Origin of the sequence: Flavisphingomonas formosensis, assembly GCF_009755815.1 — a bacterium.
Classification (GTDB): domain Bacteria; phylum Pseudomonadota; class Alphaproteobacteria; order Sphingomonadales; family Sphingomonadaceae; genus Flavisphingomonas; species Flavisphingomonas formosensis.
The window spans coordinates 165,639-221,424 of sequence record NZ_WRPK01000007.1 but is presented as its reverse complement, the minus strand read 5'-3'; the positions used below and the strand labels follow the sequence as shown (position 1 = coordinate 221,424).

Sequence of the window (55,786 nt, the reverse complement as noted above, 5' to 3'; positions counted from 1 at the left end):
ACACGTCTGACGTGAGCCGAACCCCTCCACCGCCTTCGGCGGTCCCCCTCCCCGTTCCGGGGAGGATGAAAAAGGCGAATCGCCAACGTACGAACACCGGAGCACCGGCGGAGGGAGGCTCAATCCCTCAGCTATGCTCCAACCCGTCCTCGCCGCCGAGCAGCCGCCGGATGCGCCCGCGCGCGGCGAGCAGCAGCGCGCCGTCGAGCAACAGCATCAGTGTCGCGACGCCGCAGGCTCCGAACGGGTGAAGCAGCGCAATGGCGAGCAGCAGCACCGCGGCAATATCCTCGGCCAGCGACAGCAGCACCGTGTTCAGCGGCCGTGCCGCCGCATTGGCAAGGGCACGCATCGTCGCCTTGGCCGCATGACTGTAGAGCCCGGCCGCGCCGCCGAGCAGGAAGATGCCTACCTGCCACAGCGGCGCGGGCGGATCGCCGATCGCCAGCGCCAGCAAGGCTGCGCCCAGCGGCCGGATCACGGTGTGGACCGCGTCCCAGAGCGAATCGAGCCAGCGGATCTTGTCGGCGACCGTCTCGACGATCAGCAGCGCCGCCGCGGATCCGAGCACCCAGGGATCGGCGACGATCCCCATGCGGTAGAGATAGGCGGGAAAATCCAGCCATCCCGCATGCATCGTGAGGCCCACCACCACGATACATAGATAGAGCCGCCACCCGGCGATCAGCGCGACGCCGATCGCCAGGGCCAGCATCGTCATTCCGATCATTCGCTGCGCACCCTCATTCGAAGGCCGCTCTGCCACGCCGCCGCCGCCGGGGCAATTGGAGGGACGATGGATGACATTCGATCCATCAGGCCTTCAATGTGGCGAAAATGTTTCCGTCCAGCGTCGAACCCATCTACCCGCTTGGTCATGAGTGATGGACCGATTCCCGCCGCGACGCTGATCCTGATGCGTCCGCGCCACGGCCTGCCGCCCGAGCTGCTCATGGTGGAGCGCAGCAGCGCAATGGTTTTCGCGGCCGGCGCGATGGTGTTTCCGGGCGGACGCATCGATCCCGGCGATCACGCCCTTGCCGCGGCCGAGGCGAAGCGGACCGGAATCGATCGCGATGACGCCGCCGCCCGCATCGCCGCGATCCGGGAGACGGTGGAGGAAACCGGCGTCGCCATCGCGATCGAACCGCAGCCGGATGCGGCGCTCGTCGGCCATCTGCGCGCAGCGCTGCGCGATGGCTCCGATTTCGGCGCGCTGCTCGCCGCACACGGCCTCAGCCTCGAAATTGGGCGGCTTGCGCCTTTCGCACGCTGGTGTCCGCCGCCCCGGCTGGAAAAGCGCACCTTCGATACCCGCTTCTATCTCGCCGAGGCGATGCACATGACCGAGGCCATGCCCGATGGCGGCGAAAGCATAAGGGCGATCTGGATGTCGGCGGCGGACGCCATCGCGGATTCGGATGCGGGCCATCACCGCGTCATCTTCCCGACCCGCCGCAACCTGGAACGGCTGGCCCAGTTCTCCACCCTCGCGGAGGCGGCCGCCCAGGCCGAGGCGATCGGCATCACCACGATCACCCCCTTCGTCGAACAGCGCAATGGCGAGCAGTGGCTCTGCATCAGCGACGGCCTCGGCTACCCGATCACGGGCGAACCGCTCGCGACGGCGACCCGGGGATAGAGCGAGCGCTCCCCTTCAGGGGGCCCTCCCATATTGTCGGTTCCTCCCTTCTCATCCTCCCCACAGGGGGAAGATGAACGGCGGCAAGGACAGCCATACAGGAAAGGCTTGAGTCAGCCGCTCCACAGCCCCTGGATCACGCCCGCATCGGGATAGGCGACGATCACGTCCACCGCGCCGCTCAGCGTCAGTTCGGCGTCGCCCTCGATCAGCCATACGCCATCCGTCTCGATCGGATCGCCATCGACGGAGCCGCTCCCGGTCAGCGGGATGAGCCAGACCGGCCGATCGCCGCCGGATATGGTGCCGCTTCCTTCACGGGACCAGCGCTCCATCACGAAGGCCGGACCATCGGCCAGAATCTCCCGGCCCGGCGCGATTTCCTTCGGAAGGAACGGCGCAACATAGGGAACGGGGTGGCTCACCGCGATGCCATCCGTCAGATGCAGTTCGCGCGGCCGGCCGTAATCGTAGAGTCGATAGGTCAGGTCCACATTCTGCTGCACTTCGACCAGGGTCAGCCCCGGCCCGATTGCATGCACCGTGCCGGCCGGAGAATAATAGCTGTCGCCGGTCTTCACCGCTTTCCAGTCGAGCTTGGCCTCGATGGATCCGTCGAGCGCGGAAGCCTTGAGCTCCTCGCGGCTCATCACCTGCAAGGTGCCGATCGCGATGGTGGCATGCGGCTCCGCCGACAGCACCACCCAGGCTTCGTCCTTGCCGCGCGGATAGCCCCGTGCGCGTGCCTCCGCATCGTCGGGATGCACCTGCACCGACAGCTTCTCGCTGGTGAACAGATATTTGATCAGCAGAACCGGATCGCCGCCGCGCGGATCCTCGAACCAGATCTCGCCGACCGGGTCGCCGCCTGCGGGAACGTCGCCGAAGCCGGGCCACAGATCGCGCCGGCCCCAGGGCTTCTCCACGCGCTTGGTGGTCAGGCGGGTGGCGGGCATCGGGAAATCCCCCTCATGGAATGTCTAACGGTCATGCACCGGAACGCGGGGAATGCGATCCGTTTCCACGGCGCCGCGCTGCTTGATGCGATTCAAGGCGGAAGGCCTATCTGCCGCCCTGCAAATCACGCCGGCATAGATGGATGGCACGGCCGATCGGCCGCAATCGGATCCTGAACGCTCCAGGCTGGAAAACTCAGCTGGCCAGCCGCGGCTCCACCTTGTCCACCCACTCGGGATAGAAGCAAGGCTCGCGGTTCGACCAGCCCGGCGCCGTCGCGGCCGCCTCGCTGATCGACTGGAGAAGGATGCGCCGCTTTTCCGGATGGAGGTGCGGCAGGGCCGCCGCGGCGCAGAAGGCTCCCGGCAGCCAGGGGCGCACATTCGCTCCGATCAGCCGCTCGTAAAGGAAGCGATAGGCACCGAAGCCGTTCAGCCGGTCCTGCCCCAGATCGAAGGCAGAGATGGTCACCAGCGGGGCGAAGAAAGGCTCCACCGCATCCAGGCCGCTATCGTCGGGAACGAGATTGCGGATCCGGTCGAGGCGCCCGTATATGCGCGTCTGCGCCTTGATGCTGGCCGCTTCGACTACATCGCGGGACCAGCGCACCAGCGCATCCTCCCGATCAAGACCGACATCGAGCGAGCGGCGGATATACCGCTGCACCGATGCCGGGAAACTCGCGAATTCCTTCATCTCCGCCAGCGTCATCGCGCCATCCGCTGGTCTCATCTGGGTGCCCATAAAACTACCCCCAAACCATTAGGCCAGCATGATGCGCCTTGGCTGGTTAGCGGCTGCTTAACCCGCTGGTATGCTGGCATTCAGGAACGGAGCATGTTTTGTGTTGCAATGCAACATTGCTTTTACGACGGCGCAGCATGCAGCGATTGAAAACGTGGATAACTCTCTTGGCCGCCGCTGTCGCTCGCGCATGCAAACGGATGGGGCCTCACCGAAACCAGGTCTCGCTCCGCTCGCAGGCCGACGCCAGGCGAGATCTCGCCTGGCAAATCTCCGCTGCCATCATTCCTTCGCGTCCATGCGCGCCTTTTCTGCCTCTTCGTCATAGCCGGAAGAGGGCGCCGGATCCTTGCCCTTGCCAGGCTGCGTGTTGGAAGGCGCGTCGGAAGTGGGAAAACTCTCGTCCAGCGCTACGTCGAGCTTGGCATCCTCATGCGACGGATCGCGCTGCAGCCGCACGTCGTCGCTCGCATCGTGCGCGGTACGGATCTTCGGTGTAGCCGGCGGGTCCTTCGGATCGCGGTCTTTCGTATCGCTGATCATCTCTGGTCTCCTGTCCATGGCTGTCAACGAACCGCGCGGCGGCCCGTTCCGGTCGCGGCCCCCTCCTTCCCCACCCTTCTCTTTCGATGAACGCGCTGCCGCTTTCGATGGAGGTCGGTTTTGCCTAAACTACCGGCGCGGCTTTGGGGTTAGGATGTCCCATGAACGAATATGCGCCCCGCATGGCATCTCATGGGCTCGAACGTGCCGCACCTGAACGCACCGGCGATGCAGCTGGCTCGCCGGATGCGCGGGTAACCTTGCTGTCGATCCTCGGCTTCTGGATCTTCTATCTCGTCATCGTCACCATTCGCTCGCTGTTCATGCAGTTCGACGATCAGCTGGACATGTTCACGCGGCGCGTCTGCGTCGGCATCGTCGGCATCGGGCTCACCTGGCTCATGTATCTCGGCCTGCGCCGCTGGATGCCGGCCACGCTGGGCCGCAAGCTGTTGCTGATCCTGGCGCTGGCCGTGCCGGCCTCGACCGCCTTCGCCTTCGTCAACTATTCGGCCTTCTACCTCTACAAGCCGGTTCACGCTGCGCAAAAGCACCATACCCAGCACCAGAAGACCACCACGATCGTCAACGGCGACAAGAGCGTGACCGTCAGCGTCGGCGTCGACGATGACGAGATGTCGAAGGATACGCCGCTGATGATGATCGCGGATACGGCGATCAACGATATCTTCTTCTTCGGCGGCTGGGGCGCCCTCTATCTCGCGCTCGGCTATGCCGGCGCCAGCGCGCTCGCCGAGCGCCGCGCCGCGGCCTTTCGCGAACAGGCCCAGGCGGCGGAGCTGCGCGCGCTGCGCTATCAGGTCAATCCGCATTTCCTGTTCAACACGCTGAATTCGCTCTCCAGCCTCGTGCTCGCCCAGCGCACGCAGGAGGCGGAGAAGATGATCATGAACCTCGCCACCTTCTTCCGCACCAGCCTCACCGGCGATCCGAGCGAGGATGTCATGCTGGCCGAAGAGCTGCGACTGCAGCGCCTCTATCTCGATATCGAAGGGGTTCGCTTCCCGGATCGGCTGGAAGTCGCCATCGACGTCCCCGCCTCGCTGCGCACCGCCTGCGTGCCCGGCCTGATCCTCCAGCCACTGGTCGAGAATGCGATCAAATATGGCGTGTCGCGCGCGCGCCGGCCGGTGCTGGTCTCGATCACCGCCACCGAACGGGATCGCAATCTGCATGTCGTGGTCGAGGATGACGGCGATCCGATCGACGACGACCGGGCGGAAGGCACCGGTGTCGGGCTGGCCAATGTCCGGGACCGGCTCGCCGCCCGCTTCGGCGATGCGGCGTCCTGCACATGGGGGCCGCTGCCGGCCGGCGGCTTCCGGGTCGCGCTTCGCATGCCGCTGATCCGCCATGGCTGCTGACCAGCCTCCTCCCGCTCCCCCGCTCCGCTCGCTGATCGTCGACGACGAGCCGCTGGCGATCGAGCGCCTGCAGATATTGTGCGCCCAGACGCCGGGAATCGATCTGGTCGGCACCGCGTCGGATGGCGAGGCGGCGTTGCGGCTGGTCGATGCGCTCACGCCCGAGCTGCTGCTGCTCGACATCGCCATGCCTGGCCTGGACGGCCTTGCCGTCGCCAGGGCGCTGGAGGATCGCCAGGCGCGCCCGGCGATCATCTTCTGCACCGCCTTCGATCAGTTTGCGGTGGCGGCGTTCGATGTCGCGGCGGTGGACTATCTGCTGAAGCCGGTCTCGCCCGAGCGGCTGGCGCGGGCGATCGGCCGCGTCGGTGCGGCGTTACGCTCGGGCACCGGCACTCCGGCGGAGAAAACGGCCTATACGGAGGAATTCTGGGTGCCCTGGCGATCGGAGATGATCCGCATCGCCGCGCGGGACATCGATCGCATCGATGCCGAGCGGGATTATATGCGGCTGCACGCCAATGGGCGCTCCCTGCTGCTGCACGAGACGATCAGCGAGCTTGAGCGGCGGCTGGATCCCGATCTCTTCATCCGCCTGCACCGTTCGACCATGGTGCGCCGCGATCGCATCGCGCGGCTCAGCCATGATGGCATGGGCGTGTGGCACGCACATCTCGTGGATGGTGCGCAAATCCGGATCGGCCGCACCTATCTCGCCGCTGCCCGCGCCCTCGCGGGTCGCTGAGAGTCGGTTTGAAAATGCGCCTTCGGCGCATGCTCGGCACCGGCCCTCTCCCCCGCCCGGCCTCCCATAGAATACTGCCGTTGGGAGGCCGGGCGGGGGAGAGGGCCGGTGCCGCCTCGAAATGCGCGCTTCCGCGCATTTCGAAACAGACTCTGACGCCCCCGCTGCAATCCCGCAGACAGGGGCGTGCGCGCAGCGGGGATCAGCGCGAAACGGCGATGCTGCTGTTGGCCTGCGCATAAGCCTGTCCGCGCTGCGCGGCGGAAACAGCCTCGGCGACCTGCGTCTGCGTACTCGCTATCGCAGCCGTGCGGCACTGGTTCACCGCGTTGCGCATGGCGAGATCGCGCACGTCGGCGGTGCCGCAGATTTCGGTTGCGGCATTGCTGATTCGCCGGCCAAGCGTGCTCGTGCCCTCGGCAGTCGCGAGGTTCAGATCGTGGTAACGGACCTCGACGCGCTCCGTCGAGCCATGGCTGTCGGCGGCGAAAGCAGGGACGGCCAGGGCAGAGCCAAGGGTCGCAACCAGCATGAGAGTGGTCTTCATCATCGGTCTCCTCCCGGAAATGGGGCGTCGCGGCGGCCGACAGGGGACATGTCGCCGGCCGCCGCTGCATCGTGCTACGCCGAGACGCCGCCGCGCTCACTGTGGGTTCGACCGACGCCAACCTCGAGTCTGCCAACCGCCTCGCGCGCCGACGAACGGTACAGACGCTTCGACGAAACGCAGCTGTTGACGTTACGGAAAGGCGGCCTCTTCGACGGCGGTCGCGGTGACTCGCGCGGCGAAGCCGGCGATCGCGGCCAATACCGGCGCCCGCCAGCGCAACGGCTGCGCCAGTGTCGCGATCAGCTCGACATGACCGATGCCGGGAAGAACGCGGAGATCGGCGGCATTGCCCGTCGCGTGCAGCCGTGCGGCGAGGCTGAGGCTGTTCTGCGGAGACACCACATCGTCGCGGTCGCCGCTGATCAGCAGCGCGGGCGGCGCGCCAGGCGCAGCGAAGTGGGCCGGCTGGGTTTCCTCCGGCACCGGCCAGCGGCCGAGCGCCTCGGTAGCGAAGCCGGGCGCGAGCGGCAGGAAATCATAGGGGCCGGCCAGGCCGACGAACCCGCGCACCGCGCCGCGATCACCCGCCAGCCATTGTGGGTCCAGCGCCAGCATCGCGGCATTATAGGCTCCGGCCGAATGGCCGGCGAGCAGCAGCCGGTCCGGGTCGCCGCCATGCGCTCCGCCCTCCGCCCGCGCCCAGCGCACCGCTTCGGCGCAATCCTCGAGGAAGGCGGGGAAGCGCACCTGCGGCACCAGCCGGTAATCGGGAATGACGGTGATGAAGCCGCGCGCGGCCAGGGCTCGCCCGACGAAGCCGTAATAGTCCCGCTCGCCCGAGGACCAGCCGCCGCCGTAGAAGAAAAGGAGTATCGGCAGCGGGCCGGCGGCGGGGCGGCGGGGCGCATAGACGTCCAGCCTATGGCAGGGCAGCGGGCCGTAGCGCACGCCCGCGGCGATGCGCCGCGCCGTCCGGTCCTTGGGCGTCCAGCGCGCGACCTGATGCAGGCGCAGATGGCGCCGGGCGAGAGTCAGCGCGGCGCCGGCCGCCACCGTCGCGGAGAGCGCGGCTCCGGCTCCGGCCAGCAGGCGCGCGCGCCGGCGATCGTCAGAATTCGACGTCGAGTTCCTCCACCTCTTCGGGTTCGGCCTTCGCCGCCGCGATCCACTCGATCATCGGCTCCCACGCCATGATCGCGTCGCAATAAGCCTGCGAGGCCGGCTGCAGCGAGACGTTGTAGGTGAGGAAACGCGTCGCGACCGGCGCGAACATCGCATCGGCCACGGTCGGCTCGCCGAACAGGAAAGGCCCGCCATAGCGCGTCAGGCACTCGCCCCAGATCGTCTCGATCCGCTCGATGTCGGGCTTGGCGCCGGCGAACACCTTGAAGTTGCGATGCCGCGCCTTGAGGTTCATCGGCAGTGCCGAGCGCAGATTGTGGAAGCCCGAATGGATCTCGCCGGAGATCGAACGGCAATGCGCCCTGGCGATCCTGTCCGCCGGCAGCATGGCGACGTCGGGGAACACCTCGTGGAGATATTCCGCGATCGCCAGCGTGTCCCAAACGCTCGCATCCTCATGTGTCAGCCGCGGAACCAGCACCGAGGGCGAAAGCAGCAGCAGCTCCGCACGGTTGTCCGGATCGTCGATCGACACCCGCTGCTCCTCGACGTCGAGACCGGCGAGCTTGCACAGCAGCCAGCCGCGCAGCGACCAGGAGGAATAATTCTTGCTCGAAATCGTCAGCACCGCGCGCGCCACCGGAGTCCTCCCCGAATCCCTTCGACACCCCTGGAATAATCATGTCGCAGTGCAGCAACAAATGGATTAATCAGGTCCGGTAGAGAAGAATCGGGGCTGCCCCGGTTTTTGGGGGATCGCGCCGAAGAATGCTGTACGCCGCCTTCCAGGCCCTGACAGATGCAGGCAAACCCATCCGCGCCTTTGCCGAGGCTGCGCGCGGACTGCAGCCATCGCTGGGCGGCTTCGGCCAATGGCCGGTCTCGAAGAGCGTATTCGCCGCCCTGTCGATGGTCGCCGACACCAAGCTGACCCATCATCGCCCTTCCTTCGGGATCGACGCCGTCCCGGTCGGCAACCGGCTCGTGCCGGTCGGCGAGGAAACCGTGCTCGCCCTTCCCTTCGGGGACCTGCTGCATTTCACCAAGGAGGTGGAAACGCCGCAGCCGAAGATCCTGCTGGTCACGCCGCTGTCCGGCCATTTCTCGACCCTGCTGCGCGATACCGTTGCGACCTTGCTGCGCGATCATGACGTCTATGTGGCGGACTGGCGCAACGCGCGGGACATCCCCCTGTCGGAAGGCCGCTTCGGCTTCGACGATTATGTCGATTACGTCATCCGCTTCCTCGAGGAGATCGGCCCGGGCGCGCATGTCATGGCGGTCTGCCAGCCCTGCGTGCAGACGCTCGCCGCCGTCTCGATCATGGCGGAGGACAAGAATCCGGCCACGCCGCGCAGCATGACGCTGATGGGCGGCCCGGTGGATACCCGCGTCAACCCGACCACGGTGAACGAGCTTGCGGTGTCCCACTCGCTCGACTGGTTCAAGAAGAACATGATCCAGACCGTGCCGATCCAGCATGCCGGCTGGCGGCGCAAAGTCTATCCCGGTTTTCTCCAGCTCACCGCCTTCATGTCGATGAATCTCGGCCGGCACATGGAAAAGCATCGCGAGCTCTATCAGGATCTCGCCGACGGCCGCGACGTCGAGGCCGCGAACACCCGCGCCTTCTACGACGAATATTTCGCGGTTCTCGATCTCACCGCCGAATTCTATATCGAGACGGTGGACATCGTCTTCCAGCGCGCGCTGCTCGCCAAGGGCGAGCTCGAATGGCGGGGCCGCCGGGTGAACCCCGGCGCGATCCGGCGAACCGCGCTGCTCACCGTCGAGGGCGAGCGCGACGATATCTGCGCCGTCGGCCAGACCTCGGCCGCGCACGATCTCTGTTCGCATCTGCGTCCGCATCTGAAGCGGCACCATCTGCAGCCCGGCGTCGGCCATTATGGCGTCTTTTCGGGCCGCAAATGGGAAAACCAGATCTATCCGGTGGTCCGCAATCTGGTGCTATCGGTCAACTGAGCCGCCCGCCGCGCGGCATCCCGGCTGCCGCCTCGGGCGGCCCGGCGAACGACTGCGTTCCGGACTGGCGCCCCGCCGATGATCGTCCCGGCCGCCCCGCAACATGCGCCGGACGTGGCCGATCATTATGACGAACTCGATCCCGTCTACCGCCAGCTCTGGGGCGAGCATGTCCACCACGGCTACTGGGCATCCGGCCGCGAGACGCCGCAGCAGGCGGTCGAGGCGCTGTCCGATCTGGTCGGCGAGCGGCTGGGCATCGCCTCCCGCGCGGCGCTGGTCGACATCGGCTGCGGCTATGGCGCCACCGCCCGCCGCTTCGCCGCGCTGCGCGGCGCGGAGGTCACCGGCCTCACCCTGTCGGCCGCGCAGGCCGCCGCTGCCCCGCCGTGCCCCGGCGTCACCCTGCTGGTGCGGGACTGGCTGGCGAGCGGCCTGCCCGCGGACAGCTTCGACGGCGCCTATGCGATCGAATCCTCCGAACATATGGTCGACAAGCCGGCCTTCTTCCATGAGGCCGCGCGCGTGCTGAAGCCCGGTGGCCGGCTGGTCGTCTGCGCCTGGTTGGCCGCGCCCGATCCGCAGCCCTGGGAGGTCCGCCACCTCCTGGAGCCGATCTGCCGCGAAGGCCGCCTGCCCTCGATGGGCACCGCCGCGGACTATGAAGGCTGGGCGGCGCAAGCCGGGCTGCTCTCGCTCTCCGCCACCGATATCAGCCATCGCGTGCGCAGGACCTGGACGATCTGCGCCCTGCGCTTTCTCGGCGCGATGATCGTCGATCGGCGGATCCGGCGGCTGTCGCTGGCCGCGCGCAACCGCCTGTTCGCACTCAGCGTGCCGCGCCTGATCCTCGCCTACCGCACCGGCGCGATGCGCTACGGCGTCTTCACCTGGGAGAAGCCGGCAGGCGCTTCCGGCGCACCGAACCCGCCGGTTAACCGGTTAACTTCATCATAATCTCCTGTGCCGGGGCGGGACACGGCCAATTTAAGGGAAGCCTTGGCGGCCGGAGTGTCTTAATGGCCTGTTCGGCATGATTCCCGCTTCGCATCTGGACACGCACAGCGCGCTGCGCCGCATGGCGGCGCGCCGGCGGCTGCGGCAACGCAGGCATCGTGCCGCCGCGTCCCTTGCGCTGCTCGGTCTCGTCGGATCCTGCACCATGACGGCCGCGCCGCCGCTGGCCGGGCTCGCACCGCCGCCGCACCGCGCGCAGGCCGCATCCGGCACCGACTCCCGGCCGCGCCTGCCCGAAACGGCGGGCAATGCGATGCCGACCGATGACGAGATCGCCGCCGTCACCCGTGATTTCGGCGATATGGCCGCGAACGCGGCGCCGGACGGCACGCTGCCGCCAACGGGCAAGCCGTTCGATCCCCGCAATCCCGGCGTCACCATGTCGAGCGGCCCGGCCGCCGCCCCCTTCCGCTTCACCGGCGGCCCGCTCGCCGCGCTGCGCGCCGAAGACTGCCTGGCTACCGCCATCTATTATGAGGCCGCGTCGGAGAGCGAGGCCGGCCAGCGCGCTGTCGCCCAGGTGATCCTCAACCGGGTGCGCCATCCCGCCTATCCCAGCAGCGTGTGCGGCGTCGTCTATCAGGGATCGGAACAGCAGGCCCGCTGCCAGTTCACCTTCTCCTGCGACGGGGCGCTCGCCCGCTACAGCCCGACGCGCAAGGGCTGGGCGATCGCCAGCCGCATCGCGCGCGAGGCGCTGAACGGCGCCGTCTATGCACCGGTCGGGCTCGCCACCCATTATCACACGCTCGCCGTCGCGCCGAACTGGTCGCGCTCACTGGCCGTGACGACGATCGTCGGCGCGCACATCTTCTTCCGCTGGACGGGCGCCGCCGGCCTGCCCTCGGCCTTTCGCCAGGCCTATGCCGCAGTCGAACCGATGCCAGGCCCGCACGCGCCGGCCGCGACCCAGTTCGCTGCGCTCACCCGTCCGGCCGCGCAGCCGGCGCTGCCTTATGCACTGACGACCGTCTCGGCTCCGCCCGCCGCTCCTGCCCCGGCCACGATGCAAGCCGCACCGGCCGGCCTCACCCCGGACGACCAGATCCGCCCCGAATATCGCGACAGCGGCAAGTGGATCGGCCCCCAGAGCGGCCGCGCGCTGCGTTAGCCTTCTTCATCCTTCCCCAAAGGGCAGGGGAAAAACCCCTACCGCTCGCGGAAGGCGCGCTCCTCCAGCCGGGTGATCGGCGTCAGCAGATAGGACATCACCGTCCGCTTGTCGCCGAGCAGGTCCACCTCGGCCACCATGCCGGGGCCGACCGGCAACCGCTCGCCCGCCTTGTTGACGATCGCGTCGCGATCGATCGCCACCTGGATCAGATAGTGGCTGCGCTCTTCCTTGGGATCGAGCACCGCATCGGGCGAGATGCGCGTCACCCGGCCCGGAATGCCGCCATAGAGGCTGTAGTCATAGGCGGTGATCTTCACCGTGGCGCGCTGGCCGATCGCGACGAAGCCGATATCCTCCGGCTTCACCGCGGCCTCCACCACCAGCGTATCGCGCAACGGCACGATCTCGATGATCGGCTGGCCCGGCGGCACCGATCCCCCCACGGTGGAGATCATCACGCGATTGACCGTGCCGGTGACGGGCGCGGTGAGCGTCGTGCGCCGCATCTTGTCCGCCGAGGCCGGCAGGAACTTGCGCTGCGCCTCGAGCTCGGCGCGCACCATCACATAATCCTCGCCCGCCTTGGCGCGCCAGTCGGCCTGCACCTGGGCGAGCTGGGCACGCGCTTCGGCCACCGAGGCGGCGGCGCGCCCGGCAGTCTGGTGCGCGACGGCGGCATCGCCTGCCGCATTGGCCGCCGTGTTGTCGGCCTGCATCAGGCTGAGCCGCGGCTCGATGCCTTTGTCCACCAGCGGCCGGATGAGATCCGCCTGCTGCCGGGCGGAAAGGCTTGCCTTGTCACGGGTCTCCGCTGCCAGCTGGGTTTCGGAAAGCGACCGCTGCGCCGCCGCCAGCCGCGCCTGGGCAGCCTGGGTGGCGGTATAGAGATCGGTCATGCGCTCGGCATGAACACGCCTCTCGGCCGCGATCAGCTCGGGTGAGGACGCCATCAGGTCGGCCGGCCACACCGGATCCCTGCCCTGCATCTCGCCTTCCAGCCGCGCGGCCTTGGATTGCAGGGCGGCGACGGTTGCTGCGCCACGCCCATAATCCGCCCCCGCCATCGTCGGATCGAGGCGCAGCAGGGGCTGGCCGGCCTTCACCTTCTGGCCCGGCTTGATCAGGATTTCGGAAACCACGCCCCCTTCGAGATTGGAGACGATCTGAAGCTGGCTGGAAGGGATCACGCGGCCCTGCGCATGCGTGACCCGGTCGATATGGGTGAAGGACGCCCATAGGATCAGCAAAACGAACGTGCCGATGATAGCCCAGAGCAGCATTCGTGCCGCCGTGCGCGGCTTCACCGCGGCGGCGACGTCCTCCAGATGCATGTGGTGGACATGATGCTCGTCCGCCTGGTGGGCGTGTCGCTCGCTCATGCCGCCGCTCCTTTCGGCTCGGGCCTGACCTCGGCGGGGCGCAGCAGGCCCATGCGCTTCAATATCTCGTCGCGCGGCCCGTCGGCCACGATCTTGCCGGCATCCATCAGGATGATACGCTTCACCAGCCGCAACAGCGGCGGGCGGTGCGTGACGATCAGCACCGTGCGCCCTTCCACCTCCGCCGAGAGACGGTCGATCATCCCCGATTCGGTGGTGGGGTCCATCGCGCTCGACGGCTCGTCGAGCAGCAGCACGGGCGGCCTGCCTGCCACCGCGCGTGCGAGTGAGATGGACTGCCGCTGCCCGCCCGACAGACCCTCGCCGCGATCGGCGAGCTTCAGGTCATAGCCATTAGGCAGGTTGGACATGAAGCTGTGCGTGCCCGAAACGGTCGCGGCGCGAACCAGCTCCTCATGGTCGATCTCCGGCCGGCCGAGCGCGATATTGTCGCGCACCGAGCCGGACAACAGCCCCGCCTCCTGCAGGGTGATGCCTACATTGCGACGGATATCGTCGGGATGGAATTGCCGGATATCGACGCCGTCGATCAGCACGCCGCCGCTTTCCGGCGGATGCAGGCCGACGATAAGGCGGAACAGCGTCGACTTGCCCGACCCGATCCGCCCGAGCAGCGCGACGCGCTCGCCCGGCTCGATCTTGAAGCTGACGCCGTTGAGCGCCGGCGGCGAGTCCGGCGCATAGCGGAAGCGCACGTCGCGAAACTCGATGCCGCCCGAAATGCCGTTACGGCGCGTCACGCCCTCGTCGGCCTCGTTCGGCGTCTTCATCAGCGAGTCGAGATGGCGATAGGCCATGCGGGTGGAGGACACGCGGGTGAGCAGCTGCGCGATCTGGCCGAGCGGCGCGACGCAGCGGCTGGAGAGGATCGAGCAGGCGACCAGCCCGCCGGTGGTGAGGTCGCCCGCGCCGATCAGATGCACGCCGAACACGATCGTGCCGATATAGGACAGATTCTGCGCCGTCGTCGCGGTCGTCATCGCGATCGTACCGACGAGGCGCTGCTTGAGGCCGCTGTCGGCCTGCATCATCAGCGCCTTCTTCCAGCGCTGGGCCAGCATCGGCCCGGCCATCGACGCCTTCACCGAATCCAGCGATCCCACCGTCTCGACGAGCACGCCCTGCTTGGAGAGCCCCTCGGTGATCATCTTGGCGGACATGCGATCCAGCGCAGGCCGGGTCAGCGCGCCGACCAGGATGACGAGCGGCACCACCGCCATCGGCACGATCACGATCCAGCCGCCGATCAGGGCGATCACGAACAGGAACAGCGCGATGAACGGCACGTCGACGAAGGCGGTCATCGTCGCGGAGGTGAAGAATTCGCGCAGTGTCTCGAATTCGCGCAGCATGCCGGCGAAGGCGCCCGTCGAGCGGCGCTTGGGATCCAGCCGCATCGCCAGCAGCTTCTGGAACAGCGCGGTGCCGATCCGCCGATCGACCTCCGCGCCCGCGATGTCGGTGAAATAGGCGCGCAGCGTGCGCAGCATGAAATCGCAGGCGAGCACGATCGCCACGCCGATGGTCAGCGCGGTGAGCGATTCCACCGCATTGTTCGGCACCACCCGATCATAGACCGTCATCGAGAAGAGCGACGTGGCGAGCGAGAAGAGGTTGGTGACGATCGCCGCCAGGATCACCTGGATATAGAGGCTGCGATTGGCGAGCAGCGGCTTCAGCAGCCAATCCGCCATGCGCGGCTCGGCCGGCGGCTTCACAGTGTCGCTCATCGTCCCGGTCCCACCATGGTAATGTTCAACCCCTCGAGCAGCGTGCCGCACTTGCGCAGCAACGCCAGCCGCTGCGCGTCGCGCTGCGCGACCGCGGTCAAATAGGTCGTGGCCGTGTCGAAATAGTCGTCGTCCGCGACCAATATGTCGAACAGCGTGCCATTCAGGTTCTTGAAGCGCGTATAGAGCACGTCGCGATTGCGGCGGTTGGCGATATAGGACTGCTCCAGAGTCTTCACCTGCTCGTCATAGGCGACGAGCGTATAGAAGGCGGTCTCCGCATCGCGCTCCGCTTCGCCGATCACCTGGTCGCTGGCGGCCTGCGCGCCGCGATATTGCTCATGCGCCTGCTCCTGGCGCGCGCCGCCGCCGCCGCCGAAGAGGCGATGGCTGAGCGTCACTTGCCCACGCACGTCATAGTCGCGGCGATTCTCCAATATGCCGTAGCGCGCGGCATTCACCTGCGCGCCGACCTGCGGCAGGTTTTCGGCCTGCACCGCCCTCCAGTCCGCCCGCGCGGCGCGTTCCTGCGCCTTGGCCGAGCGCACCTCCGGGGCATTGCCGCTCGCCAGCCGCGCTTCCTCCACCGTCTCCGGCAGGCGCAGGGTGAGCGTCGGCCGGCCGAGCTGCATCGGCGCAGGCATGCCGGTCGACTCCCGGTAACGCGCCTCGGCGGAGGCGAGCTGCCCGTGCAGTTGCGTCAGCCGCAGCGCCACCCGGCCGAGATAGACGTCGACGCGCGACAGATCGCCCGCGGAGGACGCGCCCTGTTTGATACGTTCCGCCACCGAGCCACGGATCTCCTTCTCGGACTGCTGCATGCTCTCGGCAAGCGCGACCAGCGCGCGATAGGCCGCGACGTCGTACCAGGCGGCGATCGCGTCGAGCGCGAGATCGTCCTGCGCGATCTCGAGATTGGCGCCGGCCTGGTCGCGCCGTGCCTTCGCCCCCTTCACGCGCTGGGCGGTGGCGCCGAAATCGAAGATCTTCTGGCTCACCGACACCGACGCGTCGGTACGGGAGACGGGTTGCGTCTGCTCGACCAGCGTATCGGTGAATCTGTTGGAGAAGCCCGCCGCGAGCCGACGATTATAGGTCATCTGCAGATCGACTTCGGGTAGCCAGCCGGAATGGGCTTCCTTGACCGCCGCATTCGCCTGTCGCTGTGCCGCCGAAGCGCGGCGAACCGAGGGATGCGTTCCGATCGCACGCGCGATCGTCGCGCGGAACAGATCGGGCGACGCTTCGCGATGGCCGAAACCCAGGATCGGATCCGTCGCGAAATCGATCGCCATCGGATCGTCGCCGGGCGGCGGCACGGACGGTGCCGGGGCGGACGGCCCGGAGGCGGGGGCGGCAGGCCCCATCAGCGCAGCCGGCGCCATCGGGACCGGGGCCGGCATCTGTCCATCCGCCGCAACCGGCAACCACGCGGCGACGAGCCCGGCAAGGAGGATCGCCCGGCGGCTGGAGCTATGCGATCGCCGTCCCCGCAGGCCGCGCCTGAGGTGAACCGTGAGGCTCATGCTGGGAGCGATCAAGGTGTCAGATAAGACAGACACACGTCACGCAACCGACAGCGTAACAGCACAGGACCAGCGACCGGCCGATTTCACGCACACATCCCCCCTCAGACCTTCCCCGTATAGTGAACGGCTCGCAAGCCTATCAAGTCCCCGGCAATGACAAGCAGTTCACGATACGGCTTTTACTTCCGATCTGGATATAACGCCACCTTGGCGGGCCGGGCGGTTCGCGGACGGAGATCGACCGAAAGCGTGCGCCCTTGCTCGTTACGGACTCATTTCGTTTCAGCGACTTTACCCCACGTCGCACATATCGGGACGGCTTCTTGAGTCTTTTCGGCCGACATCGGCGTTCCGAGAAAAGGATGCTTGCGCAACGGCTTGCCCGAAACGGCGCGCGCTCCGGATCGCAGCGTACCTCCCTCCCCGGTCAACGATGGCGCCCGGCACAGGCCGGATCGCGAAGCATCCATAACCGGATGCGGCCCGCGACCGGCGCGCTATTCCGGATACTCCGAAAGGCGTAGCGCCTCGATCACCATCGAACCGGCACGGCTACTCGGGATGAGCGCGCCCCGCGCCCATATTCGATCAGGACCCTATCAGCCGGCGTCGCCTGCGCCGCGATATCATTCCGTTCTTTTGGTACGATACTGCTCGGCGGCGGCGACCTGTGCCTCGCTCGCGCGCGTCCATATGCCGTCGACGGCGCGCTGGATGGCGACGCCGCAATGTGCGCATTTTCCGATCCAGCCGTCCTGCATCCGCCTGACGCTGCGCCCCGCACGCTGATGCTTGCCGATCAGACACAGCAATTTCATTCTCGTCCCCCGACGTCCCGAAACTGCATACTCTCGAGAGGCCGTCCGGTTCCACGGGATTCGGAATTTTTTCCCCAGCCCGCTTTCCGCCTGTTTTTCCGGCCGAGCCGCACGCTCGACGCCGTGCTCGCGGATCGGAAGACCCGGAAGAAGGCAAGGCGCGATGATGTCGATATTGCTCACCGGATCCGGCGCGGCATCGAACCAGAATGTGTCGGCACCGCCGTAGGCGGCATGGCCGGTCAGGGTCAGGTCCTCGACATACTGGCCGGCGAGCGAGAAGCTGACCGGGCGATCGCGACAGGCGCTCAGACGATCACGAAATCCGCCTTGCTGAGGTCTGTATGCGGATCGACATGCGCGAACAGCAGGGCCGCCTTCGCGCCGGTGCCGTCCGCATCGTAGAAGATGTCGCCGGTCGCCTCGTTGTAGATGATGCGGTCATCGGCATCGTGCGCCGCGCTGCCCTGGTAGAAGGCGGTAGCGGCAAGGTTGCCGACCGGGATCGCGCTGAACGCGCCGTGAGCGAGCCGGATCGTGTCATCCGCCGCGGTGAAGTCGGTGATGGTGTCGAACGAGACGCCGTCCGGCCGCGTGTCGAACCAGAAACTGTCCTTGCCCGCGCCGCCGGTCAGCGTGTCGTTGCCGGCCCCGCCATGCAGGGCGTCCGTCCCCGCACCGCCATAAAGCCTGTCGTCACCCGTCGATCCATAGATGGTATCGCCGCCCACCGAACCCCGGATCGTATCGTTGCCATCACCACCGTCGATCCGCTCGACATGACGCAAGGTCACATCGGTGAGATCGATGCTGTCCGCGCCCGACGTGCCGAGGATCCGGAAATTGCTGTACGTGCCGCCATCGACCGTCTCCACGCCCGACACGTTCGGCCAGACCACCGAGGCGCTGTTGCCGAAGGCGCGGATCGCGTCCGTACCGTTGCCCCCATAGATGGTATCGACGCCGCTGTCGGCGCCGACAGCGAACACGTCGTTCCCGTCGCCGCCATAAAGCGTATCGCTGCCGCGCCCGCCATAGAGGGTATCGCCGCCCGCCGATCCGGTGATCACGTCATTGCCGTCACCGCCGTCGATCCGATCGATATGGCGCAGGGTCACGCCGGTCAGATCGATTGTGTCGTCGCCCGCGGTGCCGACGATGCGCGCGTTCGCATAGGTGCCGCCATTCACCATCTCGATGCCCGAGACCAGCGTCCAGACGATCGAGACGCTGTTGCCCATCACCTTGATCGTATCGAGCCCGTCGCCGCCAGCGATCGTGTCCACACCATCGCCGAAGCGCAGCGTGAAGAGGTCGTTGCCACTTCCGCCGTCGAGCTTATCGTTGCCCGGCCCGCCATACAGGGCGTCGTTACCCGGCCCGCCATCAAGGTGATCGTCTCCGCTCAGACCGAACAGAGTGTCGTTGCCCAAGCCTCCCGCCAGATCGTCAGCCCCAGCCGTTCCCCAAAAGCTGTTCGCAAAATCGTCGTTCTCGACAAGCTGTATCCCACTGGCGGTCACCACCGTGAAGATTCTGCCATCGTCACTTATCAAGAGCCTGTTGCCGTAGCCACCATCGGCAAGATCGCCCACGTCGGCGCCGACCTCATAGCTGCGGATGATGCTCCAATCGGTAGTGGAAAGCTCCACGATGCTATTCGTATCGCCGTCAAGCACATAGAGACTGGTGCCAGTCGCATTGAAAGCGAGCCCTGCGATATTCCCATCGGCAAATTCGGGGTGCAAGGATAGGAGATCGAACTTGTAGCTCAATTCGGCGTCATAAACGTAGAGATTTGTAAAAACCTGCCCGCTACCGGCGGCGGCAAACGTCTGCTGGACGACCAGATCGGCCTCCTTGCTGAACGCCACCACGCCGTGGGTGTAACCCTGAATGCCGTCCTGATACTGGCTATGTTGATGGAGAAGGCCGGCCGGCCCGAAGATCGCCAGCGGCGCGTCGGATTGATTCGATCCGGAATAAAGCACCTCGGAGCGGTCGTGCGACGTCAGCAGGACCCCGGTCCCACCGTAGCTTTGGCCGGTTCGAGTATAGTCTCCCGTGTTCGTATCGAGTGCGTAAACGCTTCGCTCATATGTGCCGAGACTAAGTCTGGCCGTTCCATCATCGAGTATGGCAACGTCATGAAACGGTATCGGGTAGCTAGTTTCGACGTCCACCGGGAAAGCCGTGACGTGGCCTGTCGCGGTATCAACCCGATAGGCCTTGATCGTTTCGAACGCATTTTGGGTGGCAGTTGCCGGGTGAAGCACGACGGACTGTTGCTCCGTGACCAGCAGAAAGCTGCCGTCCGGAGACAAATCGATCCCACCCAGATTCGTACCGACGTGCCAGACCGCCTCAACCTCCCGGCTTGCAGAGTCGAGAACACGGATCGTTCCGTCAGAGTAGGATGCGTAGAGCGTGGAGCCGTCACGGCTCAACACGACGTCGGCGGGAGCCGTTGACGACAGAGGTGTGTAAAGATGGCCAGACATGCGCTCAAACCCCCTGCCGCTTCTTCGGCATCGCCCTTAGCATCCGACCCGCCCGGCCCGACAGGCTTTTCCTCCAAATCAGAGATTGTTGCGCAGCGCTCACTCCCGACCCATATCATTCGAGTAGCCGGCGCCCCTTGCCCGCCTCGAACAAATCTGGAACAAACGGCCCCATGCTGACTCACATCTCCGTGCGCGGCGCGCGCGAGCACAACCTCAAGGACGTGTCGCTCGATCTGCCGCGCGACAAGCTGATCGTCATCACCGGCCTGTCCGGATCGGGCAAGTCGTCGCTCGCCTTCGACACCATCTATGCCGAGGGCCAGCGCCGCTATGTCGAGAGCCTGTCCGCCTATGCGCGCCAGTTCCTGGAGCTGATGCAGAAGCCCGACGTCGACCATATCGAGGGCCTCTCCCCCGCCATCTCGATCGAGCAGAAGACGACGAGCCGCAACCCGCGCTCCACCGTCGCCACCGTCACCGAGATCTACGATTATATGCGCCTGCTCTGGGCGCGCGTCGGCATCCCCTATTCGCCCGCCACGGGCCTGCCCATCTCGGCGCAGACGGTCAGCCAGATGGTCGACCGGGTGATGCAGCTGCCCGAGGGCACGCGCTTCTACCTGCTCGCCCCGGTCGTGCGCGGCCGCAAGGGCGAATATCGCAAGGAGCTCGCCGAGTGGCAGAAGGCGGGCTTCACCCGCGTGCGCATCGACGGCGAGCTCTACGAGATCGAGGCCGCCCCCGCGCTCGACAAGAAATACAAGCATGACATCGAGGTGGTGGTCGACCGCCTCGTCGTGCGCGAAGGCCTCGAGACTCGCCTCGCCCAGAGCTTCGAGACCGCGCTGAAGCTCGCCGAGGGCCTGGCCTATGTCGACATCGCCAGCGCCACCCCTGCGGAGGGCGCCGCGGGCGAGCCGGCCGCCAAGCCCAAGCGCGGCGCCGCCAAGGCCGACGCGGCGAAAGCCACCGGCATCAAGGCCCTCGCCCTCCCCGCCGGCATTTCCGAGCGCCTGACCTTCTCGGAAAAGTTCGCCTGCCCCGTCTCCGGCTTCACCATCCCGGAGATCGAGCCGCGGCTCTTCTCGTTCAACGCCCCGCAGGGCGCCTGCCCGGCCTGCGACGGCCTCGGCGAGAAGCTGATCTTCGACGAGGATCTCGTCGTCCCCAACCACGCCCTCTCGATCAAGAAGGGCGCGGTCGTGCCCTGGGCGAAATCCAACCCGCCCAGCCCTTATTACATGCAGGTGCTGGGCAGCCTGGCGCGCGAGTTCGGCTTCAGCCTCGACACGCCCTGGAAGGACCTGCCCGGCGAGGTCCAGCTCATCATCCTCCACGGCACCGGCGGCCGCCCCGTCACCCTCACCTTCATCGACGGCAAGAAGAGCTACGACGTCAAGAAACCGTTCGAGGGCGTGATCGGCAACCTCAACCGCCGCATGCTGCAGACCGAAAGCGCCTGGATGCGCGAGGAGCTGTCCAAATATCAAAGCTCGCGCCCCTGCGAGGTCTGCAACGGCGCCCGCCTCAAGCCCGAGGCGCTGGCGGTGAAGATCGCCGGCGAGGACATTTCCCAATCCACCCGCCGCGCGGTCGGCCCCGCCCTCGCCTTCTTCCGCGACATGCCGAACCATCTCAACGAGCAGCAGCGCCAGATCGCCGAGCGCATCCTCAAGGAGATCGTCGAGCGGCTCGGCTTCCTCGACAATGTCGGCCTCGACTATCTCAACCTCGATCGCACCTCGGGCACCTTGTCCGGCGGCGAGAGCCAGCGCATCCGCCTCGCCAGCCAGATCGGCTCGGGCTTGTCGGGCGTGCTCTACGTGCTCGACGAGCCCTCGATCGGCCTGCACCAGCGCGATAACGACCGGCTGCTCGTCACCCTCCGGCGCCTGCGCGATCTCGGCAACACCGTGATCGTCGTCGAGCATGACGAGGATGCGATCCGCACCGCCGACCATATCGTCGACATGGGCCCCGGCGCCGGCGTCCATGGTGGCGCGATCGTCGCCGAAGGCACGCTCGACGATATCCTCAATAACCGGGACAGCCTGACCGGCGACTATCTCTCCGGCCGCCGCGCCGTCGGCGTACCGACCAAGCGCCGCAAGGGCTCCGGCAAGAAGCTGACCGTGAAGGGCGCCCGCGCCAACAACCTCAAGGACGTGTCGGCCTCCATCCCGCTCGGCACCTTCACCTGCATCACCGGCGTCTCGGGCTCGGGCAAGTCGACCTTCACGATCGACACCCTCTACGCCTCCGCCGCGCGCCAGCTGAACGGCGCGCGCCTGCTCGCCGGCCATCACGAGACGATCGAGGGCCTGCAATATCTCGACAAGGTGATCGACATCGATCAGTCGCCGATCGGCCGCACCCCGCGCAGCAACCCGGCCACCTACACCGGCGCCTTCACCCAGATCCGCGACTGGTTCGCGGGCCTGCCCGAAAGCCAGGCGCGCGGCTACAAGCCCGGCCGCTTCAGCTTCAACGTCAAGGGCGGCCGCTGCGAAGCGTGCCAGGGCGACGGCGTGCTCAAGATCGAGATGCACTTCCTGCCCGACGTATACGTCACCTGCGACGTCTGCCACGGCGCCCGCTACAATCGCGAGACGCTGGAGGTCACCTTCAAGGGCAAGTCGATCGCCGACGTGCTCGACATGACGGTGGAAGACGCGGTCGAGTTCTTCAAGGCCGTCCCCGCCATCCGCGAGAAGATGGCGATGCTCGCCGAGGTCGGCCTCGGCTATGTCAAGGTCGGCCAGCAGGCGACCACCCTGTCCGGCGGCGAGGCCCAGCGGGTCAAGCTCGCCAAGGAACTGAGCCGCCGGGCCACCGGCAACACCCTCTACATCCTCGACGAGCCGACCACCGGCCTCCATTTCGAGGATGTCCGCAAATTGCTCGAGGTCCTCCACGCCCTCGTCGAGCAGGGCAACACCGTCGTCGTGATCGAGCACAATCTCGAGGTCATCAAGACCGCCGACTGGATCATCGACCTAGGGCCCGAAGGCGGCGACAACGGCGGCGAGATCGTCGCGGCCGGCACCCCCGAGCAGGTGGTGAAGGAGAAACGGAGCTATACGGGGGCGTATCTGAAGCCGCTGCTGGCGAGCGCGAAAGCGGAGCGAGTGGCGGCGGAGTGAAAGACCGGCGCAAACGCGCGCTACAGGCCGGGCTGCCCCAGAGAAATAACAAACGGTCGCGTCCCTCGGCGCCTGCGTGCAACGCGTGACCTGGGCCGCGTTCACCATGGTAATCGGAGTAAACCCAACAGGAACCAATTCGCCTTCCGAACGTCTCCCACGCCATACAAGGATGGGAGAAAGAAATGGGACTGATACTTCTTCTTGTCATCGGCGGCGTTCTTGGCTGGCTTGCCAGCATGGTAATGCGCACGGATGCGCAACAGGGTCTCTTCTTGAACGTGGTCGTCGGCGTCGTCGGCTCCTTGCTTGCCGGCGTGTTGATCTCACCTCTTCTCGGGACACCCCCCATTACGAGCGGCGCGGTTACCGCCTCGACGCTTCTGGTCTCGTTCCTCGGCGCGCTTTTGCTCCTGGCGCTCGTGAACCTCGTCCGCCGCGGCGCGGTGCGCTGACATGGCGACGTATGAGCAGAAGAAGACCGGCAGCATCGGCGCCGGCATCATCGTCGCCGCAATCCTCATCCTGGCAGTGATAGCCGCCTTCGCTTTCGGACTGATCGATGTCGATCAGACGAAGAAGGCCGAACTGCCGGAAGTGAGCGTCCAGGGCGGACAGGCGCCCGCGTTCGACGTGAAGACCGCCGACGTCGACGTGGGCACCAAGACCGAGACTGTCGACGTTCCGAAGGTCGAAGTGAAGAGCAAGAAGACGGACGTCGAGGTCCCGACCGTGGACGTCAAAAAGGCCGACTGACCGCATATCGGTCCAACCATGCAGCGCGGCCGGCGTCTTCGCCGGCCGCGTTTTTTTGTCTGTGCCCCACGCATCTCTGGTCGCTGCCGGATCGCTGATCAAGGCGGACGTTTTCTGACGCCGCTGCTGGCGACCGAGAGTGGAGATGGCGATGCTCGCCGAGGTCGGCCTCGGCTATGTCAAGGTCGGCCAGCAGGGCATTACGGTGACACGTGCAAATGCACATAAATAGCAACCTACTCCTTGGAGACACGCTCTCCGTACGGCAAATATTTAGGAGTCTTGGCACGTGTCACTGTAACCCCTCATCTGAGATCCGCTTTCAGGAAACGCAAGTTTCAATGAACATCTTTATCGACTTACATAGGGTAATCACAGAAGCCATTCCGCCGTACTTCGGCCCGCAACCATGCAGCTTCTATTGCGGCAATGCTTCCTTCCCGCTTACTACGTCAATCACCCGACCGCCATCATAAGACAGCACGCCGGGGATGGCGGCAAGCCGACTGACCAGGACGGTATTGGTTTCCACGAACGGCCCGATCGCATGCAGTTTCGCCGGTACCACATGTGCCAGGTCCAGCCCAGCGGGCAGAACGTCGCCGGCCCGCGCGGGCCGCAGCCCGACGGCGAAAAGATTATAGTCCATGCTCGCGGTACGGCCGAGGCCGACTTCGCCGGCAAGCTCCGGAATGGGGGACGGCTCCGACGCCTTGCCGAAGAAGACCGTACCGAGATCCGTCACTGCGCCGGGCCGGACGCTGAATCCAACAGTGCCGTAGCAGAAGCAAGTGAACAGCCAGTTCTGATAACCCTGCCCGTAGAGCACATAATCACCCGGCGGAAGCTCGGCGAGGATGACGGCCAGCTTGCCACTGGTCGCGGCGGCCGGGCTGGGCCGCAAGGCGAAGAAGTTCGGCCGCCCCTCATAGTCGAACACGAAGGACTCATAGGGGCCCGCTTTCCGCCCCGCTTTTTCGAAGGCCGCCCGCTTGGCGACCTCATAGGTGCCGAGTTCCTCGCGCGAGGGAATGCGCAATATGTCGATCGTTAGCTTGTAAAGGCTGGTATCCAGCCGGGCCAGTACATAGCCCTTGTCCTGCGCCGGTACCGTCAACTCTCCCGCCGGAATCTGGCGTATCTCCGGTGGCGCCTTCGCCGCGAGCGGAGATGCCAGTGCCGCGAATACGCAGGCCAGGAGAGCGGCCGGCCATCTCATGGGTCGGCTCGCGGCGTCGGCGGCACGGGTCCCGCGGCGATCCTCGCCTGCAGGCGGATCGATCGCGCGGCATCGTCGCCGTTGAGCAGCTTCCACACCGTCTCCGATGTCCGATACCGGACGTAGCCGCGTGGCAGCATGCATCTGTACAGGCGAAGCTGCCGGACGCTGCGTTCGAGCGGCCCGGCGATGATCGCGCCGATCGCGGCACCGACCAGTCCATAGCTCCCGCCCGAATAAACGACCGGGCGCGTCGCATCGCCCTGTTGCCAGGGAATGAAGGAGGGTGCGGTCCGTTGGACGCCATGGGGCAGGAAGCGCCAGCAAAAGGACAGATCGGCCTCTGCCTGTTCCATGGTTACGCCCGGCTTGTGGAAGACGATATATTTGCGGTCATCGCCGAGTTCGTTCGCCGGAACCGCAAGGTCAGGCATGGCCTCCTCGGGTACCGGCGCGGCCGGCGCTTCCCCTTGCGCGGCTGCCTGCATCAGCCACACCGCCGCAATGATCGCCCCCGCCATGCCGCTCCCCTACGCAGCGTCAATCCGCGTGTCCACCGCCGATCGCACAGTGGGCATTACGGATTACTGTGACACGTGCCAAAATCACTCAATATGCGGAGCTCAAGTCGTCTTTGAAAGCAGTCAGCAAACGGCTTTGCTCCCCCTACCCCTTCGCACGCACCCGCCGCGCCACACCGCGCGCGGCCAGCTGCGGCATCGCCGTCTCTCGCGCCGTCGGCTCAGGCGCGTCGAGGCTTATCATCGCATCGTCGATCCGGAAGCTGGCGGCGGACACGGGCCGGCCCAGCACATAGCCTTGGCCGTAATCATAGCCCAGCCGCCGCACGAGGGCGAGCTGGCTGGCGGTTTCGATCCCCTCCACGACGCAGCGCAGGCGCAGATTGTCGCACAGCCCCTTGATCGCGGCGAGCACATCCTCGTCGCTCCCGTTGCCGCCGGACAGGAAGCTGCGATCCACCTTCACCTTGTCGATCGGCAGGCGGCGCAAATAGCTGAGGCTCGAATAGCCGGTGCCGAAATCGTCGAGCGCGATGGGGGATCCGGCCGCGCGCAGCCGGTCGATCCCGGCGACAGCCAGGTCGAAATCGCGCATCAGGGCGGTTTCGGTGAGCTCGAAGATGATGCGCCGCGGCGATACCCCTCTGCGCTGCATCTCGGCGATCAGATGATCGACGATCTCCTGCGATACGATATCGTGCGCCGAGAGATTGAACGACAGCCGGAGCTCCGGCGGCAGCGAGTGGAGAGCGTCGAGCGCCTTTCCGAACAGAAGCTGCGTCACCTTCTGCATCATGCCGAAGCGCTCGGCGGCGGCGATGAATTTGTCGGGCGGCACATCGCCCATCGCCGGGCTGCGCCAGCGCGCCAGCGCCTCCACGCTGCTGACCTGCATGGTCTGCAAATCCACGATCGGCTGCACATGGACGCAAAGCTCCGCGTCGAGGTCGGCCGCCTGCAGCGCCACCTCGATCGCACGCTCGGATCGGATCTTCGTCTCATGCTCGACCGAGAACAGCACGCAGCGCCCCCGCTTCTGCGATTTGGAGTGGTAAAGCGCATAGTCGCTGCGATCGAACAGGATATGCGCGGTGCCGCCCGCGTCCGGGAAGATGGCGAACCCGGCAGAACAGCCGATGGCCACCTGCATGTCGTCGAGCTTGTAGGGCCGGCTGACCAGCTCGCATAATTCCGTGCCGATCGCTTCGGCCTGGTCGCAGCCACCGAACAGGATCACGCCGAACTCGTCGCCGCCGAGCCGCGCCAGGAGCGCATCGGTGCTGGCGGCGGTGGTGAGCCTGCGCCCGACCTGCTCCAGCAGCCGGTCTCCGAACACATGCCCGTAAGTGTCGTTGATCGGCTTGAAGCGATCGAGATCGAGCACGCCGATGGCGAAGCGGCGCCCGCTGCGACGTGCGGCGGCGATCGCCTCCTCCAGCCGAGCGAAGAAGAACCGCCGGTTCGGCAGGCCGGTCAGGCTGTCCGTCATCGCCAGCCGGGCATTTTCGGCGCTGAGACGCTCGGTTTCCGCACCCTTGATCGCCATGTCGCGCTGCGAGCGCACGAGCTCTACGAAGCCCCTGAAGCTGTTCAGCAGCACGCGGATCATCACCAGCGAGACAAGGCCGATGTTGAGCGCGATCGCCTTCCACACCAGGCTGTGCTGCAGGAAATAATAAGTGATGAAAGGGCCAGTGACCATCACGCAGCTGAGCAGCGCCGCCTGCGGCAGGTGCATCAGGCAGAAGATGCAGGCGATCACCGTGATGGAGATATAGAGCGATACATGGCCCTGCTCATAAGGCCCGCCATAGGGCGCGAGGCTGAGCGACCAGAGCACCGCGCACAGCGAGAAGGCCCCCGCGAAGAAGATCGATCGCTTCAGCTGCGCGCGCGCACGCGTCACATCCAGCGGCGCGTTGCGCGGCAGGAGCCATTTCGCCACCCGAAACAGCGATACCGCGCAGAGCCCCGCTGGCACCACATAAGTGAGAAAAGGGGGCGCGAAGCCGCGATGGGTGAAGGCGACTGCGGCGGTGTTCACGATCAGCAGCGAATAAAGCAGCGGTATCTGCCGCGTGATCTCGCGATATTGCGCGAGGATCACTTCCGGCTCATTGCTCAACGAACAACGCTGAATTGCTTGCCGAATCAGCCGCATCGAACTTTACGCTCCGCTTCGATCAGACATCGACCGATAGTCGGACATAGCGGCAGTTAGTTATAATCCATTTAACCGGGGGGCCATCGCTCGTTCAGCTAAAGTGATATTTTCCGCATCGGAACCCGCTTGGGCGAGACTGGGACGGATGATCCTGTGCGACAGGAGGCGTCCGGGCGCGACTTGGATCACGGTGTCGGCGGGATCGAAGCGTTGTTCGTCGTCACGAACAAAACGTCCCCTCTCAGGAGGGCTGCGCAGCGTCGTTTCGGCCGATATCGGGCAGCCGCTCGGGATCGGCCGCCACCGGGCGACCGGTCGGCCGACGGCATGCCACAGGTGCGGGCACGAGGTGGGTGGCCATGGCATGGTCCAGAAACTCCACATAGCTTTTCAGCCGCTCGAATTCTTCGGTGAACCCATCCGTCTGCGCACCACAATGCGGCGCAGGCGCGGTGGGCCGGGAAGATGCGTCCGTCATGGCAAGCTCCAATCCTCTGCGAGAGCCCTTTGCCCCGCTCGCCTTTCCCCTCGCTTCGGGGACCACGCTTGCCATGTGGTGCGCCAACCTCACCAAAACCAGTAGCAGTGCGCGGCATCGGCCCGATCGATAAATAAAAATGAACATTATGTTTGAAATATCATCGCGGACCGCTCCCTTAAAATAAGGCGGTTCGATTTAATTCGCCCTGGGTCGATCGATCTGTTAGAAGCGAATGCATCACCGGAAATTTAGCACATTCTCGTGACAGGCGGCGATTTTGCCTCCGCGCATCGAGGCTTGTCTGATGGACATCAATTATCTGCTGGCTCGTCAGCAAATCTCCCTGATGAATGCTGCCGTCGCGCAGAACATGTGCGCCCGGCGCGCGCATACGGACCTCGCGGCGGCTTATGGCGCGGCGCTTTCCAGCCTCGGCTTTCCGGTCACGCGCAACGCCGCAGGGCAGCCCGGCATCCACAAGCCCGGGAAGATCGCCGACCTGGCCATCGCGGCCGGCGGGATGGCGCGATGACGGCCTTAATCGTCATCGCGGGCATATATGGCGCGGTCGCCCTGATTTGCGCCGCCTTCGCCGGGCTTTTCCTCTTGTCGCCGCGGCTGCGGCATCGGTGGCTGGTCGCCGAGGACGCGCCCACGCATCCGTGATCATGCGCGGCCGCCGCCCGCATCGCGTTCTCGCCGGCATCGCTCCGTATCGGAACGTCCCTTGGCGACCGCCGCCTGCACGCCGCTCACTGCCGGATCGGCCCCGGCCGCAGAATGAAGCTGGCCTCCGCCTGCAATGGGCGTCAATCAGCGTGAATCGATGCGGGTGAAGAGCGGGATAGCATGGACAAGGCGGAATTCGACGCCTTCTCTCGGCGGCCGGGAACGACGTCGACAGCGGCCCGATAGAAGCCCATCTCCACGCTCTCGCGACCGAGCGGGAGCTTCCAACCACCTCGCTCGCCATCTGCACCGCGCGGATCGAGGAGTCGGCGCCCGCCTTACGCGCCCTTCTTTCCAAAGCCGCCATCGGCCTGCCCCTGACCGAGGAGGAGGACCGGCTGTTCTTCCGTGGCCTCTTCATTCTCGGCGCGGGCCGCGATAGCGCGTCCTGCCGGCCGCTCCTGCGCCTGCTGTGCCGCCCCACGGATGAGGTCGAGGCGCTGCTCGGCGATTTCATCACCGCGACGCTGCCGCGCATGCTCGTCGGCGTCTATGATGGCGATTTCGACGCCCTGCGCGCGCTCATCCAGGATCGGCGGGTCGACGAATTCGTGCGGGGCTCGGTGCTCGGCGCCGCCACCTTCCTCACCTGGGAAGGACGCATCGATCGCGATGCCATGCGCCGCTTTCTGGTACGCTTCGACGATGAGCGCTTCGCGGACGATTGGGATCGTGCCTGGGTCAGCTGGCTCGATGCGATCGCCATGCTCGGCCTACGCGATCTGGCGCCGCGCGTCCATGCCGCCTGGGATGCGGATCGGATCGCGCCGAACATGCTGGCCCGCAGCGACTTCGAAGACATGCTGGCCGAGGCCGAACGCGCTCCCGACGATCCCGCGCGGCTCGAACAGCACCACCTCGCCTATATCGAAGACGTGGTCGAGGCGATGGATTGGGTATCGGACTCAGGTCCAACCCGGGAAAAGATTGCTGGAGGGTGGCCGGTGTGCAATTCGCCGGGGCAACAGATCCACTTTGGTCGAAATATTTGAAGGCGACGCTCCAAGGCAAATCGGAGTTCCAGGGACAGCCATCAAATTCAACGAATCGGCGCAGAAGACGCATCCGCGACAACCGATAGACCGTCCCCGAACAGCCGTGGCCGAACGAGATCCTCATGCGACGGCCGTGAAGCTCGGCACATGGATGCCCCCAATTCCGCATCGATTTTTGAGCATCCACCGTGAGGAAATGTTGCACCTCCCACCGCAGCATAGTAACCGCTCCATGGGGAACGGGGGCGTTATCGAAATGGGGGCAATCTTTACGGGCCTTTTGGCCGGCTGGCTTGCGGCTGCGTCGGCTCAGTCGAATGAGTCATCTGTTCCCGCCGAGGCCGTACGGGCGATCCCCGCACCCGCCGCGCCCGCCGTGCCGCCCGGCGGATGCTGCGCCCTTCCCGCGCTGACACCCGTTCGCGTGGAGATGCTCGCCACGCTGAACTCCAATATCAGCAAGATCGGCGAACATTTTGCGATTCGCTTAGCGGCGCCGATCGATCTTCCGGACGGCACCCAAATCCCGGCAGGCATCATCGGCTCGGGCGACGTCGTCCAGGCAGCCAAATCGGGTTTTGCCGGAAAACCGGGAGAGCTCATCGTTGCGGCCCGCTACCTCGACTATCAGGGCATTCGCATTCCGCTGCGTAGTCTCACCTTCAACGCCGCGCCCACTTCGGGTCAAACCGGCAAGGATCGCACGGACACGGCAGCGACCGTCGTCATTGCCGTCGGCCTCGTCGGGATGTTCGTCAGTGGCGGCCAGGTGAACATTCCCGCCGGGACGATAGGTTTCGCCAAGACGTCAGCGGTTGTGACGGTGCCTTCTCCCGGCGCCACGCAGCCGGCCATTCCCGCGGCGGTCCCATCATCGGCGTCTGTACCCACCGCACCAACGACCACCACGGTCACCGCGGCGGCACCAACACTTAGCGAGAAAGGAAGCTCTCACCCATGATCGTTCATAAGTCGGCAATCGTTGCAGCATTTGGGCTGGCCTGCGCCATGGCGGGTGGAACCGCGCTCGCGGAACCCGCCACCGACAGCGCGCCCGCAGCCGGCGCTCCGGTAGTGATCCCGCCGCCGCCGGCGGGCATGAGCCAGGTGGTCTTCTTCCGTCCGAGCGCGATGGGCATGGCGATCAGCTGCAATATCCGTGAAAACGGCAAGATGCTCGGCACCACCAACAACGGCCGTTACTGGGTGCTGACGACGACGCCCGGCGCCCATAAATTCACAACCAAGTCCGAAGCGACCGACGAGTTGAACATGGAGGCGGAAGCCGACGAGACCAGCTATGTCAAATGCAAGATCGGCATGGGCATCGTGGCGGGCCGCCCCAACCTCTCGCCCTCGACCAAGGAAGAGTTTGACGGCAAGTCCGCCAAGATGAAGCCGTCCGATCCGGAAAAGATGGCCAAGACGATCGCGGAAGACGACGCGAAGCGGGCAGCTCCCGCCGCGCAGTAATGGATCTGGGGATGGCTGGCAAAGGCCAGTCATCCCTTGCCGAAACCCGGACTCAGGGATCTCGTCTACTTCCGGCAATCCCTCCACCCATGCCAGCCTGGCTGTCATGACCGACTACAGCCCCGCCCTGATCCCCGTCGCCCGCACGCTTGCCGCGCGCGGCGCACTCGACAAGGATCTCGCCACCGCCTTCGGCGTGTCCTTCACGACCATCCGCGCCTGGAAGCAGCAGCATCCCGACTTCGCCGCCGCCTGCCGCCTGTCTCCCGAAGCGGCCGACGCAGCGGTCGAACGCGCGCTGTTCCGACTGGCCACCGGTCATGACCGCGAGACCGAGCAGCTCGCCCTGAAGGACGGCGAACTGATCCGCACCACCGTCACCGAACATGTCCCGCCCAACGACAAGGCCGCCGCCTTCTGGCTGCGCATCCGCCGCCCCGACCGCTGGGCCGCGCCGATGGTGATCCGACGAGCCGGACCCGACGATCTCACGCCTACCGAAGAGACGCTGCGCGAGATCGAGCATGTCGCCTATGAGGCCTGGTGCGCCGCGGTCGACGGCGAACCGGAGATGGCGGGCGACGCGGACACGCTCGCCCGCATCGACGCGCTCGCTCCCGCGACTGCGCCTGCCGACGACACCGATCCGCTCCAGATCCTCGAAACGCCCGCCCCATACCCGTCATCCCAGCGCAAGCTGGGATCGCTCTCCGCAGGCGACCGGTCTGCGGTTGAAACCGATCCCAGCTTGCGCTGGGATGACGCAGAACAGGAAAGCGATACCCTCCCTCATCGCATACACCCCCCTCTGCCCGATCCGATCACCGCGCCGTTCGTCGAACCCATCCACGCCGATCCGCCCGCACCCGCAGCGCGCTACGACCCCGCCTTCGTGCCCTTGGCCCGCGCGCTCGCCGGACAAGGCGCGCTCGACCGCGATCTCGCCCATGCCTTCGGCGTCACCACCACCACCATCCGCCAGTGGACGCTCCGCCACGCCGCCTTCGGCCAAGCCGTGCGCCTTCCCAAAGACGTCGCAGACGATGCCGTCGAAGCCGCCCTCCTCGCCCGCGCCACCGGCTACAGCCATGTCCGCGAGAAACTCCTGCGGAACGACGATGGCGACATCATCCGCACCCGGACCCGCGTCGAGCAGCCGCCCTCGCTCACGGCCATCCTCTTCTGGCTCTCCCGCTGTCCCGACCACCGCTGGTCGCTGAACGCCCGCCCCGATCTCGATCCGGACGAAGCCGCCGCCCTCATCGCCGAGACCCGCGAACGCGTCGCCGACTATGATCTCCACCGCCGCCATTGGCGCACCCATGGCTGCGCCCCGCCCGGCCGCGACGAACCCGAGCCGCCCGAGTGGCTATGGGATGAGGAAGGCTGGGATGATGCGGCATGACGCAGCCATAGCGATTCCTGCGGACGCCGCATCCGCGCGGCGAACGCCCGCAGCGAGCCGGTCAGTCGCGCCCGGCCGAAGCCATCAGCCGCGCCGGCCGCTTCTTCGCCGCCACCAGGCTCATCGCGGGCTGGCGATCGATCCGGGCGATCAGCGCATCCAGCTGATATTGCGCGATGCGCTCGCGCAGCGCCGCTTCCTGCTTCTGCAGGGCGGCGAGCTGCTGCTTGCTGCTGGCGAGCCCTTCATCCTGCGCCTGCGCGGCCGTTGCGCACAGCGCAGCCGTGAAGGCGAGCGCCACCCCCTTCGAAAACGAAGTCGTCATTTCAGTCCTTGCCCCTCGAGAACGGCCCCCGCGGCCTCTCCGTCGCGGCCGCTGTAGGTCGAAGGTGTTGAAACTAAGGTTAACGTCGCTTTGACATTATTTTCGTTCCGATCGGGGGCGTCGTTCCTGCTCGCGGATCGATCCGCCGAACGACGCCCCCGGCGATGTCATGCCATCCCGTCCCGCTTGCGCACGCTCGTCCAGTCGACATTGCGGGTCGCGTACATGACCCCGGCCAGCACCAGGAAGAGCAGCACCGATCCGATCAGCAGCGACCAGGCCTCCAGGTTGAGCAGCACGAACAGCAGCGCATAGAGCCCGACCAGCAGCGCGCCGATATAGCGCCCGCGCCTCCAGCTCTTCAGCACCGCAGCGCTGTAGGCCGAGAGCAGCCCGATGATCGCACCCGCCGCCAGCGCATAGGCCGCGCTGAAGCCGATCACCTCGGAAAAGCCGAGCAGCATCACGAAGAACAGCACCAGCCCCGCGCCCGTCAGCAGATATTCCGCCGCCGCCACCCGCGCCCCGCCGACCACGTCGAACAGCAGGAAGGTGAGGAAGGTGAAGCCGATGAACAGGAAGCCGTATTTCACCGAGCGGTTGACCTTGGCATAGAGGTTCACCGGCTCGACCAGCCCGACGATCACCGCGCGCGACGATCCATCGACCACGTCCACCGCGCCGCCGGAGGCGACATCGGCGGACGACGCCTTGGCAGCCCGCACCTCGAGCGCCGCCGAACTGTCCTCATAGGTCGGCGGCCCCGGATCCTCCGTCCCCACCGGCGCCTGCCCGAGCGCCAGCTTGTCCACCGCATAATGGGCCGCGAAGCCGCTATCGGAAACCGTTCGGCTCTCGGGCAGGAAGGCGCCCCCGAAGCTCGGATTGGTCCAGGCCGAGGAGATGTCCCACACCGTCCGCCCGCCGCGCGGGACGAGGCTGATCGACCGGCTGCCGCGCAGGCCGAAGCCATAGTCGATCGTCAGATTGCCTTCGCCCGTCCACGGCAGGAAGGCGAAGAAGCCGTTGCCGCCGGTGGCGCCCAGCCCCTTGCCCGGCTGCACCGCGAGCGGCCGGCCATTGGCGGCGAGCCGCCCGCCGCCGGTCAGCCCGCGCGCGTCGGACGCGCCCATGCGCAGCTCCGCCCGGTCCCACAGCAGCCGCTCGCGCGTCACGCCGAAGCGCGGCAGGTCCGCCGGCAGCGCGAACACCGCCCGCCCCTGCACCCGCGCCTCGTAGAGCACGCTGCGATAGATCGACTTGCGCCGCTCCTCGGGCGCGACCCGCGTCGTCACCCGATTGTCGACCGGCGAGATATAGAGATATTTCTCGACCTCGACGCTACGCGAAACCGTCTGGCCGTTGGTCTGCTCGGTCTGCACCTCGGTGGTGCGGAACGGCACGACCACCACCGGCCCGGCCACCACCTGCGGGCCGCCCCAGCCGGCGTTGATCGCGTCCTGCGCCGTCTGTGACTGGCTCTGCCGATCCCAGACCAGCGCGTAGACCAGCAGCAGCGGCACCACCAGCGCCAGCGCGACGAGCCCCACGAACAAGAGCTTGATCCCCGGCGAACGCTCCTTGCGTCCCTGTTCGGCCATGCGCCTCTCCTCTTCTCTGCCCGCGGCGCGTCCCGATCCGCCACGGATCGGCGCACGCTATCACGGTTCGCCGCAGGGTGAACGGCCTGCCGATGCTGCCGATCGGGAGTGCAGCGGCGCTGCGCGCGGCGTCTGCATCGAATGGAGAGAGGGTGCAGACACGGTGCACCCGCCGCGCCGGGCGGAGCGGCTCAAGCCGCTTGTCGGCGGGTCCGCGCTACCGCGATCCGCCCCGCGCCATCTTGAGGATGTCGGCGCGCAGCAGCACGCCCTGATGGTCCATGTCCAGCGCTCCGAACCGTTTGACCGCCGCCCGGTCGAACTCCTGCGCGCTCACGCCGCGGTTGAAGTCCGCATCGGCCGCCGTCACCGGCTCCGGCAGGTCGAGCAGCCCGAAGCGCGCGGCACCCTGCCTGGCCGGCTCCTTCGGGCCGCGATTGCCGTCCTGCGCGCCGCCATCGGGCGGTCCTTCTCCACCGCCCATGCCGCGATGCCCCATGCCACCGCCGCCCATGCCGCTGCCACCGCGATGTCCGCCGCCCATGCCCCGGCCTCCGCCACCCCGGCCCATGCCGCCTCCGGCGATGCCGCCACCCGTGCGGATTTCGGGCGCGACGCGGGTTTCGTAATGGTCGATCTCGTCGGGATCGATCTCTCCGTCGTGATTGAGATCGAGCATCGCGAAGAAGCGCCTGGCGTCGGCCTGGAACTCGGCAAGGGTCAGCCGCCCGTCATGATCGGCGTCGGCCGCATCGAACCACGCGGCGCGCGGATCGCCGTCGGCGACGCGGAACGGCTCGCCCATCGGGCTGATGAACAGCCGTCCGCCGATATGCCGGCCCCCCGGTCCGCCGGGGCCGAAGCCGTGCGGGCGGCCGCGCCCATGCGGTGGCCCGGCGCATCCCGCGAGCGCAAGCGCCACCATCGCCACCGTCATCGTCCGCATCCGCCGTCTCCCAAGCAATCCGGACGGGCTAGACGGCGCAGCTTGCCCGGATGTTTCGCCGCGTTTCAGCGCCGCAACGTTCCGTGCGAACGTCGAATATCCGGAGATATGGCCTGCACAGTGTCACGGCGAGTGCCTATCTTCCGCGCGGTCGGGCCACCGCCCGATCATGATCGGCCACTTCCGTTCAGACCTCAGGAGAAGACAGCATGACGACACGGACCGCGACCGCCCGGTACGAAGGGCTCGGCAAGGACGGCAAGGGCAGCATCTCGACCCAGTCAGGCGTGCTCAAGGATCAGTTCTACGCCTTCAACACGCGCTTCGGCGAGGACCCCGGCACCAATCCCGAAGAGCTCATCGCCGCCGCCCATGCCGGCTGCTTCACCATGGCGCTGAGCTTCGCCCTCGCCCGCGCCGGCTTCACCGACGGCACGCTCGAGACCAAGGCGGCCGTGAAGCTGGAGCAGAGCGACGGCGGCTTCACCATCACCCGCTCGGACCTGACGCTCACCGCCTCCGTGCCCGGCATCGATGCCGGGAAATTCGCCGAGATCGCCGCCGAAGCGAAAGCCGGCTGCCCGGTCTCCAAGCTGCTCAAGGCCGAGATCAGCCTGACCCACACGCTGAGCTGAGCCAGCCGCCTGTCTCCCTCTCCCTCACGGGAGAGGGAATTTCAGTAAGCCCGCGCGATCGCGAACTCGACGGCCTCGACCAGAGCCGCCTTGGCAACGCCCGAGGGAAAGCGGCCCAGCGCATCGATCGCGCGCTGCCCATAGGTGCGCGCCCGGCCCAGCGTATCTTCGATCGCGCCGGTCGCACGGAGCAGCCGGTTCGCGTGGGACAGATCTTCGTCGGAGACGCGCCGCCCCTCCATCGCATCCTTCCAGAACTGGCGGTCGGCGTCGTTGCCCCGCGCATGCGCCAGGATCACCGGCAGGGTCACCTTGCCGTCGCGGAAATCGTCGCCGGCATCCTTGCCCATCGTCGCGCCATCCGAGGCATAGTCGATCGCGTCGTCGATCAGCTGGAAGGCGATGCCGAGGTTGCGGCCATAGGCGTCCAGCGCCTCCTCGACCGCATTGTCCCGCTCCGCCACCACCGCGGCGATGCGGCAGGCGGCGGCGAAGAGCGCGGCAGTCTTGGCGTGGATGATCTCGAGATAGCGCTCCTCGGGCGTGTCGATCTGCCCCTGCGCGGTAAGCTGGTTCACCTCGCCCTCGGCGATCACTGCAGACGCGTTGGCCAGGATGCGCAGCGCCCGGATCGAGCCGTCCTCGACCATCAGCTCGAAGGCGCGGCTGAACAGGAAGTCGCCGACCAGCACGCTCGCCGAATTGCCCCAGATGATGTTCGCGGTGCGCCGGCCCCGCCGCAGCCCGGAGCCGTCGACCACGTCGTCGTGCAGCAGCGTGGCCGTGTGGATGAACTCGACCGCGGCGGCCAGCTTGTGGTGGCGCGTGCCGGCATAGTCGAGCAGCCGCGCGCAGGCGAGCGTGAGCATCGGGCGCATCCGCTTGCCGCCGCCGGCGATCAGATGGCCGGCCAGCTCCGGGATCAGCGCGATCTCGCTCTGCATGCGCGAGAGGATCACCTGGTTGACATGGTTGAGATCGGCGGCGACCAGATTGGTCATCGGCGTAAGCGAGGGCGCGGCGGTGCGGCCGAGGCTATGGACTGTTGCGCTCATGCGCCTGCCCTCTGGCGCGCGGCGCGCGCAAAGGCAAGCGCGCGGGCTTGCCTGATCGCTCCTTCCCCGCGAAAAGGCGGCGGCGCGACGCATGGGAGACGAGAGTGAGCGACGAAACGCTGGCGGGCTATCGGGAAAGCATCGACAATATCGATGCGGCGCTGGTCTTCATGCTGGCCGAACGATTCAAGATCACCCAGGCGGTCGGCCGCTTCAAGGCCGAAAACGGCCTGCCGCCCGCCGATCCCGGCCGCGAGGAGCGGCAGATCGCCCGGCTGCGCTCGCTGGCCAAATCCGCCAATCTGGATCCGGATTTCTCCGAGAAATTCCTGCGCTTCGTCATCGACGAGGTGATCCGCCACCATGAGCGGGTGCGCGTCGAGAGCTGAGCGCCGGACGCAGGTCCGGCCCGGACGACGCTGCGTCCGAGCCGGCATCCCTGTCAGCGGGAACTCACCGCCAATGCTGAGTGCGGCAGATGCGCACGCGATGATGGTGATGCCATTCCCAATGGCAGACACGCTTCACATGCGGATTGTGGTGCGGGCGTGCGGCCGCCGGCGCGGCGAGCAGCGTGGCGGCGGCGCAGGCCGCGGAAATCGCACCGATGATCTTGGAAACGGTCATTATGAACACCCTCCTGCTTGTCAGACCACCAGCAGGATGCGCGATTGTCGCGATCGTTCCGTGAATTAAGGTTCATCCGGAATAGGAGAGAGGGATGGCCGCGACGCTTCGCCCGATGCTGATGTTCGAAGGCCGTGCCGAAGAAGCGATGACCTTCTACATCTCGCTCTTCGCCGATGGCGCGATCGAGGATGTCGTGCGCTACGGGCCGGACGGGCCTGGAACGGAGGGCTCGGTGATGCGAGCGCGCTTCACCGTCGCCGGCCAGTCGCTGCTGTGCATCGACAGTTCGGTGCACCATGCATTCGGCTTCACGCCCGCGCTCTCGCTGTTCGTCGATTGCGACTCGGCGCCGCAGTTCGAGGATCTTGTCGCCTCGCTCGGCGAGGGCGGCACGATGCTGATGCCGGTCGGCGATTATGGCTTCAGCAGGCGCTTCGCCTGGCTCAACGATCGCTTCGGCGTCTCCTGGCAGATCAACCTGCCCTGAGCGTGCATTTGGCAATGCGCGAAAGAGCGCATTCCCGAAGCGACTCCGAATCGCGCTCGCCGCATCGAACCCTATCCGGGTACCGGGTTTCAGCCGGCGAACGGTGAAGGCCTGTGCCTTTTGGAGTGACGGCCAGCGTCGCGGCGGGTTGACGCCTTCGCCGCACGACCGCAGTCTTCCGCACGGATGAGGCCGCCGCAAGAGCGGCCGAATGGGAGGACGAGGACATGGCCCTGATGGACGGATATCGCGCCATCGCCCGTATCGTGGCGCCCACCGCCTCGCTCGAGCTACGCGACAATCAGGTCTCCCGCAACGACGCGCTCGCCGCCACCAGCGCCAACTATGTGATCGGCGCGGCGCTGACCGCCATCCCCGATCCGTCGGAAGGCCGGTACGAGGTCGGATCGCGCGAACGCTTCTCGAAGATCGGCCGGATCGTCTTCGTGCCTGCCAACGTGCCGTGGCAGGTGCGCACCGGCGGCGGCCGTTTCCGCACCATCACCGCCGAATTCGCGCCCGAGCGCTTCCACGCCGTCACCGGCCTATCCGGCGGCTGGAGCGAGCGCGAGCTGCGCAGCTTCCACGACATTCACAGCCCGCGGCTGCAGGAGGTGCTGCAGCATATGTATCAGGAGGCGGTGGCGCCGGGCTTCGCCAGCGAGTTGCTGACCGACTCCATCGCCATCTCGCTGCTCGTCGAGCTGGCCCGTCACGTGCGCAGCACGGACGAAGATCGCAGCTATGCCGGCCGGCTCGAAGGCTGGCAGATGCGCCGCGTCACCGACCTGCTCTTCGCCGCACCCGCCCAGGCGACCACGGTCGCGGCGCTGGCGAAGGCCTGCGAGATGAGCGAGCGCACCTTCGTGCGCCGTTTCAAGGCGACGACCGGCCAGGGCATCGGCTCCTATGTGCGTGACAGCAAGATCGCCCGCGCCCGCCAGTTCCTGCTCGACGGCAAGCGGGGCATCAAGGAAATCGCCTACGAAACCGGCTTTTCGGACGCGAGCAGCTTCTCCTTCGCCTTCCGCCGCGCCACCGGCCTCACGCCGAAGCAGTTCCGCCGGAGTGCGGGTATGCGCGAAGCGTAACCTTCCTCTCCCGCTTTGCGGGAGGGGGAGAAGGACGGCTCACCGCGCAGTGTAGCGCCCCGCCATGAGCGGCAGATTGCCATAATGTTTGATCCCCGGCGTCGTCTCGGCGCAGAGATAGGGGATGGCGTGGAGCACGTTCATCGCCGTGATGATGAACGAATGATCCGTGGTCTTGCGCTCGTTGGGCACGCCGGGCCTGAAATGATCGGCCTGCTCGAAGGTCAGCCGCATCGATGGGTCGCCGTCGATCGTCACGCGCCACTGGGTGGAGTTGGACAGCGCGTCATAGTTGAACCATTCGGCGCCGAGATCATAGGTGCAGATCCAGTTCAGCCGCACGATGATCCGTGCCTCGCCGCCTTTCATCCCCTTGAAATGGGCGCGCACGCCGCCGATCGTGCCGGGCGGGATCTTCACCGCGGGGATCTCGCCGCCGCCGGGCGAGACAAAATATTGGATGTCATGCTCGATGCCGTCGAGTTCCAGCTTCAGCGCGTCGGCGGTGAGCGCGATCGTCTGGTTGAAGAATTTCGGCATCATCTCGTCGAAATGCGGATGCGGATTGTTCGTCGCCTCCTCGACCGTCTTGCCGATGCCGAGCATCTCGCCGATTAGCTCGCCGGATTCGTCGATGTCGTGGAAGTCGGCGAACTCCTCGACGGTGATCCGGTCCACCCGCCGCGCCAGGTTGGACAGGGTGATCGGCGCGACGCACTCGACATAGCCGGGGCTGAGCCCGCCGCCGAACACGCACGCATTGCCCTTGGCGCAGGCCGCCTCCAGCCGCGCCACCACCTCCTCGCCGAGATATTTCGGATAGACGAGGCCCGAGGTCAGCGCGACATGCTTGCCCGATTCCAGCAGCGGACAGACCATGTCGAGGTCGGGCCACAACCCCATGAACGATACCGCATCGGCGTCGATCTTCAGTATCTCCTCCAGCGAGTCGGTGGCGATGATGCCGAGCGGCGCGATGCCGGCGATCTCGCCCGCATCCTTGCCCACTTTCTCCTTGTTCCAGACCAGAAGGCCGGCGAGCTCCATCTCGGGATGATCCGCCAGCGCCCGGATCACCGCCTTGCCGGTCATGCCCGAGGCATATTGGATGACGCGCAGCTTCTTCGGCATCGTCCCACTCCCGCGGATAGTCCGCCCGATCGGCGGCCTATCTCGAATCAGGAGTGTAGGAGCCGGGATGCGGCCGGGCAGCATCCCGTGGGTTTTGATGCGAGCGGAAAGGGTTTTGACCTCTTCATCCTCCCCCGCAGGGAGAGGGGGTCCGTTCGCGAAGCGAATGGTGGAGGGGTTCCGGCCTGCATGAGGCGATGCGCATGAGGTGAGCGGAACCGCTCCACCATGCTGTGCATGGTCCCCCTCCCCGTTCCGGGGAGGATGAAGAGGTCAGCCTGCCGCGACCGCAGGCAGCCGCAACCGGGCGAGCAAGCCGCCGAGATCCTCGCTCTCCTCGAGGCCGACCGTGCCGCCGTAAATCTCCGCCACGTCGCGTACGATGGCGAGGCCGAGGCCGGTGCCGGGCTTGCCGGTATCGAGCCGCGCGCCGCGCTCGAAGATCGCCTCGCGCTTCGCCTCGGGAATGCCGCGCCCGTCATCCTCCACCATGATCTCGACGAAGCCCGCCTGGCGGGAGACGGTGACGAACACCCGGCCGCCGCCATATTTCGCGGCATTCTCGATAAGGTTGCCGAGCATCTCGTCGAGATCCTGGCGTTCGACATGCACCTCGGCATCGCGCACGCCGTCGAGGTCTATCGTCACATTGGGATAGAGCCGGCCCACCGCCCGCTCCACCGCGGCGAGCGAGTCCCAGACCTGCGCCCGGCTCTGCGCATTGCCGCGGCGGCCGACCGCGCGGGCGCGGGCGAGATGATGGTCGACCTGACGACGCATCGTCGTCGCCTCGCGGATCACCGTGGCGGACAGATCGTCGCTCTGCGCGGTCGCCTCGTTCATGATCACGGTCAGCGGAGTCTTCAGCGCATGCGCGAGATTGCCGGCGTGGCGCCGCGCTTCCTCCGCCTGCTTGTCGTTATGGGCCAGGAGATCGTTCAGCTCCTGCACCATCGGCGCGATTTCCGAGGGCAGCTTCACCTCTACCCGGCTCGCCTCGCCCGAGCGCACGGCAGCGATCGCCCGGCGCACCTTGTGCAGCGGCCATAGGCCGAAGACCACCTGCAGCGCCGCCATGATGATGAGGCCGAGCCCCAATATGGCGAAGGAGCGGACCAGCGTCCGGCGCAGCGTGGCGATCTGCTCGTCCAGGCCTTCGCGGCTCTGCGCGACCTGGAAACGCCACATCACGTTGGATCCGGGCAGGGTCGCGTCCCGCTCCAGCACACGCAGCGATTCGTTCGAGAATTCCTTGCTGTCGTAGGAATGGGTGTCGATATCGTGATGGCCGCCCTTCACCAGCAGCGCGCGATCCCACAGCGATCGCGAGCGGAAGGGATCGTGGCCCATGCCCGAGACCTGCCAGTAGAGGCCGGAATAAGGCTCCAGGAAACGCTGGTCGCCCAGTGGCCGGTTGAACCGCACCTCGCTGTCCGGCCCGATCTCGGCCGAGGCGATCATGGCGGTGAGCACATATTGGAGCTGCGCGTCGAAATTGCGCGTCACGGCGTTGCTGAGCACCCGATCCAGCGCGACGCCGCCGCCCAGCAGCAGGATGAAGATCCACAGCGCCGCGACGCCGATCATGCGCCGCGTCAGCGAGCCGGTGGTGCGCGGCGCCGATGCCCCCTGGGCCAGGCCGGGTTCGTCCGCCATCGATCAGCCGCGCATCGCGATCAGCAAGTCCGCCCGCCGGCCGCTTCCTGCCCGTCCACGCCGCTCCGCCCCGGCGCGCGCGACGGCTGAATCGGATGGAAGGCCGGCCGCGGCATCAAGCCGTCTCTCGGGCGTCGGGATCTTCCAGGCTGTAGCCGAGACCGCGGATCGTGGTGATCACGTCCTGGCCCAGCTTCTTGCGGATGCGCGTGACGAACACTTCGATCGTGTTGGAATCGCGGTCGAAGTCCTGATCGTAGATATGCTCGATCAGCTCGGTGCGGCTGACCACCTTGCCCTTGTGATGGAGCAGGTAGCTCAGCAGCTTATATTCCTGCGCGGTGAGCTTCACCGGCTCGCCGGCCAGCGTCACCTTGCCCGAACGCGTGTCGAGCCGCACGTCGCCCGCGATCAGTTCCGACGAGGCATTACCCGAGGCCCGGCGGATCAGCGCGCGGAGCCGCGCGATCAGCTCCTCGGTCTGGAACGGCTTGGCGAGGTAATCGTCTGCGCCGGCATCGAGCCCGGCCACCTTGTCGGACCAGCTGTCCCGTGCGGTCAGCACCAGGACCGGCATGTCCCGGCCTTCCTTGCGCCAGCGGTCGAGCACGGTGAGTCCGTCGATCTCGGGCAGGCCGAGATCCAGGATCACCGCGTCATATTGCTCGGTCGCGCCCAGAAAATGGCCGTCCTCGCCATCGGTGGCGAGATCGATCGCATAGCCGGCCCCTTCCAGTGTCGCGCGCAGCTGCCGGCCCAGATTAGGCTCATCTTCGACGATAAGTACGCGCATCCTCGATCTCCATTACGGCACGGCTCGCGGCCGGATACGCCAATTATCACGGATTTGGCCAGACGGGAGAGCCCGAACGATTCGGGGATAGTTATTGGCCTGAACGGCCGATGATCGCGCCGGTGCGCCCGTCCACGTCCACCCAGATGACGGAACCGCCGCGCATGAACTTGAGACGATAGGTGGAGGAGCCCGCATCGAATTCAGGGCCCAGATAGGATGCGCCGGCCATGCGCGGCATCACGCCGCGCTCGATCTCGCGCAGCGGACGAATCGATCCCGCGCGGCGGGCATCATAGGCAGCGTCCTGGTCCGGTGCGCGGCGGCCGCCATAGCCGGGGGGCGGCGGCGGACGATCCATGCCTCCGTCCTCGGGACCGCCCGGCCCATGCGGACCCGGCCGAGCCGGCGCGCTCGACGCGACGCAGGCCAGCAAGATGGCAAGGCTGGGCAGAATTGCTTTCATACTCGACATGACGCTGTCGCATAGCGATATGGCCTTGAACAGGCCGTGAATAGGCCGCTCTCCTTATCCTTCAGACTGTTGCATCATGTCCGCACCTGCGCTTGCTTTTGAAGATCTCGGCGTCGTCCAGGGCGCCGGCTGGTTATTCCGGCACCTCAATCTCTATGTCCAGCCGCGCGACCGGCTGGCGCTGATCGGGCGCAACGGCGCCGGCAAGACGACGCTGCTGAAGCTGCTCGCCGGCCGAATCGAGCCTGACGAGGGCCGCCGGACGATCGTGCCCGGCACGCGCGTCGTGCTGCTGGAGCAGGAGCCGTCGCTGGCCGGCCACGCGACGCTGCGCGATTACGCGCTCGCCGGGCCCGACGCGCCGGCGGCGCACGCGGTGGAGGCGATCGCCGACCAGATCGGCATCGACCTCGGCCGCGAAGCCGCCACCGCATCCGGCGGCGAGCGGCGCCGCGCCGCGATCGCCCGCGCCCTCGCGCAGGAGCCCGATGTGCTGCTGCTCGACGAGCCGACCAACCATCTCGACATCGCCGCGATCGACTGGCTGGAGCAGTGGCTCGGTCGCTACACCGGCGCCTTCGTCGTGATCAGCCACGACCGCACTTTCCTGACCCGCCTCACCCGGCAGACTTTGTGGCTCGACCGCGGCTCGATCCGCCGTGCCGAAGTGGGCTTCGGCGGCTTCGAGGCCTGGACCGAGAAGGTCTATGAGGAGGAGGCCCGCGCCGCCCAGCGGCTGGATGCGCGGCTGAAGATCGAGGAGCATTGGCTGCAGCGCGGCGTCACCGGACGGCGGCGGCGCAACCAGGGCCGCCTCGCCCAGCTGAAGGAGATGCGCGCGCAGCGCGCGGCGATGCTGGGACCACAGGGCACGTCCAACCTGACGATCGGCACCGACGACGCGCGCTCCAAGGTGGTGATCGACGCCGAGCATGTCACCAAGCGCTTCGGCGATCGCGCCATCATCAAGGATTTCACCTTCCGTGTGACGCGCGGGGACCGGATCGGCGTCGTCGGCGCCAATGGCGCGGGCAAGACCACGCTGCTCAAGCTGCTGACCGGCGAATTGCAGCCGGACGAGGGCAAGGTGAAGCTGGCCAAGACGCTGGACGGGGTGATCATCGACCAGCAGCGCCGGCTGATGGCGCCCGAGAAGCGCGTGCGGGACATACTGGCCGACGGCGGGGACTGGATCGAGGTGCTGGGCGAGAAGAAGCACGTCCACGGCTATCTCAAGGAATTCCTGTTCGATCCGTCGATCGCCGAGGCGCGCGTCGCCACCCTGTCCGGCGGCGAGCGTTCGCGCCTCCTGCTGGCGCGCGAATTCGCCCGCCGCTCGAACCTCCTGGTACTGGACGAGCCGACCAACGATCTCGACCTCGAGACGCTCGACCTGCTGCAGGAAGTGATCGCCGATTATGACGGCACGGTGCTGATCGTCAGCCATGATCGCGACTTCCTGGACCGGACCGTGACGGTGACGCTCGGGCTCGACGGATCGGGCAAGATCGACATCGTCGCCGGCGGCTATGAGGATTGGGAACGACAGCGGCAGCCGGCGCGCGCGCCGAACCAGCGCCCTTCTGCTCCCAAAGCAGATGCGCCACCGGCGGCGGCCAAGGCGAAGACCAAGCTCAGCTACAAGGATCAGCGCGACCTCGATCTGCTTCCCGCCGCGATCGAGAAGCTGGAGGCCGAGATCGCCCGAGACGAAGCCGCGCTGGCCGATCCCGATCTCTATGCCAGCAATCCGGGCCGGTTCGACGCGCTGATGAAGGCGGTCGAAGCCGCGCGCGCGAAGAAGGACGAGGCCGAGCTGCGCTGGCTGGAGCTGGCGGAAATGGCGGAAGGGCTGGGTTAGGCGTTTCCGGCGCTATCGCTGGCGAAGGGATCGGATCGGCTCTTCCACTATCTCCGTCGTGATCGCGCGATCGGCAAAAAGCGGCGCGAACTGATCGAGCGCCAGCAGGGTTGCGGCATGGCCGGCACCGGAGAGTAGCCGCCCTTCCACGATCATTTCGGCAAGCAGCTCCGCAGCCATGGTCGGGATCTCCGGGCCATCGCCGCGATCGGCGACCAACGTCCAGCGCCTGCGGACGGCCCGCCCCTCCACCCAGCCGTCCACGGTCACGGCCATGGCCGACCGGTCCCCGCCCCAGCCTGCGGTGAGCCCATGCAAACGCCGCATATGGGGCGCCAGCGGCGCGATCGAGGAGAGCAGACGCCAGCGGACCGGCCAGCTCAGCAGCCACAGGCCGATCGTCTGGAAGGCGAATTCCGGCCCGGCACGAAAGACCGTCCTTGGCTCACCAGGCAGCATCGCCGGCACGATAGCGTGATCAGGCACCTCGGCGAGCGCGACCCAGCGGGTGAACAGCGTCTTCCCGCGCAGCGCGAAGGCCTGCCGCCGCAAGCTCTGCCAGCCATAGGCCGTCTCCCATTCCGCACCGCTCCACAGCCGGACGGGCTGGCCCACATAGCTGAGGATCGCCGTGGCGACCGACAGCCCCGCCGTCGCGCGGTTCGATGCGCTGATCACGCTTTCGACATCGGACACGCGCGCCATGTCCGCCGCCAGCGACCGGGCCACCGCACCGGACAGCGCAGGCACGCTGGACGCTCCCGAAATCACGGCGACCCCGGCCGCGCGCGCCGCGGCGTCGAAGCCGGCGATGCCGCCGACGAAATCCCGCCCGTCGGCGAGATCGAGATAGGGGACGCCCGTGTCGATGCAGGCCTGCACCACCTGATAGCCGCTCGCCTGGAACGGCCCCGCCGCATCGATCAGCAGATCGGGGCGGAGGCCGGCGAGCTGCTGTGCGACGTTGCCGTTGCGGTTCATCGCCACGGGCGTCGCGCCGGGGACCGACCGGCAATATTCGGCAGCCGCATCCCCCCTACGCCCGGCGACCAGCACTGCATGTCCTCGTGCCGCCAGCCGGCGAGAAAGGCGCGCGCCGAACCCGCCATAGCCGCCGAGAACCAGGATCCGGCTCATTCACCTCTCCCTGCGGAGGAAGACACCGACCGGCCACGCGCGGTTCCGCCGGGGCACCGGCAGGCTCGGACAATATTTCGCTGCACTGCGATGCAGATCACAGCGCCGGCGCCGCGACTCCCTAGGATCATCGATGCGACCCGACGGGAAGACCACGACCCTTCCCGTCCCTGCGGCCCGGCGGCGTCTCGTTGCCGGGCCGCCCTTTTTCCGGCTGGCGCGACGAAAGACCGACGGGTCTCAAGACAAAGCAGGATTCAGCCTGTCGGCCGGCCGATTGCCCACCACCCGGTTCCGCCCCAGCCGCTTGGCCTCGTAGAGATGCAGATCGGCATGGTGGATCAGCTCCAATATATTGGCGCCGTCCGTCGGCGCGGTCGCCACGCCGATGCTGACCGTGGGCGTGATCGCGAGCGTGTTCTCCAGCGCCGCCGGCACCGACCGGCGCAGCCGCTCGGCATGCGCCATCGCCACCTCATGGCTCATGCCCTCGCACAGCACGACGAATTCCTCGCCACCGTAACGGAACACCTGGTCGCTGGCACGGACCGACTTGCGCAGCGTTTCGGCGATGCGGCGCAGCACGTCGTCGCCGGTGACGTGGCCGTAGCGATCGTTGATATCCTTGAAATGATCGACGTCGACGATCGCGACGCTGAGCGGCCTCTGCTCGGCCAGCGCGCGCGCGACGCTGGACTGCGCGATCGCCTCGAAGCGGCTGCGATCCGCCACGCCGGTCAGCGCGTCGATGCCGGACCGCTCGAGCAGCGCCTCGTAGCGATGGCGATAGGTCAGCTTTCCGAACAGGTCGGAGAGGCGCTCCGTTCCGTCCCGCGACATCACCACCGGCTCGAACCAGCGCAGATAGGCCGCGATGAGAAGCGAATAGACGATCGCCGCGCCGGATTTCGCCAGCCAGCCGCCGAGCAGTGCGCTGGGCGGCGCGCCGGAGATGATCCGCAGCCCCTGGTAGAACATGAGCTGATCGAAGGTGAGCACGAGGATCAGCGCGATCGACGCACGCATCACCGGATGGCTGCCGAACAGCCGTCCCAACCGCTCATAGATCATGATGAGGCCCAGGCTGTCGACAAACAGCAGAGCCGTCCCCCAGACCATGAGCGCGCCAAGCTGATCGAGCAGATTGAGATCCGGATTATAGCCGTTCATCGGCACCGGCGTGTAGAAACGCAGGATGAAGGCAAGCGCCACCATGAGCATGTTGCCGATCAACAGGCCGTAGATCGGCTGGCGCACCGTCTCGGCATCCTCGCGAATGTAGAGCAGCAGGATCATCGCCAGCTTGCCGGAGAACATCACGGTCGAGCCCGGCGAGATCAGTCCGAAGGGAAGCTCGATGAAGAAGACCGCGGCGAGATAGGTTTCGAGGAAATGCATCACGCCGAGCGCGCAGACGAACACCCCGATGCCGAGACGACGGCGGCTGTGGAACAGCAGCGTCATCACCGAGAAATAGAGCAGCGCCTGCGCGAGCAGGACAAAAGTGCCCATCATCGTCTTCCGGCCCCCCGACGGAGACGGCATCGAATCGCCGTACGCCTACCCTGTCAAGGAAACGAAGCCCGGCAGAGCCGCTCCATTGCCCCCGACGCCACACGCGATCGCCCCGGGGTCCGGCGTTTCCGAATCGGGCCGATCGAACGGCGCCCTTAGCCAGCGCGCGGGCCGCTGTCGAATCCTCCGCCCACGGCCTGCCTCATTTTCCCGCGATGGCGGCGAGCGGGCGCGCCCCTGGTCTGTTTCAGCACGTCGCAATCAGGCGCCTCTCCTCCGACGGGTCGAGCGTCAGGGCGCAGCGCCGCCTCGATCTTAGCGGCCTGATCCACCGGGCAATGATGGATCGCCACGCTCGGCAGGCCGGAGGCGACCAATATACCCAGCAAGGCGTCGCACAGGATGTTGCACCGCCACGATTTGCGCTATCGGGGCACGGCGCGAAAATAGAGGTGTCCGATGGTTTCGATCGACCGGATTCGCGTACTGCTGCTCCTTGTCCTGATTTCGCTGTGGCCCGCTCTGGCCGCGGCTCAAACCGCTGCTGCCGAGCCTCCTGCCCCTACGCCGGTCGATTATGGCGCGCCCGCATCCTGGCTTTGCCGGCCAGGGAGCGAAGGACCCTGCACCGACGGGCTGGACGCGATGATCGTGTCCGGCGAGGGCACGCGCCGGCGCGAGGCGTTCGTTCCGGCGGCCGATCCGCCGATCGACTGTTTCTACGTCTATCCGACCGCCTCACGCGAGCAGGGCAGCTATGCCGACATGACGCCCAGCCCGGAACTGGTGAGGGTTGCACGCGCCCAGGCCGGGCGGCTTGCCTCGCGATGCCGGCTGTTCGTACCGCTTTATCGCCAGGTGACCCTTGCCGCCCTGTTCAAGCGGCTGGCCGGCGATCCCGCGACCGACAAGAGCCTGCCCTATCGGGACGTGCTCGATGCCTGGACCTGGTATCTGGCGCACGACAATCATGGACGCGGCGTGGTCCTGATCGGCCACAGCCAGGGCACGATCCTGCTCCAGCACCTGATCGCCGCCGAGATCGACGGCAAGCCGGCGCAGAAGCGGATCGTCTCGATCATGCTGGCCGGCGATCCGGGGCTGCTGGTACCGGATCACGCCACGATCGGCGGCACGTTCAAGCACATCCCGCTCTGCGCCGGCGCGGATCAGACCGGCTGCGTCTATACGTGGAGCAGCTATGCCGCCGACGACACGAGCCCGACGCGCGCGTTCGGACGCAACCGACGGGCGGGGCTGGTCGCCGCCTGCGTCAACCCGGCCGCACCGGGCGGTGGCGACGGGATGCTCGAGGCCTATCTGCCCAAGCCGAAAATGGCGCCGGACGACGATCCGCCGTGGGTGAAGGTGGTGGGACAGCTATCGGCACGCTGCGTCTCGGATGCGGACGGAAACGTGCTCAGCATATCGGTGCAGGATACGCCCTTTGCCGGCCTGCTGCACGAGGTGCTTCAGCGGACGTCGGCGATGCCGGGCTGGGGCTTGCACCGGCTCGATATCAACCTGGCCCAGGGCAATATGCTCGACCTCATCGACGCCGAAACGCGGACATGGGCAAAGCATTGATGCTCATTCTGCGCCACCCCCGCGAGCACTGCTTGAAATGCCCGACTTTCGGTGATAACGGGCAGAACAGTTTTCAAGGATCAGACATAGATGCCAGCAGTCGGACATGAAAAAGGACTAGGAACACCGGCAGGTAATGTCGGCGACCGCCTAGTATATCATATCGAAATCTGACGCGTCTTCTGCTTGCAGGAGGCGAACGGCCTCCTTTGTCTACAAAGACCCTGGACGGCCCGAGCCTCCAGGGTTTTTTCATGGCGCCCGCAGCGCGCCGCACCGAAAGGAGCTGGGCCATGGCCCGTGCCGAAACGATCAATGCCATGAACCCGAGCGACGGCGCCCCATGCGCCGGCGCCGGACTATGGCGCATCGCCTTCTGACGCCCCACGCCGTTTCTGCCTGGGGACCGTCCGCCTGACGGAACCCGGCCTTCGACGCTTCGAGAAAGGCTCGCCGGGTCCCGCCCGGCGAGCCTTTTGCTTTTTGGGCCGCACGCGCCGTGCGCGCCGGCCCTCCACCGAATTGGCGCGCCAATGCCAACCGCCGTGCGAGCCCAGTCAGGCCAACCGGGCCCGCACGGCAACTCGAAAGCCCCCACGATGGGGGCAGGAGAAAGACCATGTCTATCAAGACCCATGTCAATGTCGGCACGATCGGCCATGTCGATCACGGCAAGACCACGCTGACCTCGGCCATCACCCTGGTCCAGGCGGCGCGGCTGGGCGGAAAGGGCCTATCGTTCGACCAGATCGACAAGGCCCCGGAGGAGAAGGCCCGCGGCATCACCATCAACACCGCGCATGTGGAATATGAGTCCGAGACCCGGCACTATGCCCACATCGATTGTCCCGGCCACGCCGATTATGTGAAGAACATGATCACCGGCGCCTCGCAGATGGACGGCGCGATCCTGCTCGTCGACGCCACCAAGGGCGCGGCGAAGCAGACGATCGAGCATGTCCTGCTCGCGCGGCAGGTGAATGTCCGTCACATCGTGGTGTTCGTGAACAAGATGGACATGCTCGATCCGTCCGATCACGACGACATGAAGGCGCTCATCCAGCTGGAGACGGGCGAACTGCTCGCTTCGCAGGGCTATGCCGACGCGCCGTTCGTCTTCGGCAGCGCGCTCGGCGCGATCGAGGCGGCGCGGCGCGGCGATCTCGACCATCCCGACGTGCGGGCGATCGTCGACCTCGTCGCGGCGTTGGACGCGCATGTTCCGGACCCCGTCCGGGACTATGACGGCCCGTTCCTGATGCCGATCGAGGGCGTGCACACCATTCCGGGCCGCGGCACGGTCGTTTCCGGCCGGGTCGAGCGCGGGGTGCTCAAGGTGGGCGACGCCGTCGAGATCATCGGCCGCGACAATGAGGGCGCACCGGTGATCGTGACCGGCACCCAGGCCTTCCGGAAGGACATATCGGAGGCCCGGGCGGGCATGAACGTCGGCCTGTTGCTGCGCGGCCTGAAGCGCGACGATGTGGTGCGCGGCCAGGTGCTGAGCGCCCCCGGCGTGATCAAGGCGCGGACGATGGGCAGCGCCCGGATCTTCGTCCTCACGCGCGAGGAAGGCGGCCGTCACACGCCGTTCGCGAGCGGCTACCGCCCGCAATTCTTCTTCGGGGTGACCGACGTCACCGGCGTCATCCAGGTCGAGGATGGCGGCGAGGTGTCGCCGGGCGATCAGGCGGAGATCCGCTTCACGCTCAACAAGCCCGTCGGCATCGAGCCCGGTGTGCGCTTCGCGTTGCGTGAAGGCGGCCGCACCGTTGGCGCGGGCCTGGTGACGGAGGTCACCGGCTGAACGGTTCCCGGCCCCGGCACCTGCCGGGGCCGGGGATTGGCTTATTCATCCTCCCCGCACGCGAGGATGAATCAGACCGCGCTGACCGAGACGGCCAGGCCCGACATGCGCGGCATGCCGGTGAGCGGGTCGACATCGTCGCAGCTGGTGAGCTGGTTGACATTATAGGGGCCGGCGAAGCCGTGCGGCACGGTCATCACCCCGCGCTGCAGGGTGCGGTCGAGCTCGACCACGCCTTCGATCGCGCCATGGGCGCTGCGCACGATCGCGGGCGCGCCGTCGGTGAGGCCGGCATCGGCCGCATCCTCGGGGCTGAGCAGGATCGAGGGGTGGTCGCGTGGGTCCATGATCCGGGAGTTGATGTGATGGCGCTGACGGCGGGGGATCAGCACCAGCGGCGCGGGCGGCTCCATCTCGGCGAGCTGGTCGACCAGCGGCTGTGGGGCCAGGCGCCAGCCGCCGAGACCGTCGGCGAAGCGCTCCAGCCATCCGATCGCGACCGGCGCGTCGACGACATAGCGTTCCTGACGCAGCCGATCGATGCCGTGGCGTCCGCGCGCGGCGATATGCGCCAGCACATCCTCGTCGCTGGCGGTATCGGGATCGAGGCCCGGCAGGAAATCATGGCCGAGCCTTTTGCCGAGCTGCGCCATCGTCCACCAGTAGGAGCGCATGCCCGGCGGCGGCGAGACCACCGCGGGGGTATATTGGCTGGCGACGGCCGGAAAGGAGACGTCGACGGCAAGCGGCAGGTCGGCACGCTCGAGCTGGTCCTTCGCCGGGAAGACATGGGTGGAAACGGCCGTCGTGGCGGTCTCGATGATCTCCACCGTTGCCAGCACCTCCAGCCGGGCGAGCGCGGCCAGGGTGCGATCGGTCTGCGGCAGGCAGGTGGCGAGATTGCCGCTCATGTTGAGGATCGCGCGCAAATGGCCCGCCTCGATCTCGTCGGGAATCGCGGCGGAGGGATATTCGCCCAGCACCGTCAGAAGCTCGGGCCGGCTGCGCGGGCCCGGCATGCGCCAGCCCTCGGGCGGAGCGGCGGGAATCTCCTGCCGGTCGATCTGGGCGAGGAAGCCCGGATTGATCCAGGCGCCGCCCTCCCGGTCGAGCGAGCCGGTGACGATCATCAGCGCCCAGCTCAGCCACTGGGTGACGTTGGCGGCGCGCGACATCGAGATGCCCGTGCCGGTCTCGACGCAGAGCCGGCCGGCACGGCGCACGGCGGCGAGCAGGTCCTGAAGGTCCGCCGCGGCGATGCCCGAAACCGCCTCGGCACGCGACAGATCGAAGGGGGCGACGGCGGCGGCCAATCCGTCCAGCCCTTGCGCATGCGCCGCCAGATAGGCGTGATCGGCGCCGTCCTGCAGCAGCTCGCGGATCAGCCAGGCGAGTATCGCATAGTCGCTGCCCGGCCGCGGCATGAGATGGCGGTTGGCCTTGGCCGCCGTCTCGGTGCGGCGCGGATCGAGCACCCAGACCTCGCCCTGCGCCACCGCCTCGCGCAGCCGCGCGGCGGGCACGTTGAGCATCGAGGTATGGCCGTGCGAGACCACCGGATTGGTGCCGATGTAGAGGATCATCCGGCAGCGGGCGAAATCGGGCCGGCTCATCATGCCGCCGATGCCGGCCATCATCTCCGACACCAGCATCTTCGACATGACGTCGACCGACATGTCGCTATAGACCGCCGGCGTGCCGAGCGCGGCGGGGATGGCGCGCGCCACATGATAGGCGGCGGCATCCATATAGCCGCCCCCGCCGAGGAAGATGCCGATCGCCTGCGGCCCGTCGCTGTCGATGATTCGGCGGAGCTTGTCCGCGAGATCGTCGAGCGCCTCCTCCCAATCCGCGCGGACGAGCGCGCCGTCCCGGCGGATCCGGGGATGGAGCAGGCGGTCGGGGCCGTGATGGACGCGCGGAAGTCCCCTGCCCTTCGAGCAGCTATAGCCTTGGGTCAGCGGATGATCGGTGTCGCCGCGCACGCGCAGCACCTGCTGGCCCTCCACCTCCACGACGAGGCCGCACGCCGACGTGCAGACCCGGCAGAACGACTTGATCTCGGTCGCCATATCCTCTCCTCCGCATCTGATCGGGGCTGAGGCCCGCGCCGTGCCGGATGGGCGATCCTAATCGAGCGGACCGGCCTCGCAAAGCGGCGCAAGACCGGCGCAAGGACGAAATGCTGTGCCGGAAGGACAATGCAAGTCTTCCGAAAGTTGCGCTACCGTCTCGAACTGTGACGTGCATCACTGCGCAGCGCGTCGGGCCGCCCTTATCCGGGAGGCATGAGACGCTTATTCTGCCTGTTCGGCTTTCACCGCCATGGCCGCGTCCGCGAGAGCGGGCGGCGGCTTCGTTCCAGCTGCATCGATTGCCAGATCGGCCTCGTGCAGGATCATATGCGACAGTGGGTGACGCTGGAGCAGGACGCGCGCGTCGAGATGCGCCGCCAGGAACTGAGAGCGCAGGCCACCGCCCGCGCGACTGCGCGTCAGCGACCGCGGATGCGGCCGTAGCGCGAATTCTCGAAGGAGATCACCGCGCCGGCATTGTCGCCAAGCGGGATCGCCGCCGTGCCGAACACACCCCGCGCGCCATTGGTGCCGACCATCGCGCCGATCTCACCATGGATGGCGTTGCGATCGCTGCCACTGCCGGAAAGCCCGGACCGCGCAGCGTTGACCGTCGCCTCGGTCTGCTGCGCGGAGAGCGCCTGCTTCTGTTCGGGGGTAAGGCGAATGATTTCGCCCGGCGCGACGTCCGCCACCTGCGCATGAACGCTCCCGGCCGCCGCTAGCGAGGAGGCGAACAGAGGCAGGATGAAGGCGATGCGACACATGGGCACGACGAGGATGTGCGACGGGAAGTCTGAAGCGCAGGTGAATGACGGGACGAAGACGATCGAGCATCTGAGCCATGACCAGGACATCCGGAGATGGATCTCGATACGCCTCGACCATGACATAGTGCACCCGTATCGGGATGATACTGCCGTTTTGCGTTCTCATAACGCCATATCGCAACGCAAATCGAGCGTATTTTGACGCAAGTCAAAGCTCTGGCGACTGCAAGGCGCATGCTTGCCCTATGTCCGTGGCGCACGCCAGCGGGCGCGCAAGGAGCAGAACATGGCCAGGACACTCGCATCCCCCGTCGATCCGATCGATCTCGTCGCGCAGGCGCGCGCACTGATCCCGGTGCTGCGCGAACGCGCGGCGGAGGCCGAGGCCGCCTGCCGCATCCCCGATGCCACGATCGAGGATCTGCGTCGGCATGGCCTGTTTCGCATCCTCCAGCCCAGGGCATGGGGCGGTTACGAGCTGGATCCGGCCGATTTCTTCACCGTGCAGATGGCGCTGGCCGAAGGCTGCATGTCCACTGCCTGGGTCTATGGCGTCGTCGCCGTGCACAACTGGCAGCTCGCGCTCTTCGATCCACAGGCGCAGGCAGAGGTGTGGAGCGACGACCCCGACATGCGCATCGCCTCCTCCTACATGCCCAAGGCACAGGTGACGCCGGTGGAAGGCGGCTATCGCATCTCCGGCCGCTGGGGCTTTTCAAGCGGGGTGGAGCATTGCGGCTGGGTTTTCCTCGGCGGCCTCGTACCATCCGCGGACGGAGCAGGACCGCCCGATTACCGCACCTTCCTGGTCCCCCGCAGCGACTTCGAGATCGCCCGCATTTGGGACACGCTCGGCCTGCGCGGCACCGGCAGCCAGGATGTGATCGTGAACGACGCCTTCGTGCCGGCCTATCGCACGCACCGCTCCAAGGACGGCTTCGCTGCGACCAGCCCGGGGCTCAAGCTCAATCCCGCGCCGCTCTATCGCCTGCCCTTCGGCCAGATCTTCGTCCGGGCGGTCTCCTCCTCCGCGATCGGTGCGCTGAGAGGCGCGCTGGACGCGTTTCGCGCCTCGGCCGCGAAACGCTTCAGCAGCAACGATTTCTCGCGCAGCGCCGAGGATCCGGCGGTGCTGCTCCTCATCGCAGAAACCGCCTCGGCGATCGACGAGATGGAACGTAGCCTGCTGCACAATTTCGACGTGCTGATGACCCAGGCGCGGGCGGACCAGCCTTTCGACCTGGAAGAAAGGCTGTTGTTCCGTTTCCAATCCGCACAGATACTCGATCGCTGCGCTGGACTGATCACCCGGATGTTCCATGCGGGCGGCGCACAGGGCGTCTATCGGGACGGGCCGCTTGCGCGCGCCTTCGCCGACATCCACACCGGCCGCACCCACGTCGCCAACAATCCCGACAAGGTGGGCCGCAATTTCGGCGGCGTGCTTCTCGGCCAGGCGAATGGCGACAGCTTCGTGTGAAAGCCTGCCTCTCCGTAAGTCTACCGATACCCGCGGCATGGAGTGCGGCCTAGCCGGTAA

Annotated in this window: 53 protein-coding genes; 24 read left to right on the top strand and 29 right to left on the bottom strand. The window is 66.7% G+C overall.

Annotated features, from left to right (window positions below; translation table 11 throughout):
- Window positions 1–127 precede the first annotated feature (127 nt).
- The gene (locus GQY20_RS19765; RefSeq protein WP_198351073.1) at window positions 128–730 is read right to left on the bottom strand and encodes a DUF4126 domain-containing protein; all 603 of its coding nucleotides are present in this window, start codon (window positions 728–730) and stop codon (window positions 128–130) included.
- Between the two features lie 147 nt (window positions 731–877).
- On the opposite strand from GQY20_RS19765, the gene GQY20_RS19760 reads away from it, so the two are divergent.
- Window positions 878–1,642 (top strand): NUDIX hydrolase, encoded by a 765-nt coding sequence (locus tag GQY20_RS19760; RefSeq protein WP_157218857.1) that lies wholly within the window; start codon window positions 878–880, stop codon window positions 1,640–1,642.
- A 113-nt stretch (window positions 1,643–1,755) separates the two neighbouring features.
- Here GQY20_RS19760 and GQY20_RS19755 read toward each other — a convergent pair whose 3' ends face one another.
- From GQY20_RS19755 to GQY20_RS19745, 3 genes are all read right to left on the bottom strand, one after another.
- On the bottom strand, window positions 1,756–2,598 hold the full coding sequence (locus GQY20_RS19755; protein ID WP_157218856.1) for a class I mannose-6-phosphate isomerase: 843 nt from the start codon (window positions 2,596–2,598) through the stop codon (window positions 1,756–1,758).
- A 196-nt stretch (window positions 2,599–2,794) separates the two neighbouring features.
- Window positions 2,795–3,343, bottom strand: coding sequence for a hypothetical protein (locus tag GQY20_RS19750; RefSeq protein ID WP_157218855.1), 549 nt, complete (start codon window positions 3,341–3,343; stop codon window positions 2,795–2,797).
- Window positions 3,344–3,625: 282 nt separating this feature from the next.
- Window positions 3,626–3,886: a hypothetical protein gene (locus tag GQY20_RS19745; protein ID WP_157218854.1), complete on the bottom strand. Its 261-nt coding sequence runs from the start codon at window positions 3,884–3,886 to the stop codon at window positions 3,626–3,628.
- A gap of 161 nt (window positions 3,887–4,047) precedes the next feature.
- On the opposite strand from GQY20_RS19745, the gene GQY20_RS19740 reads away from it, so the two are divergent.
- Entirely contained in the window at window positions 4,048–5,271 is a 1,224-nt protein-coding gene (locus tag GQY20_RS19740) for a sensor histidine kinase (protein ID WP_232476163.1), read from the top strand.
- On the top strand, window positions 5,261–6,016 hold the full coding sequence (locus GQY20_RS19735; protein ID WP_157218853.1) for a LytR/AlgR family response regulator transcription factor: 756 nt from the start codon (window positions 5,261–5,263) through the stop codon (window positions 6,014–6,016). Before GQY20_RS19740 ends, GQY20_RS19735 begins: the two co-directional genes overlap by 11 nt.
- Window positions 6,017–6,218: 202 nt before the next feature.
- On the opposite strand, the gene GQY20_RS19730 is transcribed toward GQY20_RS19735, so the two are convergent.
- From GQY20_RS19730 to GQY20_RS19720, 3 genes are all read right to left on the bottom strand, one after another.
- Entirely contained in the window at window positions 6,219–6,563 is a 345-nt protein-coding gene (locus GQY20_RS19730) for a UrcA family protein (protein ID WP_198351072.1), read from the bottom strand.
- A gap of 192 nt (window positions 6,564–6,755) precedes the next feature.
- On the bottom strand, window positions 6,756–7,619 hold the full coding sequence (locus GQY20_RS19725; protein ID WP_232476162.1) for an alpha/beta hydrolase: 864 nt from the start codon (window positions 7,617–7,619) through the stop codon (window positions 6,756–6,758).
- A gap of 55 nt (window positions 7,620–7,674) precedes the next feature.
- On the bottom strand, window positions 7,675–8,328 hold the full coding sequence (locus GQY20_RS19720) for a glutathione S-transferase (protein WP_157218851.1): 654 nt from the start codon (window positions 8,326–8,328) through the stop codon (window positions 7,675–7,677).
- A gap of 128 nt (window positions 8,329–8,456) precedes the next feature.
- On the opposite strand from GQY20_RS19720, the gene GQY20_RS19715 reads away from it, so the two are divergent.
- The 3 genes from GQY20_RS19715 (at window position 8,457) to GQY20_RS19705 (ending at window position 11,799) form a co-directional block, all read left to right on the top strand.
- The gene (locus tag GQY20_RS19715; RefSeq protein ID WP_157218850.1) at window positions 8,457–9,671 is read left to right on the top strand and encodes a polyhydroxyalkanoate depolymerase; all 1,215 of its coding nucleotides are present in this window, start codon (window positions 8,457–8,459) and stop codon (window positions 9,669–9,671) included.
- Between the two features lie 78 nt (window positions 9,672–9,749).
- Window positions 9,750–10,628 carry a methyltransferase domain-containing protein gene (locus GQY20_RS19710; RefSeq protein WP_157218849.1) on the top strand — a complete coding sequence of 293 codons (879 nt, stop codon included), beginning with the start codon at window positions 9,750–9,752 and terminating at the stop codon, window positions 10,626–10,628.
- Between the two features lie 76 nt (window positions 10,629–10,704).
- Window positions 10,705–11,799, top strand: coding sequence for a cell wall hydrolase (locus GQY20_RS19705; protein ID WP_232476161.1), 1,095 nt, complete (start codon window positions 10,705–10,707; stop codon window positions 11,797–11,799).
- A gap of 38 nt (window positions 11,800–11,837) precedes the next feature.
- On the opposite strand, the gene GQY20_RS19700 is transcribed toward GQY20_RS19705, so the two are convergent.
- From GQY20_RS19700 to GQY20_RS19680, 5 genes are all read right to left on the bottom strand, one after another.
- Complete coding sequence (locus GQY20_RS19700) at window positions 11,838–13,181, bottom strand: HlyD family type I secretion periplasmic adaptor subunit (RefSeq protein WP_157218848.1); 1,344 nt, start codon at window positions 13,179–13,181, stop codon at window positions 11,838–11,840.
- On the bottom strand, window positions 13,178–14,932 hold the full coding sequence (locus tag GQY20_RS19695) for a type I secretion system permease/ATPase (RefSeq protein WP_157218847.1): 1,755 nt from the start codon (window positions 14,930–14,932) through the stop codon (window positions 13,178–13,180). Before GQY20_RS19695 ends, GQY20_RS19700 begins: the two co-directional genes overlap by 4 nt.
- On the bottom strand, window positions 14,929–16,335 hold the full coding sequence (locus GQY20_RS19690) for a TolC family protein (protein WP_198351071.1): 1,407 nt from the start codon (window positions 16,333–16,335) through the stop codon (window positions 14,929–14,931). Before GQY20_RS19690 ends, GQY20_RS19695 begins: the two co-directional genes overlap by 4 nt.
- Window positions 16,336–17,087: 752 nt before the next feature.
- On the bottom strand, window positions 17,088–17,462 hold the full coding sequence (locus tag GQY20_RS19685; protein WP_157218845.1) for a hypothetical protein: 375 nt from the start codon (window positions 17,460–17,462) through the stop codon (window positions 17,088–17,090).
- A gap of 125 nt (window positions 17,463–17,587) precedes the next feature.
- Window positions 17,588–19,780: a calcium-binding protein gene (locus tag GQY20_RS19680; RefSeq protein ID WP_157218844.1), complete on the bottom strand. Its 2,193-nt coding sequence runs from the start codon at window positions 19,778–19,780 to the stop codon at window positions 17,588–17,590.
- A 173-nt stretch (window positions 19,781–19,953) separates the two neighbouring features.
- On the opposite strand from GQY20_RS19680, the gene uvrA reads away from it, so the two are divergent.
- The 3 genes from uvrA (at window position 19,954) to GQY20_RS19665 (ending at window position 23,682) form a co-directional block, all read left to right on the top strand.
- The gene (gene uvrA / locus GQY20_RS19675; RefSeq protein ID WP_157218843.1) at window positions 19,954–22,926 is read left to right on the top strand and encodes an excinuclease ABC subunit UvrA; all 2,973 of its coding nucleotides are present in this window, start codon (window positions 19,954–19,956) and stop codon (window positions 22,924–22,926) included.
- Window positions 22,927–23,111: 185 nt separating this feature from the next.
- A complete protein-coding gene (locus GQY20_RS19670) occupies window positions 23,112–23,381 on the top strand; it encodes a GlsB/YeaQ/YmgE family stress response membrane protein (RefSeq protein WP_157218842.1) in 270 nt (89 codons plus the stop codon).
- 1 nt (window position 23,382) lies between these two features.
- Window positions 23,383–23,682, top strand: coding sequence for a hypothetical protein (locus GQY20_RS19665; RefSeq protein WP_232476160.1), 300 nt, complete (start codon window positions 23,383–23,385; stop codon window positions 23,680–23,682).
- Window positions 23,683–24,100: 418 nt separating this feature from the next.
- Here GQY20_RS19665 and GQY20_RS19660 read toward each other — a convergent pair whose 3' ends face one another.
- The 4 genes from GQY20_RS19660 to GQY20_RS19645 form a co-directional block, all read right to left on the bottom strand.
- On the bottom strand, window positions 24,101–24,901 hold the full coding sequence (locus tag GQY20_RS19660) for a hypothetical protein (protein ID WP_157218841.1): 801 nt from the start codon (window positions 24,899–24,901) through the stop codon (window positions 24,101–24,103).
- The gene (locus tag GQY20_RS19655; RefSeq protein ID WP_157218840.1) at window positions 24,898–25,422 is read right to left on the bottom strand and encodes a hypothetical protein; all 525 of its coding nucleotides are present in this window, start codon (window positions 25,420–25,422) and stop codon (window positions 24,898–24,900) included. The genes GQY20_RS19660 and GQY20_RS19655 overlap by 4 nt, the downstream gene beginning before the upstream one ends.
- Before the next feature lie 145 nt (window positions 25,423–25,567).
- Entirely contained in the window at window positions 25,568–27,547 is a 1,980-nt protein-coding gene (locus GQY20_RS19650) for a putative bifunctional diguanylate cyclase/phosphodiesterase (RefSeq protein ID WP_198351070.1), read from the bottom strand.
- Between the two features lie 280 nt (window positions 27,548–27,827).
- A complete protein-coding gene (locus GQY20_RS19645; RefSeq protein WP_157218838.1) occupies window positions 27,828–28,064 on the bottom strand; it encodes a hypothetical protein in 237 nt (78 codons plus the stop codon).
- Window positions 28,065–28,371: 307 nt separating this feature from the next.
- On the opposite strand from GQY20_RS19645, the gene GQY20_RS19640 reads away from it, so the two are divergent.
- From GQY20_RS19640 to GQY20_RS19615, 6 genes are all read left to right on the top strand, one after another.
- Window positions 28,372–28,599, top strand: coding sequence for a hypothetical protein (locus tag GQY20_RS19640; protein WP_157218837.1), 228 nt, complete (start codon window positions 28,372–28,374; stop codon window positions 28,597–28,599).
- A complete protein-coding gene (locus tag GQY20_RS19635) occupies window positions 28,596–28,733 on the top strand; it encodes a hypothetical protein (RefSeq protein ID WP_157218836.1) in 138 nt (45 codons plus the stop codon). The genes GQY20_RS19640 and GQY20_RS19635 overlap by 4 nt, the downstream gene beginning before the upstream one ends.
- Before the next feature lie 197 nt (window positions 28,734–28,930).
- On the top strand, window positions 28,931–29,788 hold the full coding sequence (locus tag GQY20_RS19630) for a DUF1186 domain-containing protein (protein ID WP_157219013.1): 858 nt from the start codon (window positions 28,931–28,933) through the stop codon (window positions 29,786–29,788).
- A gap of 136 nt (window positions 29,789–29,924) precedes the next feature.
- On the top strand, window positions 29,925–30,752 hold the full coding sequence (locus GQY20_RS19625) for a hypothetical protein (protein WP_157218835.1): 828 nt from the start codon (window positions 29,925–29,927) through the stop codon (window positions 30,750–30,752).
- Window positions 30,749–31,264, top strand: coding sequence for a DUF2846 domain-containing protein (locus GQY20_RS19620; RefSeq protein ID WP_157218834.1), 516 nt, complete (start codon window positions 30,749–30,751; stop codon window positions 31,262–31,264). The genes GQY20_RS19625 and GQY20_RS19620 overlap by 4 nt, the downstream gene beginning before the upstream one ends.
- A 106-nt stretch (window positions 31,265–31,370) precedes the next feature.
- The gene (locus GQY20_RS19615; protein ID WP_157218833.1) at window positions 31,371–32,669 is read left to right on the top strand and encodes a hypothetical protein; all 1,299 of its coding nucleotides are present in this window, start codon (window positions 31,371–31,373) and stop codon (window positions 32,667–32,669) included.
- 61 nt (window positions 32,670–32,730) lie between these two features.
- Here the strand turns inward: GQY20_RS19615 and GQY20_RS19610 are convergent, their stop codons facing one another.
- The 3 genes from GQY20_RS19610 to GQY20_RS19600 form a co-directional block, all read right to left on the bottom strand.
- Window positions 32,731–32,994, bottom strand: coding sequence for a hypothetical protein (locus GQY20_RS19610; protein ID WP_157218832.1), 264 nt, complete (start codon window positions 32,992–32,994; stop codon window positions 32,731–32,733).
- A gap of 167 nt (window positions 32,995–33,161) precedes the next feature.
- Entirely contained in the window at window positions 33,162–34,595 is a 1,434-nt protein-coding gene (creD, locus tag GQY20_RS19605) for a cell envelope integrity protein CreD (RefSeq protein ID WP_157218831.1), read from the bottom strand.
- 217 nt (window positions 34,596–34,812) lie between these two features.
- Window positions 34,813–35,541, bottom strand: a complete 729-nt coding sequence (locus GQY20_RS19600; RefSeq protein WP_157218830.1) for an EF-hand domain-containing protein — start codon at window positions 35,539–35,541, stop codon at window positions 34,813–34,815.
- A gap of 209 nt (window positions 35,542–35,750) precedes the next feature.
- Between GQY20_RS19600 and GQY20_RS19595 the strand changes: the two genes are divergently transcribed.
- Window positions 35,751–36,176, top strand: coding sequence for an OsmC family protein (locus GQY20_RS19595; RefSeq protein ID WP_157218829.1), 426 nt, complete (start codon window positions 35,751–35,753; stop codon window positions 36,174–36,176).
- A gap of 41 nt (window positions 36,177–36,217) precedes the next feature.
- Here the strand turns inward: GQY20_RS19595 and GQY20_RS19590 are convergent, their stop codons facing one another.
- A complete protein-coding gene (locus tag GQY20_RS19590; RefSeq protein ID WP_157218828.1) occupies window positions 36,218–37,231 on the bottom strand; it encodes a polyprenyl synthetase family protein in 1,014 nt (337 codons plus the stop codon).
- Between the two features lie 104 nt (window positions 37,232–37,335).
- Between GQY20_RS19590 and GQY20_RS19585 the strand changes: the two genes are divergently transcribed.
- Window positions 37,336–37,620: a chorismate mutase gene (locus tag GQY20_RS19585; RefSeq protein WP_157218827.1), complete on the top strand. Its 285-nt coding sequence runs from the start codon at window positions 37,336–37,338 to the stop codon at window positions 37,618–37,620.
- Window positions 37,621–37,684: 64 nt separating this feature from the next.
- On the opposite strand, the gene GQY20_RS19580 is transcribed toward GQY20_RS19585, so the two are convergent.
- The gene (locus GQY20_RS19580) at window positions 37,685–37,858 is read right to left on the bottom strand and encodes a hypothetical protein (RefSeq protein WP_198351069.1); all 174 of its coding nucleotides are present in this window, start codon (window positions 37,856–37,858) and stop codon (window positions 37,685–37,687) included.
- A gap of 94 nt (window positions 37,859–37,952) precedes the next feature.
- On the opposite strand from GQY20_RS19580, the gene GQY20_RS19575 reads away from it, so the two are divergent.
- Together GQY20_RS19575 and GQY20_RS19570 are read left to right on the top strand one after the other, a co-directional pair.
- On the top strand, window positions 37,953–38,348 hold the full coding sequence (locus GQY20_RS19575) for a VOC family protein (RefSeq protein WP_157218825.1): 396 nt from the start codon (window positions 37,953–37,955) through the stop codon (window positions 38,346–38,348).
- A gap of 227 nt (window positions 38,349–38,575) precedes the next feature.
- The gene (locus tag GQY20_RS19570) at window positions 38,576–39,439 is read left to right on the top strand and encodes an AraC family transcriptional regulator (RefSeq protein ID WP_157218824.1); all 864 of its coding nucleotides are present in this window, start codon (window positions 38,576–38,578) and stop codon (window positions 39,437–39,439) included.
- 39 nt (window positions 39,440–39,478) lie between these two features.
- On the opposite strand, the gene GQY20_RS19565 is transcribed toward GQY20_RS19570, so the two are convergent.
- The 4 genes from GQY20_RS19565 to GQY20_RS19550 form a co-directional block, all read right to left on the bottom strand.
- A complete protein-coding gene (locus GQY20_RS19565) occupies window positions 39,479–40,570 on the bottom strand; it encodes an NAD(P)H-dependent amine dehydrogenase family protein (protein WP_157218823.1) in 1,092 nt (363 codons plus the stop codon).
- Window positions 40,571–40,843: 273 nt separating this feature from the next.
- Window positions 40,844–42,226: a sensor histidine kinase gene (locus tag GQY20_RS19560; RefSeq protein ID WP_157218822.1), complete on the bottom strand. Its 1,383-nt coding sequence runs from the start codon at window positions 42,224–42,226 to the stop codon at window positions 40,844–40,846.
- A 115-nt stretch (window positions 42,227–42,341) separates the two neighbouring features.
- Window positions 42,342–43,019 carry a response regulator transcription factor gene (locus GQY20_RS19555; RefSeq protein WP_157218821.1) on the bottom strand — a complete coding sequence of 226 codons (678 nt, stop codon included), beginning with the start codon at window positions 43,017–43,019 and terminating at the stop codon, window positions 42,342–42,344.
- 91 nt (window positions 43,020–43,110) lie between these two features.
- On the bottom strand, window positions 43,111–43,380 hold the full coding sequence (locus GQY20_RS19550) for a hypothetical protein (protein WP_157218820.1): 270 nt from the start codon (window positions 43,378–43,380) through the stop codon (window positions 43,111–43,113).
- A 190-nt stretch (window positions 43,381–43,570) separates the two neighbouring features.
- On the opposite strand from GQY20_RS19550, the gene GQY20_RS19545 reads away from it, so the two are divergent.
- Entirely contained in the window at window positions 43,571–45,355 is a 1,785-nt protein-coding gene (locus tag GQY20_RS19545) for an ABC-F family ATP-binding cassette domain-containing protein (RefSeq protein WP_157218819.1), read from the top strand.
- A 12-nt stretch (window positions 45,356–45,367) separates the two neighbouring features.
- Here the strand turns inward: GQY20_RS19545 and GQY20_RS19540 are convergent, their stop codons facing one another.
- Together GQY20_RS19540 and GQY20_RS19535 are read right to left on the bottom strand one after the other, a co-directional pair.
- Window positions 45,368–46,492 (bottom strand): saccharopine dehydrogenase NADP-binding domain-containing protein, encoded by a 1,125-nt coding sequence (locus GQY20_RS19540; protein WP_157218818.1) that lies wholly within the window; start codon window positions 46,490–46,492, stop codon window positions 45,368–45,370.
- Between the two features lie 240 nt (window positions 46,493–46,732).
- Window positions 46,733–48,004, bottom strand: coding sequence for a GGDEF domain-containing protein (locus tag GQY20_RS19535; RefSeq protein WP_232476159.1), 1,272 nt, complete (start codon window positions 48,002–48,004; stop codon window positions 46,733–46,735).
- Window positions 48,005–48,466: 462 nt separating this feature from the next.
- Between GQY20_RS19535 and GQY20_RS19530 the strand changes: the two genes are divergently transcribed.
- Both GQY20_RS19530 and GQY20_RS19525 read left to right on the top strand, forming a co-directional pair.
- The gene (locus tag GQY20_RS19530) at window positions 48,467–49,594 is read left to right on the top strand and encodes a DUF3089 domain-containing protein (protein ID WP_157218816.1); all 1,128 of its coding nucleotides are present in this window, start codon (window positions 48,467–48,469) and stop codon (window positions 49,592–49,594) included.
- Between the two features lie 619 nt (window positions 49,595–50,213).
- Window positions 50,214–51,401 (top strand): elongation factor Tu, encoded by a 1,188-nt coding sequence (locus tag GQY20_RS19525; RefSeq protein WP_157218815.1) that lies wholly within the window; start codon window positions 50,214–50,216, stop codon window positions 51,399–51,401.
- A gap of 71 nt (window positions 51,402–51,472) precedes the next feature.
- Here GQY20_RS19525 and GQY20_RS19520 read toward each other — a convergent pair whose 3' ends face one another.
- Window positions 51,473–53,473: a molybdopterin-containing oxidoreductase family protein gene (locus GQY20_RS19520; protein ID WP_157218814.1), complete on the bottom strand. Its 2,001-nt coding sequence runs from the start codon at window positions 53,471–53,473 to the stop codon at window positions 51,473–51,475.
- A gap of 216 nt (window positions 53,474–53,689) precedes the next feature.
- On the opposite strand from GQY20_RS19520, the gene GQY20_RS19515 reads away from it, so the two are divergent.
- Window positions 53,690–53,920: a hypothetical protein gene (locus GQY20_RS19515; RefSeq protein WP_157218813.1), complete on the top strand. Its 231-nt coding sequence runs from the start codon at window positions 53,690–53,692 to the stop codon at window positions 53,918–53,920.
- Here the strand turns inward: GQY20_RS19515 and GQY20_RS19510 are convergent.
- Window positions 53,896–54,243 (bottom strand): hypothetical protein, encoded by a 348-nt coding sequence (locus tag GQY20_RS19510; protein ID WP_232476173.1) that lies wholly within the window; start codon window positions 54,241–54,243, stop codon window positions 53,896–53,898. The two genes, GQY20_RS19515 and GQY20_RS19510, sit on opposite strands and share 25 nt — an antisense overlap.
- 289 nt (window positions 54,244–54,532) lie before the next feature.
- On the opposite strand from GQY20_RS19510, the gene GQY20_RS19505 reads away from it, so the two are divergent.
- Window positions 54,533–55,726 (top strand): flavin-dependent monooxygenase, encoded by a 1,194-nt coding sequence (locus GQY20_RS19505; RefSeq protein WP_157218811.1) that lies wholly within the window; start codon window positions 54,533–54,535, stop codon window positions 55,724–55,726.
- Window positions 55,727–55,786 lie beyond the last annotated feature (60 nt).

What these genes read in the sequence shown, in the direction of transcription:
- GQY20_RS19765 (WP_198351073.1), bottom strand. Translation starts at nt 730, where the DNA reads ATGATCGGAATGACGATGCTGGCCCTGGCGATCGGCGTCGCGCTGATC.
- GQY20_RS19760 (WP_157218857.1), top strand. Translation starts at nt 878, where the DNA reads ATGAGTGATGGACCGATTCCCGCCGCGACGCTGATCCTGATGCGTCCG.
- GQY20_RS19755 (WP_157218856.1), bottom strand. Translation starts at nt 2,598, where the DNA reads ATGCCCGCCACCCGCCTGACCACCAAGCGCGTGGAGAAGCCCTGGGGC.
- GQY20_RS19750 (WP_157218855.1), bottom strand. Translation starts at nt 3,343, where the DNA reads ATGGGCACCCAGATGAGACCAGCGGATGGCGCGATGACGCTGGCGGAG.
- GQY20_RS19745 (WP_157218854.1), bottom strand. Translation starts at nt 3,886, where the DNA reads ATGATCAGCGATACGAAAGACCGCGATCCGAAGGACCCGCCGGCTACA.
- GQY20_RS19740 (WP_232476163.1), top strand. Translation starts at nt 4,048, where the DNA reads ATGAACGAATATGCGCCCCGCATGGCATCTCATGGGCTCGAACGTGCC.
- GQY20_RS19735 (WP_157218853.1), top strand. Translation starts at nt 5,261, where the DNA reads ATGGCTGCTGACCAGCCTCCTCCCGCTCCCCCGCTCCGCTCGCTGATC.
- GQY20_RS19730 (WP_198351072.1), bottom strand. Translation starts at nt 6,563, where the DNA reads ATGAAGACCACTCTCATGCTGGTTGCGACCCTTGGCTCTGCCCTGGCC.
- GQY20_RS19715 (WP_157218850.1), top strand. Translation starts at nt 8,457, where the DNA reads ATGCTGTACGCCGCCTTCCAGGCCCTGACAGATGCAGGCAAACCCATC.
- GQY20_RS19710 (WP_157218849.1), top strand. Translation starts at nt 9,750, where the DNA reads ATGATCGTCCCGGCCGCCCCGCAACATGCGCCGGACGTGGCCGATCAT.
- GQY20_RS19705 (WP_232476161.1), top strand. Translation starts at nt 10,705, where the DNA reads ATGATTCCCGCTTCGCATCTGGACACGCACAGCGCGCTGCGCCGCATG.
- GQY20_RS19700 (WP_157218848.1), bottom strand. Translation starts at nt 13,181, where the DNA reads ATGAGCGAGCGACACGCCCACCAGGCGGACGAGCATCATGTCCACCAC.
- GQY20_RS19695 (WP_157218847.1), bottom strand. Translation starts at nt 14,932, where the DNA reads ATGAGCGACACTGTGAAGCCGCCGGCCGAGCCGCGCATGGCGGATTGG.
- GQY20_RS19690 (WP_198351071.1), bottom strand. Translation starts at nt 16,335, where the DNA reads ATGCCGGCCCCGGTCCCGATGGCGCCGGCTGCGCTGATGGGGCCTGCC.
- GQY20_RS19680 (WP_157218844.1), bottom strand. Translation starts at nt 19,780, where the DNA reads ATGTCTGGCCATCTTTACACACCTCTGTCGTCAACGGCTCCCGCCGAC.
- uvrA (WP_157218843.1), top strand. Translation starts at nt 19,954, where the DNA reads ATGCTGACTCACATCTCCGTGCGCGGCGCGCGCGAGCACAACCTCAAG.
- GQY20_RS19670 (WP_157218842.1), top strand. Translation starts at nt 23,112, where the DNA reads ATGGGACTGATACTTCTTCTTGTCATCGGCGGCGTTCTTGGCTGGCTT.
- GQY20_RS19665 (WP_232476160.1), top strand. Translation starts at nt 23,383, where the DNA reads ATGGCGACGTATGAGCAGAAGAAGACCGGCAGCATCGGCGCCGGCATC.
- GQY20_RS19660 (WP_157218841.1), bottom strand. Translation starts at nt 24,901, where the DNA reads ATGAGATGGCCGGCCGCTCTCCTGGCCTGCGTATTCGCGGCACTGGCA.
- GQY20_RS19655 (WP_157218840.1), bottom strand. Translation starts at nt 25,422, where the DNA reads ATGGCGGGGGCGATCATTGCGGCGGTGTGGCTGATGCAGGCAGCCGCG.
- GQY20_RS19645 (WP_157218838.1), bottom strand. Translation starts at nt 28,064, where the DNA reads ATGACGGACGCATCTTCCCGGCCCACCGCGCCTGCGCCGCATTGTGGT.
- GQY20_RS19640 (WP_157218837.1), top strand. Translation starts at nt 28,372, where the DNA reads ATGGACATCAATTATCTGCTGGCTCGTCAGCAAATCTCCCTGATGAAT.
- GQY20_RS19635 (WP_157218836.1), top strand. Translation starts at nt 28,596, where the DNA reads ATGACGGCCTTAATCGTCATCGCGGGCATATATGGCGCGGTCGCCCTG.
- GQY20_RS19620 (WP_157218834.1), top strand. Translation starts at nt 30,749, where the DNA reads ATGATCGTTCATAAGTCGGCAATCGTTGCAGCATTTGGGCTGGCCTGC.
- GQY20_RS19615 (WP_157218833.1), top strand. Translation starts at nt 31,371, where the DNA reads ATGACCGACTACAGCCCCGCCCTGATCCCCGTCGCCCGCACGCTTGCC.
- GQY20_RS19610 (WP_157218832.1), bottom strand. Translation starts at nt 32,994, where the DNA reads ATGACGACTTCGTTTTCGAAGGGGGTGGCGCTCGCCTTCACGGCTGCG.
- creD (WP_157218831.1), bottom strand. Translation starts at nt 34,595, where the DNA reads ATGGCCGAACAGGGACGCAAGGAGCGTTCGCCGGGGATCAAGCTCTTG.
- GQY20_RS19600 (WP_157218830.1), bottom strand. Translation starts at nt 35,541, where the DNA reads ATGCGGACGATGACGGTGGCGATGGTGGCGCTTGCGCTCGCGGGATGC.
- GQY20_RS19595 (WP_157218829.1), top strand. Translation starts at nt 35,751, where the DNA reads ATGACGACACGGACCGCGACCGCCCGGTACGAAGGGCTCGGCAAGGAC.
- GQY20_RS19590 (WP_157218828.1), bottom strand. Translation starts at nt 37,231, where the DNA reads ATGAGCGCAACAGTCCATAGCCTCGGCCGCACCGCCGCGCCCTCGCTT.
- GQY20_RS19580 (WP_198351069.1), bottom strand. Translation starts at nt 37,858, where the DNA reads ATGACCGTTTCCAAGATCATCGGTGCGATTTCCGCGGCCTGCGCCGCC.
- GQY20_RS19575 (WP_157218825.1), top strand. Translation starts at nt 37,953, where the DNA reads ATGGCCGCGACGCTTCGCCCGATGCTGATGTTCGAAGGCCGTGCCGAA.
- GQY20_RS19570 (WP_157218824.1), top strand. Translation starts at nt 38,576, where the DNA reads ATGGCCCTGATGGACGGATATCGCGCCATCGCCCGTATCGTGGCGCCC.
- GQY20_RS19565 (WP_157218823.1), bottom strand. Translation starts at nt 40,570, where the DNA reads ATGCCGAAGAAGCTGCGCGTCATCCAATATGCCTCGGGCATGACCGGC.
- GQY20_RS19560 (WP_157218822.1), bottom strand. Translation starts at nt 42,226, where the DNA reads ATGGCGGACGAACCCGGCCTGGCCCAGGGGGCATCGGCGCCGCGCACC.
- GQY20_RS19555 (WP_157218821.1), bottom strand. Translation starts at nt 43,019, where the DNA reads ATGCGCGTACTTATCGTCGAAGATGAGCCTAATCTGGGCCGGCAGCTG.
- GQY20_RS19550 (WP_157218820.1), bottom strand. Translation starts at nt 43,380, where the DNA reads ATGGATCGTCCGCCGCCGCCCCCCGGCTATGGCGGCCGCCGCGCACCG.
- GQY20_RS19545 (WP_157218819.1), top strand. Translation starts at nt 43,571, where the DNA reads ATGTCCGCACCTGCGCTTGCTTTTGAAGATCTCGGCGTCGTCCAGGGC.
- GQY20_RS19540 (WP_157218818.1), bottom strand. Translation starts at nt 46,492, where the DNA reads ATGAGCCGGATCCTGGTTCTCGGCGGCTATGGCGGGTTCGGCGCGCGC.
- GQY20_RS19535 (WP_232476159.1), bottom strand. Translation starts at nt 48,004, where the DNA reads ATGGGCACTTTTGTCCTGCTCGCGCAGGCGCTGCTCTATTTCTCGGTG.
- GQY20_RS19530 (WP_157218816.1), top strand. Translation starts at nt 48,467, where the DNA reads ATGGTTTCGATCGACCGGATTCGCGTACTGCTGCTCCTTGTCCTGATT.
- GQY20_RS19525 (WP_157218815.1), top strand. Translation starts at nt 50,214, where the DNA reads ATGTCTATCAAGACCCATGTCAATGTCGGCACGATCGGCCATGTCGAT.
- GQY20_RS19520 (WP_157218814.1), bottom strand. Translation starts at nt 53,473, where the DNA reads ATGGCGACCGAGATCAAGTCGTTCTGCCGGGTCTGCACGTCGGCGTGC.
- GQY20_RS19515 (WP_157218813.1), top strand. Translation starts at nt 53,690, where the DNA reads ATGAGACGCTTATTCTGCCTGTTCGGCTTTCACCGCCATGGCCGCGTC.
- GQY20_RS19510 (WP_232476173.1), bottom strand. Translation starts at nt 54,243, where the DNA reads ATGTGTCGCATCGCCTTCATCCTGCCTCTGTTCGCCTCCTCGCTAGCG.
- GQY20_RS19505 (WP_157218811.1), top strand. Translation starts at nt 54,533, where the DNA reads ATGGCCAGGACACTCGCATCCCCCGTCGATCCGATCGATCTCGTCGCG.